Source organism: Enterobacter sp. P82, from assembly GCF_037053385.1.
Taxonomy (GTDB): domain Bacteria; phylum Pseudomonadota; class Gammaproteobacteria; order Enterobacterales; family Enterobacteriaceae; genus Enterobacter.
The window spans coordinates 173,014-230,684 of the sequence record NZ_JBALHX010000001.1 but is presented as its reverse complement, the minus strand read 5'-3'; the positions used below and the strand labels follow the sequence as shown (position 1 = coordinate 230,684).

53 protein-coding genes and 7 tRNA genes (2 of these 60 only partly in view) are annotated in these 57,671 nt (G+C 53.0%); 27 read left to right on the top strand and 33 right to left on the bottom strand.

Annotated elements, in window-relative coordinates; genetic code table 11:
* Positions 1–789 carry the 3' portion of a flagella biosynthesis regulator Flk gene (gene flk, locus WB237_RS01055; RefSeq protein ID WP_028016209.1) on the top strand. It extends 216 nt beyond the left edge of the window, so only the last 789 of its 1,005 coding nucleotides appear in the window; its start codon lies off the left edge, out of view; the stop codon is at positions 787–789.
* 42 nt (positions 790–831) lie between these two features.
* Here flk and WB237_RS01050 read toward each other — a convergent pair whose 3' ends face one another.
* The gene (locus tag WB237_RS01050) at positions 832–2,010 is read right to left on the bottom strand and encodes an MFS transporter (protein WP_336209514.1); all 1,179 of its coding nucleotides are present in this window, start codon (positions 2,008–2,010) and stop codon (positions 832–834) included.
* 208 nt (positions 2,011–2,218) lie between these two features.
* Positions 2,219–3,436 carry a beta-ketoacyl-ACP synthase I gene (gene fabB, locus WB237_RS01045; protein ID WP_028016207.1) on the bottom strand — a complete coding sequence of 406 codons (1,218 nt, stop codon included), beginning with the start codon at positions 3,434–3,436 and terminating at the stop codon, positions 2,219–2,221.
* Between the two features lie 158 nt (positions 3,437–3,594).
* Here fabB and mnmC point away from each other — a divergent pair, with 158 nt between their 5' ends.
* Positions 3,595–5,592, top strand: coding sequence for a bifunctional tRNA (5-methylaminomethyl-2-thiouridine)(34)-methyltransferase MnmD/FAD-dependent 5-carboxymethylaminomethyl-2-thiouridine(34) oxidoreductase MnmC (mnmC, locus tag WB237_RS01040; RefSeq protein WP_336209512.1), 1,998 nt, complete (start codon positions 3,595–3,597; stop codon positions 5,590–5,592).
* Positions 5,593–5,638: 46 nt separating this feature from the next.
* On the opposite strand, the gene WB237_RS01035 is transcribed toward mnmC, so the two are convergent.
* Genes WB237_RS01035 through prmB form a run of 6 tightly spaced genes read right to left on the bottom strand, consistent with a single transcriptional unit; the run spans position 5,639 to position 10,190 of the window.
* Positions 5,639–5,917 (bottom strand): YfcL family protein, encoded by a 279-nt coding sequence (locus WB237_RS01035; protein ID WP_336209510.1) that lies wholly within the window; start codon positions 5,915–5,917, stop codon positions 5,639–5,641.
* Positions 5,918–5,930: 13 nt separating this feature from the next.
* Complete coding sequence (locus tag WB237_RS01030; RefSeq protein WP_336209508.1) at positions 5,931–6,476, bottom strand: elongation factor P hydroxylase; 546 nt, start codon at positions 6,474–6,476, stop codon at positions 5,931–5,933.
* Complete coding sequence (locus WB237_RS01025; RefSeq protein ID WP_336209506.1) at positions 6,476–7,285, bottom strand: sulfite exporter TauE/SafE family protein; 810 nt, start codon at positions 7,283–7,285, stop codon at positions 6,476–6,478. The genes WB237_RS01030 and WB237_RS01025 overlap by 1 nt, the downstream gene beginning before the upstream one ends.
* Positions 7,285–8,109, bottom strand: coding sequence for a penicillin-insensitive murein endopeptidase (gene mepA, locus WB237_RS01020; protein WP_028016202.1), 825 nt, complete (start codon positions 8,107–8,109; stop codon positions 7,285–7,287). Before mepA ends, WB237_RS01025 begins: the two co-directional genes overlap by 1 nt.
* A 2-nt stretch (positions 8,110–8,111) precedes the next feature.
* Entirely contained in the window at positions 8,112–9,197 is a 1,086-nt protein-coding gene (gene aroC, locus WB237_RS01015; RefSeq protein ID WP_336209505.1) for a chorismate synthase, read from the bottom strand.
* A gap of 60 nt (positions 9,198–9,257) precedes the next feature.
* The gene (gene prmB / locus WB237_RS01010; protein ID WP_336209504.1) at positions 9,258–10,190 is read right to left on the bottom strand and encodes a 50S ribosomal protein L3 N(5)-glutamine methyltransferase; all 933 of its coding nucleotides are present in this window, start codon (positions 10,188–10,190) and stop codon (positions 9,258–9,260) included.
* Positions 10,191–10,335: 145 nt separating this feature from the next.
* Between prmB and smrB the strand changes: the two genes are divergently transcribed.
* Positions 10,336–10,887 carry an endonuclease SmrB gene (gene smrB / locus WB237_RS01005; RefSeq protein WP_008502613.1) on the top strand — a complete coding sequence of 184 codons (552 nt, stop codon included), beginning with the start codon at positions 10,336–10,338 and terminating at the stop codon, positions 10,885–10,887.
* Between the two features lie 48 nt (positions 10,888–10,935).
* Here the strand turns inward: smrB and sixA are convergent, their stop codons facing one another.
* The 4 genes from sixA to WB237_RS00985 form a co-directional block, all read right to left on the bottom strand.
* Positions 10,936–11,421, bottom strand: coding sequence for a phosphohistidine phosphatase SixA (gene sixA / locus WB237_RS01000; protein ID WP_028016199.1), 486 nt, complete (start codon positions 11,419–11,421; stop codon positions 10,936–10,938).
* A gap of 209 nt (positions 11,422–11,630) precedes the next feature.
* Entirely contained in the window at positions 11,631–13,778 is a 2,148-nt protein-coding gene (gene fadJ / locus WB237_RS00995; protein WP_336209503.1) for a fatty acid oxidation complex subunit alpha FadJ, read from the bottom strand.
* Positions 13,778–15,088 carry an acetyl-CoA C-acyltransferase FadI gene (fadI, locus tag WB237_RS00990; protein WP_336209502.1) on the bottom strand — a complete coding sequence of 437 codons (1,311 nt, stop codon included), beginning with the start codon at positions 15,086–15,088 and terminating at the stop codon, positions 13,778–13,780. Before fadI ends, fadJ begins: the two co-directional genes overlap by 1 nt.
* A gap of 184 nt (positions 15,089–15,272) precedes the next feature.
* Positions 15,273–15,557, bottom strand: a complete 285-nt coding sequence (locus tag WB237_RS00985) for a YfcZ/YiiS family protein (RefSeq protein WP_028016196.1) — start codon at positions 15,555–15,557, stop codon at positions 15,273–15,275.
* 372 nt (positions 15,558–15,929) lie between these two features.
* On the opposite strand from WB237_RS00985, the gene fadL reads away from it, so the two are divergent.
* The gene (gene fadL / locus WB237_RS00980; RefSeq protein ID WP_165383573.1) at positions 15,930–17,270 is read left to right on the top strand and encodes a long-chain fatty acid transporter FadL; all 1,341 of its coding nucleotides are present in this window, start codon (positions 15,930–15,932) and stop codon (positions 17,268–17,270) included.
* 43 nt (positions 17,271–17,313) lie between these two features.
* On the opposite strand, the gene mlaA is transcribed toward fadL, so the two are convergent.
* Positions 17,314–18,066: a phospholipid-binding lipoprotein MlaA gene (mlaA, locus tag WB237_RS00975; RefSeq protein WP_114977611.1), complete on the bottom strand. Its 753-nt coding sequence runs from the start codon at positions 18,064–18,066 to the stop codon at positions 17,314–17,316.
* 315 nt (positions 18,067–18,381) lie between these two features.
* Between mlaA and WB237_RS00970 the strand changes: the two genes are divergently transcribed.
* On the top strand, positions 18,382–19,311 hold the full coding sequence (locus WB237_RS00970; protein WP_336209500.1) for a formate/nitrite transporter family protein: 930 nt from the start codon (positions 18,382–18,384) through the stop codon (positions 19,309–19,311).
* Between the two features lie 75 nt (positions 19,312–19,386).
* Positions 19,387–19,461: transfer RNA gene (locus WB237_RS00965), tRNA-Arg, on the top strand.
* A gap of 147 nt (positions 19,462–19,608) precedes the next feature.
* Here WB237_RS00965 and WB237_RS00960 read toward each other — a convergent pair.
* Entirely contained in the window at positions 19,609–20,238 is a 630-nt protein-coding gene (locus WB237_RS00960) for a helix-turn-helix domain-containing protein (protein ID WP_336209498.1), read from the bottom strand.
* A gap of 281 nt (positions 20,239–20,519) precedes the next feature.
* Between WB237_RS00960 and lpxP the strand changes: the two genes are divergently transcribed.
* On the top strand, positions 20,520–21,488 hold the full coding sequence (gene lpxP / locus WB237_RS00955) for a kdo(2)-lipid IV(A) palmitoleoyltransferase (protein ID WP_442892454.1): 969 nt from the start codon (positions 20,520–20,522) through the stop codon (positions 21,486–21,488).
* A 356-nt stretch (positions 21,489–21,844) separates the two neighbouring features.
* Positions 21,845–21,916 carry a membrane protein YpdK gene (ypdK, locus tag WB237_RS00950; protein WP_099458937.1) on the top strand — a complete coding sequence of 24 codons (72 nt, stop codon included), beginning with the start codon at positions 21,845–21,847 and terminating at the stop codon, positions 21,914–21,916.
* A gap of 52 nt (positions 21,917–21,968) precedes the next feature.
* Here the strand turns inward: ypdK and alaC are convergent, their stop codons facing one another.
* Positions 21,969–23,207 carry an alanine transaminase gene (alaC, locus tag WB237_RS00945; protein ID WP_049007114.1) on the bottom strand — a complete coding sequence of 413 codons (1,239 nt, stop codon included), beginning with the start codon at positions 23,205–23,207 and terminating at the stop codon, positions 21,969–21,971.
* Positions 23,208–23,593: 386 nt separating this feature from the next.
* Between alaC and WB237_RS00940 the strand changes: the two genes are divergently transcribed.
* Together WB237_RS00940 and WB237_RS00935 are read left to right on the top strand one after the other, a co-directional pair.
* Positions 23,594–25,300: a sensor histidine kinase gene (locus WB237_RS00940; protein ID WP_028016189.1), complete on the top strand. Its 1,707-nt coding sequence runs from the start codon at positions 23,594–23,596 to the stop codon at positions 25,298–25,300.
* A 3-nt stretch (positions 25,301–25,303) separates the two neighbouring features.
* Positions 25,304–26,035, top strand: coding sequence for a LytR/AlgR family response regulator transcription factor (locus WB237_RS00935; protein WP_114977604.1), 732 nt, complete (start codon positions 25,304–25,306; stop codon positions 26,033–26,035).
* A 35-nt stretch (positions 26,036–26,070) separates the two neighbouring features.
* Here the strand turns inward: WB237_RS00935 and glk are convergent, their stop codons facing one another.
* Entirely contained in the window at positions 26,071–27,036 is a 966-nt protein-coding gene (glk, locus tag WB237_RS00930) for a glucokinase (protein ID WP_028016187.1), read from the bottom strand.
* A gap of 205 nt (positions 27,037–27,241) precedes the next feature.
* Here glk and WB237_RS00925 point away from each other — a divergent pair, with 205 nt between their 5' ends.
* A complete protein-coding gene (locus WB237_RS00925; RefSeq protein ID WP_336209496.1) occupies positions 27,242–28,477 on the top strand; it encodes an ion channel protein in 1,236 nt (411 codons plus the stop codon).
* Here WB237_RS00925 and ipdC read toward each other — a convergent pair whose 3' ends face one another.
* Entirely contained in the window at positions 28,478–30,136 is a 1,659-nt protein-coding gene (gene ipdC / locus WB237_RS00920; RefSeq protein ID WP_336209493.1) for an indolepyruvate decarboxylase, read from the bottom strand.
* Positions 30,137–30,320: 184 nt separating this feature from the next.
* Between ipdC and mgrA the strand changes: the two genes are divergently transcribed.
* Entirely contained in the window at positions 30,321–31,319 is a 999-nt protein-coding gene (gene mgrA / locus WB237_RS00915; protein WP_336209491.1) for an L-glyceraldehyde 3-phosphate reductase, read from the top strand.
* 127 nt (positions 31,320–31,446) lie between these two features.
* Positions 31,447–31,800 (top strand): DUF2502 domain-containing protein, encoded by a 354-nt coding sequence (locus WB237_RS00910; RefSeq protein ID WP_336209489.1) that lies wholly within the window; start codon positions 31,447–31,449, stop codon positions 31,798–31,800.
* A 40-nt stretch (positions 31,801–31,840) separates the two neighbouring features.
* On the opposite strand, the gene WB237_RS00905 is transcribed toward WB237_RS00910, so the two are convergent.
* Positions 31,841–33,079, bottom strand: coding sequence for an Nramp family divalent metal transporter (locus WB237_RS00905; protein ID WP_336209487.1), 1,239 nt, complete (start codon positions 33,077–33,079; stop codon positions 31,841–31,843).
* Between the two features lie 351 nt (positions 33,080–33,430).
* On the opposite strand from WB237_RS00905, the gene WB237_RS00900 reads away from it, so the two are divergent.
* The gene (locus tag WB237_RS00900) at positions 33,431–34,618 is read left to right on the top strand and encodes a NupC/NupG family nucleoside CNT transporter (protein ID WP_024907625.1); all 1,188 of its coding nucleotides are present in this window, start codon (positions 33,431–33,433) and stop codon (positions 34,616–34,618) included.
* A 45-nt stretch (positions 34,619–34,663) separates the two neighbouring features.
* Here the strand turns inward: WB237_RS00900 and WB237_RS00895 are convergent, their stop codons facing one another.
* From WB237_RS00895 to WB237_RS00885, 3 genes are all read right to left on the bottom strand, one after another.
* The gene (locus WB237_RS00895) at positions 34,664–36,853 is read right to left on the bottom strand and encodes a sensor domain-containing phosphodiesterase (protein ID WP_336209484.1); all 2,190 of its coding nucleotides are present in this window, start codon (positions 36,851–36,853) and stop codon (positions 34,664–34,666) included.
* Positions 36,854–37,068: 215 nt separating this feature from the next.
* Positions 37,069–37,144: transfer RNA gene (locus tag WB237_RS00890), tRNA-Ala, on the bottom strand.
* Positions 37,145–37,185: 41 nt separating this feature from the next.
* Positions 37,186–37,261: transfer RNA gene (locus WB237_RS00885), tRNA-Ala, on the bottom strand.
* Between the two features lie 217 nt (positions 37,262–37,478).
* Between WB237_RS00885 and WB237_RS00880 the strand changes: the two genes are divergently transcribed.
* Both WB237_RS00880 and WB237_RS00875 read left to right on the top strand, forming a co-directional pair.
* Positions 37,479–37,841 carry a YfeC-like transcriptional regulator gene (locus WB237_RS00880; RefSeq protein WP_028016179.1) on the top strand — a complete coding sequence of 121 codons (363 nt, stop codon included), beginning with the start codon at positions 37,479–37,481 and terminating at the stop codon, positions 37,839–37,841.
* Between the two features lies 1 nt (position 37,842).
* On the top strand, positions 37,843–38,235 hold the full coding sequence (locus WB237_RS00875) for a YfeC-like transcriptional regulator (protein WP_336209481.1): 393 nt from the start codon (positions 37,843–37,845) through the stop codon (positions 38,233–38,235).
* A gap of 44 nt (positions 38,236–38,279) precedes the next feature.
* Here the strand turns inward: WB237_RS00875 and gltX are convergent, their stop codons facing one another.
* Positions 38,280–39,695 (bottom strand): glutamate--tRNA ligase, encoded by a 1,416-nt coding sequence (gene gltX / locus WB237_RS00870; protein WP_336209479.1) that lies wholly within the window; start codon positions 39,693–39,695, stop codon positions 38,280–38,282.
* 258 nt (positions 39,696–39,953) lie between these two features.
* On the opposite strand from gltX, the gene WB237_RS00865 reads away from it, so the two are divergent.
* From WB237_RS00865 to WB237_RS00850, 4 genes are all read left to right on the top strand, one after another.
* Positions 39,954–40,029, top strand: a tRNA-Val gene (locus WB237_RS00865).
* 42 nt (positions 40,030–40,071) lie between these two features.
* A tRNA-Val gene (locus tag WB237_RS00860) sits at positions 40,072–40,147 on the top strand.
* Between the two features lie 29 nt (positions 40,148–40,176).
* Positions 40,177–40,252 (top strand) — tRNA-Val (locus WB237_RS00855).
* 4 nt (positions 40,253–40,256) lie between these two features.
* Positions 40,257–40,332 (top strand) — tRNA-Lys (locus WB237_RS00850).
* A 43-nt stretch (positions 40,333–40,375) separates the two neighbouring features.
* Here the strand turns inward: WB237_RS00850 and WB237_RS00845 are convergent.
* The 3 genes from WB237_RS00845 to xapA form a co-directional block, all read right to left on the bottom strand.
* Positions 40,376–41,263, bottom strand: a complete 888-nt coding sequence (locus WB237_RS00845; RefSeq protein ID WP_336209477.1) for a LysR family transcriptional regulator — start codon at positions 41,261–41,263, stop codon at positions 40,376–40,378.
* A 67-nt stretch (positions 41,264–41,330) separates the two neighbouring features.
* The gene (locus WB237_RS00840) at positions 41,331–42,587 is read right to left on the bottom strand and encodes a nucleoside permease (RefSeq protein ID WP_336209475.1); all 1,257 of its coding nucleotides are present in this window, start codon (positions 42,585–42,587) and stop codon (positions 41,331–41,333) included.
* Positions 42,588–42,638: 51 nt separating this feature from the next.
* Entirely contained in the window at positions 42,639–43,463 is an 825-nt protein-coding gene (gene xapA / locus WB237_RS00835) for a xanthosine phosphorylase (protein ID WP_336209473.1), read from the bottom strand.
* Positions 43,464–43,670: 207 nt separating this feature from the next.
* Here xapA and WB237_RS00830 point away from each other — a divergent pair, with 207 nt between their 5' ends.
* Positions 43,671–44,012 (top strand): FlxA-like family protein, encoded by a 342-nt coding sequence (locus WB237_RS00830; RefSeq protein WP_128348006.1) that lies wholly within the window; start codon positions 43,671–43,673, stop codon positions 44,010–44,012.
* Here WB237_RS00830 and WB237_RS00825 read toward each other — a convergent pair.
* Entirely contained in the window at positions 44,009–44,944 is a 936-nt protein-coding gene (locus tag WB237_RS00825) for a LysR family transcriptional regulator (RefSeq protein WP_336209470.1), read from the bottom strand. The genes WB237_RS00830 and WB237_RS00825 overlap by 4 nt on opposite strands.
* Before the next feature lie 89 nt (positions 44,945–45,033).
* On the opposite strand from WB237_RS00825, the gene WB237_RS00820 reads away from it, so the two are divergent.
* Positions 45,034–46,029 (top strand): bile acid:sodium symporter family protein, encoded by a 996-nt coding sequence (locus WB237_RS00820; protein ID WP_028016171.1) that lies wholly within the window; start codon positions 45,034–45,036, stop codon positions 46,027–46,029.
* On the opposite strand, the gene WB237_RS00815 is transcribed toward WB237_RS00820, so the two are convergent.
* The 3 genes from WB237_RS00815 to zipA all read right to left on the bottom strand — a co-directional run bounded on the left by WB237_RS00815 (position 46,026) and on the right by zipA (position 49,296).
* Positions 46,026–46,241: a DUF3820 family protein gene (locus tag WB237_RS00815; protein ID WP_003861328.1), complete on the bottom strand. Its 216-nt coding sequence runs from the start codon at positions 46,239–46,241 to the stop codon at positions 46,026–46,028. The genes WB237_RS00820 and WB237_RS00815 overlap by 4 nt on opposite strands.
* A 1-nt stretch (position 46,242) precedes the next feature.
* On the bottom strand, positions 46,243–48,258 hold the full coding sequence (gene ligA / locus WB237_RS00810; protein WP_336209467.1) for an NAD-dependent DNA ligase LigA: 2,016 nt from the start codon (positions 48,256–48,258) through the stop codon (positions 46,243–46,245).
* Between the two features lie 69 nt (positions 48,259–48,327).
* Complete coding sequence (zipA, locus tag WB237_RS00805; protein ID WP_028016169.1) at positions 48,328–49,296, bottom strand: cell division protein ZipA; 969 nt, start codon at positions 49,294–49,296, stop codon at positions 48,328–48,330.
* A 230-nt stretch (positions 49,297–49,526) separates the two neighbouring features.
* Between zipA and cysZ the strand changes: the two genes are divergently transcribed.
* From cysZ to crr, 5 genes are all read left to right on the top strand, one after another.
* Positions 49,527–50,288: a sulfate transporter CysZ gene (gene cysZ / locus WB237_RS00800; RefSeq protein ID WP_028016168.1), complete on the top strand. Its 762-nt coding sequence runs from the start codon at positions 49,527–49,529 to the stop codon at positions 50,286–50,288.
* Positions 50,289–50,451: 163 nt separating this feature from the next.
* Positions 50,452–51,423, top strand: coding sequence for a cysteine synthase A (gene cysK / locus WB237_RS00795; protein ID WP_014884739.1), 972 nt, complete (start codon positions 50,452–50,454; stop codon positions 51,421–51,423).
* Positions 51,424–51,740: 317 nt separating this feature from the next.
* Entirely contained in the window at positions 51,741–51,998 is a 258-nt protein-coding gene (gene ptsH / locus WB237_RS00790; RefSeq protein ID WP_000487600.1) for a phosphocarrier protein Hpr, read from the top strand.
* A gap of 44 nt (positions 51,999–52,042) precedes the next feature.
* Positions 52,043–53,770 (top strand): phosphoenolpyruvate-protein phosphotransferase PtsI, encoded by a 1,728-nt coding sequence (ptsI, locus tag WB237_RS00785; protein ID WP_028016167.1) that lies wholly within the window; start codon positions 52,043–52,045, stop codon positions 53,768–53,770.
* A gap of 40 nt (positions 53,771–53,810) precedes the next feature.
* Entirely contained in the window at positions 53,811–54,320 is a 510-nt protein-coding gene (gene crr, locus WB237_RS00780; RefSeq protein WP_003861316.1) for a PTS glucose transporter subunit IIA, read from the top strand.
* A gap of 44 nt (positions 54,321–54,364) precedes the next feature.
* Here the strand turns inward: crr and pdxK are convergent, their stop codons facing one another.
* The 4 genes from pdxK to cysW all read right to left on the bottom strand — a co-directional run.
* Positions 54,365–55,201 (bottom strand): pyridoxine/pyridoxal/pyridoxamine kinase, encoded by an 837-nt coding sequence (pdxK, locus tag WB237_RS00775; RefSeq protein WP_336209462.1) that lies wholly within the window; start codon positions 55,199–55,201, stop codon positions 54,365–54,367.
* Positions 55,202–55,206: 5 nt separating this feature from the next.
* Positions 55,207–56,118 carry a cysteine synthase CysM gene (gene cysM / locus WB237_RS00770; RefSeq protein ID WP_336209460.1) on the bottom strand — a complete coding sequence of 304 codons (912 nt, stop codon included), beginning with the start codon at positions 56,116–56,118 and terminating at the stop codon, positions 55,207–55,209.
* Positions 56,119–56,236: 118 nt separating this feature from the next.
* Positions 56,237–57,331, bottom strand: coding sequence for a sulfate/thiosulfate ABC transporter ATP-binding protein CysA (gene cysA / locus WB237_RS00765; protein WP_008501607.1), 1,095 nt, complete (start codon positions 57,329–57,331; stop codon positions 56,237–56,239).
* On the bottom strand, positions 57,321–57,671 hold the 3' end of the coding sequence (gene cysW / locus WB237_RS00760; protein WP_028016163.1) for a sulfate/thiosulfate ABC transporter permease CysW. 525 nt of this gene lie beyond the right edge of the window; the window shows 351 of its 876 coding nt (coding positions 526–876); its start codon lies off the right edge, out of view; its stop codon occupies positions 57,321–57,323. Before cysW ends, cysA begins: the two co-directional genes overlap by 11 nt.

The window sequence follows — 57,671 nt, the reverse complement described above, 5'->3', positions numbered from 1 at the left end:
CACTTCCCAGCGGCCGAGCAAAATCTGAATCAGCGTATTACCGCCGCACAGCAAAATCACACTACCCGGCAGATTGTCTCACAGCTCACCGAGCTGTTAGGACAGGGTAATAACCGACAGGCGGTCAGTGATTTCATTCGCCAGCAGTTTGGCCAGACCGCCCTGAGTCAGCTGACGCCAGAGCAGTTGAAAACCGTGCTGACGCTGCTGCAAACCAATCAGCTGACCATCCCGCAACCGCAACAGCGTCCGTCAACCGAGCGTCCGCTGCTGCCTGCTGAACACAATACACTGAACCAGATGGTGACCAAACTGGCCGCCGCCACCGGCGAGTCAACGAAGCTTATCTGGCAATCGATGCTGGAGCTTTCCGGCGTGAAAGCGGGCGAGCTGATCCCGGCGAAACAGTTTACCCATCTGGTGACCTGGCTACAGGCCCGTCAGACGCTGAGTGCCCAGAGTACCCCTACCCTGCATACGCTCCAGGCGGCACTGAAACAGCCGCTTGAGCCGCATGAGTTTGAGGTTATTCGGGATTACGCCCAGCAGACCTGGCAGGCCACGCCGCAAACGGTACTGACCACCGCGCAGGTGCAGGATTTGCTGAATCAGATCTTTATCCGCCGCGCCGAGCGTGAAGGCGGCGTGCCGGAAGTCAGGGATATTCAGCCGATCTACAACCCGCTGTTTGCACCGGTCGTGGAGACCTTCAGAACGCTGTCTGCCCGTCCAGGGCTGTTGTTTATTGCGCTGATGATTGCGCTGGCGATTTTCTGGCTGGTTGCCTGAGGTTTTGCCCGGTGGCGCTACGCTTACCGGGCCTACAACGGCTCAAGTCCTGCGAAACGCCACCAGCGTCACCACAATACCAACCACCGCAGAAACCGCTCCCGCCAGGAACACTGACGGATAGCCAAACGAAGTGGCTAACAGCCCCGCCAGCGGCCCGGTGACCCCGTATGAGATATCCTGAAACGCCGCATAGCCGCCCAATGCTGTACCGCGTACCTGTGGGGCAACACGCTTCACAACTTCAACGCCGAGCGCCGGGAAGATCAGTGAACAACCGCAACCGGTGAGTGCTGCGCCGATCAGTGCAACAGAAGCGACCGGTGCGTTCCACAGTAGCAACAGGCCAACGGTTTCTATCATCAGCGACGCTACGGCCACTTTCACACCGCCAAAACGATCCGGCATCCAGCCAAACAGCACTCGCATCAACACAAATGCGCCGCCAAAGGCAGTGAGGGTAAAGCCCGCCATCGCCCAGCCACGACTCATGAAATACAGCGAGACGAACGTACCAATCACCGCAAATCCCACGCCCTGCAGTGCCAGACCAAGACCCGGCTGCCATATTTGACCAACCACGCTCCACAGGGAAGGACGCACCCCTTTATGGGCTGGTACTTTACGGACCGAACCGTTAAACGCCCACGCCAGCAGCGGTAACAGCATGGTGGTGGCAGCCAGCGCCGCAAATCCAAACTGGCTATTAATAAGCAGTCCAAGCGGTGCGCCTGCGGCCAGTGCACCATAGATAGCCATACCGTTCCAGGACATCACCTTACCGGAGCGTGCAGGCCCCACCAGCCCCATTCCCCAGGTCAGGGTGCCGGTCAGCAGCTGGCTTTCACCAAAGCCAAGGATTAAACGGCCCAGCACCAGCAGCGCAAATTTATACGCGGCATCGACCGGCAGGAGAGCAGCCAGCAGCCACGCACCACCTGCCAGCCCGCAGGCAAACATCCCCTGCAGTGCGGAACGTTTAGCACCGTGCTGATCCGCCAGACGACCGGCGTATCCACGCGTTAATACCGTGGCTAAAAACTGAATGCCCACGGCAATGCCGACCATGGTGTTGCCATAGCCCAGTTCCTGATGAACGAACAGCGGGATCACCGGCAACGGCAGGCCAACGGTCATATAGGTCAGAAATACGGCAAAGGCGATGCGGAACAGCGAGACGTTCGCTGAAGGGGTTGTTTCTGTTTGAGTTATTGCAGTCATGCTTTACTCCGAAATGAAGAGTAAGGCGGGGAAATGCCACGCCCCCTCTACCTGTTTACCAGGATTAAGGTGCGTTGGTTGACGTTAAACGCTTACGCATTATCGTGAGGATAATGTTGAGGTGTGAAGTTTGCCTGTCAGATCAGCCAGTTGTCAATGCATAAAAAAAGGGAGCCTTATGGCTCCCTTTCTGAATCAAACATAAAACTTATGCTTTCAGCTTACGCATCACCAGCGTGGCGTTGGTGCCGCCGAAACCGAAGCTGTTGGACATGACGGTGGTCAGCGTCGCGTCCATTGGTTTGGTCACGATGTTCAGGCCAGCAGCCTGCTCGTCCATCTCTTCGATGTTGATGCTTGGGGCGATAAAGCCGTTTTCCAGCATCAGCAGAGAGTAGATCGCTTCCTGCACGCCAGCCGCACCCAGAGAGTGTCCGGTCATCGCTTTGGTTGCAGAGATAGCCGGGCTATTGTCGCCGAAGACTTCACGGATTGCACCCAGCTCTTTCACGTCGCCTACCGGAGTAGAGGTACCGTGGGAGTTCAGGTAGTCGATTGGGGTATCAACACCATGCATCGCCATCTTCATGCAGCGCACTGCACCTTCTCCAGATGGCGCAACCATGTCAGCGCCATCAGACGTTGCACCGTAGCCCACGATCTCAGCATAGATGTGCGCGCCGCGTGCCAGCGCATGTTCCAGCTCTTCAACCACAACCATACCGCCGCCGCCAGCGATAACGAAACCGTCACGGTGCGCATCATAGGTACGGGATGCTTTATCTGGGGTTTCATTGTATTTGGTGGACAGTGCGCCCATCGCGTCGAATTCACAGGCCATTTCCCAGCCCAGCTCTTCGCCGCCGCCAGCAAATACGATGTCCTGTTTACCCAGTTGGATCTGCTCAACAGCATTACCGATGCAGTGTGCAGATGTCGCACACGCGGAGCTGATGGAGTAGTTCACACCGTGGATTTTGAATGGGGTCGCCAGGCACGCGGAAACCGCAGAACCCATGGCTTTGGTTACCACGTACGGACCTACCGCTTTCAGACCACGCGGGCTGCGCATTGCGTCAGCACCGAATACCTGCGCTTTTGATGAGCCGCCGGAACCGGCAATCAGACCCACGCGCGGGTTGTTCTGATAAACCTCTTCGCTCAGGCCGGAATCTTTGATCGCTTCCTGCATGGAGAGATAAGCATAAATAGAGGCATCGTTCATGAAACGAACCACTTTGCGGTCAATCAAACCGGTGGTGTCCAGTTTGACATTACCCCATACGTGGCTGCGCATACCTGAATCTTTAAACTCTTCAGAGAAAGTGATCCCGGAGCGTCCTTCACGCAGAGATGCCAGGACTTCCTGCTGGTTATTACCGATGCTGGAGACAATGCCCAGGCCAGTAATCACTGCACGTTTCATTCAATACCTCTGTAAGTCGCACTATAGTAAGTTTCGAGTCGCACAATAGCGTACACTTGTACGCCGAACAAGTCCGATCAGCCATTTTCTGCGGAAATTTGCACCGATGGGCTCACATCGTTAAGATCGTGCCACTGCCTGTCAGACGAGTAACTTACGTGAAACAAAATGCTATACAACCCGCCAACCTCGAATTCAACGCTGAGGGTACACCTGTTTCCCGAGATTTTGATGACGTCTATTTTTCTAATGATAACGGACTGGAAGAAACCCGCTATGTTTTCCTCGACGGAAACCAGCTCAGCATTCGCTTCCCTGTACATCCACGGAATCTGTTCGTGGTCGCGGAGAGCGGCTTCGGTACCGGGCTGAATTTTCTGACCCTCTGGCAGGCGTTCGATCAGTTTCACGCTGCACACCCTGAGGCTACGCTACAAAGATTACATTTCATCAGTTTCGAAAAATTCCCGCTCACGGCGCACGATCTGCGGCTCGCCCATCAGCACTGGCCGGAACTTGCACCGTGGGCAGAGCAGCTTCAGGCAAAGTGGCCGCCTCATATTGGTGGCTGTCACCGTTTACTGCTGGACGGCGGACGCATCACACTGGATCTGTGGCTTGGCGACATCAATGAACTGACCGATAAGCTCGATGATTCGATGAATCAGAAGGTAGATGCATGGTTTCTGGACGGCTTTGCGCCTGCCAAAAATCCGGATATGTGGAGCCAGCATCTGTTCACCGCGATGGCGCGGTTGGCACGCCCTGGCGCAACGCTCGCTACCTTTACCTCAGCAGGATTTGTCCGCCGGGGGTTGCAGGACGCGGGCTTTACCATGCAGAAGACCAAAGGTTTTGGCCGCAAGCGCGACATGCTGGTCGGCAGGATGGATCAGACGCTGGACATTCCCGCTCAGGCCCCCTGGTTTGCACGCCGCGCCAGCGCATCGCGAGAGGTGGCGATAGTCGGCGGAGGGATCGCCAGCGCCCTGCTTTCTCTCGCCCTTCTCCACCGGGGCTGGCAGGTAACACTCTACTGTGCTGACGAGACGCCAGCAAAGGGTGCTTCCGGCAACCGTCAGGGGGCGCTCTATCCCCTTTTAAGCGCTCACGATCCTGCACTGAGCCAGTTTTTCCCGGCAGCCTTTATCTTTGCCCGTCATCTGTATGACGCCCTGCCAGTGGCATTCGACCATGACTGGTGCGGCGTGACCCAGCTCGGCTGGGATCAAAAGAGCCAGCAAAAAATCACGCAGATGCTGTCGCTGGGTCTGCCTGACGAGATTGCCCGCGCGGTAAGTGCGCAAGAGGTGGCAGACACCGCTGGCGTTGACACCGGCTGTGGAGGTATTCAGTATCCACTCGGCGGCTGGCTGTGCCCGGCTGAACTGACCACCGCGGTCATTGCCCTGGCGCAATCACACGGGCTTACGGCACATTATGCTCACAAGGTTGAATCGCTGAGCCGTACAGATCACTGGAATCTCCGTTTTGCTGATGGCAAAGAGGCAAGCCATGCCAGCGTTGTGCTGGCAAACGGGCATCACATCAGTCAGTTTATCCAGACAGAGACGTTGCCGGTTTATCCGGTCGGCGGCCAGGTAAGCCATATCCCGACCACACCCAAACTGAGCAAGCTGCGTCAGGTGCTGTGCTATGACGGCTATCTGACGCCGCAAAACCTGTCTAACGGGCATCATTGCATCGGTGCCAGCTACCATCGTGGCGAAACGGATATGCACTACAGCGATGCGGACCAACAGCAAAACCGCCAGCGACTGATTGACTGTTTCCCGGATGCTGCGTGGGCGAAAGAGGTTGATGTTAGTGAGGGTGAAGCGCGCTGCGGCGTGCGCTGTGCCACCCGCGACCATCTGCCTATGGCGGGGAATGTGCCGGACTACAACGCGACGCTTGAGGCCTATCAGGATCTGGCTGAACGCAAGGAAACGGCGGCGGCCTCACCGGTGTATCCGGAGCTGTTTATGCTGGGTGGGCTAGGTTCTCGCGGGCTGTGTTCTGCACCACTGCTGGCAGAAGTTTTAGCCGCGCAAATGAGCGACGAGCCGATTCCGCTGGACAGGGTTACGCTTGCAGGGCTCAATCCAAACCGACTGTGGGTGCGGAAACTGCTGAAGGGGAAGAAGGTTAAATAGGGTGTGGTCTGGAGCCCTCTCCCACCGGGAGAGGGCTTAGAAACAGTTACTTCGCTTTCGCCTGCTGGAACAAATTATCCCACATCCCCAGAACCAGTGACTGATCGCGCGGAGAGAGTTCTCCTGCCAGAATAGCTTTCTCCAGGCTGCGGGTCACTTCATCGTGAATGGCCTCGGCAGTGTGATCGTCCCCGGCCTCCAGCTCCGCAACAGCCAACGTCAGGTGACCACGCAGATAACCGCTGGCGAACAGCTCATCATCACTGGCGTGTTCCACCATGTCATCAATTAACGCCAGAATGCGTGATTCAAATTCTGCGATCATCTTCTTTCCTCAGTTAAAGATCTTCCGGCCAGGGGAAGCATTCCGCCGTGATCACCGGCGTGTGGTAATAATTCTGTAAAGCCTCGATCAGGCGCGCCGGACGTTCCGGAATGCCTTTCTCAAGATATTCCATCACCTGCGCATGAACGCGGCGCTGGAACATGATACGGTCTGGCTCGAAGTCGCCTTCGAGGTTGTCACAGCTCACGTTGAACGGGAAACCCGCCGCGACGCAGAATAACCATTCCAGCGCCTGCGGTTTGACTTCCACATCTTCAAACTGCCCCTGCGTCGCCGCGTCACGTCCGTCCGGGCAGTACCAGTAGCCGAAGTCCACCAGCTCGCGACGCGCTTTTCCGGCGATGCACCAGTGCGAAATCTCGTGCAACCCGCTGGCGTAAAAACCGTGAGCAAAGACGATGCGGTTATACGGCACGTCAGCATCAGCGGGAAGATAGATCGGTTCGTCGTCGCCTTTAATCAGACGGGTATTAAAATCGTCAGCAAAACAGCCGTCAAAAATCTCAATCAGCTGTTCGTATTTATGCGTACTGTTCATTAGTGCATCCCCAACCAGGTGAGGATCTCCTGTCCATGGCTGTCATAAAGAAGTTTGGCGCTCATTACCGCCGAGACGATAACAATCATTGGGCGGATAAGTTTTTGTCCTTTGCTTAAAACCAGACGCGAGCCTGCACGCGCGCCCAGGAACTGCCCCGCCATCATCACAAACCCGGTTGCCCAGATAACCTTGCCGCCGATGATAAACAGCAACAGGCCACCGAGGTTTGAGGTCGCGTTGAGCACTTTGGCATGGGCAGTAGATTTGGCAAGATTAAAGCCGGCCAGCGTCACGAACGCCAGCGCATAAAATGAACCGGCACCCGGGCCGAAGAAACCGTCGTAAAAACCCACACAGCCACCGGCAATAAGAGCAAACGGCAAGCCGTGCAGTCGACGCTGACGATCTTCTTCACCGAGTTTTGGCATCAGCAAGAAGTAAAGCCCGATGCAGATGACCAGAATCGGCAGGATCTGGCGCAAAATGTCGGACTGCACGTGCTGGACCAGCAGCGCGCCCGACGTCGAGCCGATAAAGGTCATCAGGATATTGAGCTTCTGATCGGCAAGGCTCACCACCTTACGGCGGATAAAATAGAGCGATGCCGAGAGTGAACCGCCGCAAGCCTGCAGCTTATTCGTGGCCAGAGCCTGCGCCGGGCTCATGCCCGCCGCCAGTAGCGCGGGCACGGTTAACAGCCCGCCGCCGCCCGCAAGAGCATCGATAAAACCGGCCAGCATGGCCACAAAGAACAGCACCACCAGTAGCAGCGGCGACACCATAAACAGATCGACGAAATTATCCATTAAAGTACATGCTCATCCAGTAGCGCCTGGCAGGAAGGCGGCAACGGAGGCGGTGTCTTCTTCTCAGGCTTAGAGGTTCCAGGTTTGGCTGGCTCAAACCAGCTTTGCAGTTCATATCCGCAGCCATCGCCCGACGGCGGTAGCGGCTGATCTTCACATTCCAGGCTGTTCGCCGGGCAACGCAGACGCACGTGCATGTGCGCACGGTGCTGGAACCACGGGCGGACTTTGCGCAGCCAGTCGCGATCGGTTCCGGCATCCAGGCAGAGCTGCTGTTTGATAGCCGGGTTAACGAAAATCCGCGTGACGTCGTTATCTTTTGCCGCCAGCTTGATCAAACTGAAGACATCCTGCGACCACAGCGAAGGCACAACGTTTTTACCGTCGCTTGCCACCAGATCCAGCGCCTGCGGTTTCAGCAGTTGGGCAGAACTCCAGCGCGCTTTCGGCAGTTGCAGGAAGATATCGACATCCAGCCCTGTCTGATGACTGGCGTGCCCACTGTTAAAACGACCGCCGGCAGGCATCCCCATATCGCCAATCAACATCGTGCCCAATCCCAGGTTATGCACCTGGTTTCCCAGACGCTGGATGAACAACACCAGATCCGGGTGGCCGAAATAACGACGCTGATCGGTACGCATCACCTGGTAGGTATCGGACTGCAGCGGAAGCTCCTGGGCACCGACGATACAGCCGTTCGAAAAGGCGCCAATGGACTGTGCGCTCCCCGCCACCGGGTGGGTGATTTTTTGCCATGGCGTCGCAGCCAGACTGGCTCCACTGGCGAGCAGCGCCAACAGAGCAATTGCGGTCTTTTTCATGTTTACCAGCGTGGAATGGTGGTCGTCACATCCGCATTCTGCGCGCGCTGGCGCAGGAAGTGATCCATCAGTACGATCGCCAGCATCGCCTCGGCGATCGGCACCGCACGGATCCCCACGCACGGATCGTGACGTCCTTTGGTGATCATCTCAACTTCTTCACCATCGCGGTTAATCGTATGGCCCGGCACGGTGATGCTGGAGGTCGGCTTCAGCGCGATGTTGGCAACAATCTGCTGCCCGCTGCTGATCCCGCCGAGAATGCCGCCCGCATGGTTGCTCTGGAAACCGGCTTTCGTGATTTCGTCGCGGTTCTGACTGCCACGAAGCTGAACCACGTCAAAACCGTCGCCAATCTCTACGCCTTTTACCGCGTTAATACTCATCAGCGCGTGGGCGATGTCGGCGTCGAGACGGTCAAATACCGGCTCGCCCCAGCCCGGCGGCACGCCGTCCGCCACCACGGTGACTTTTGCACCAATGGAGTCGCCCTCTTTTTTCAGGCCGCGCATCAGTTCGTCCAGCGCCTCCAGCTTGTCGGCATCAGCACAGAAGAACGGGTTCTGTTCAACCTGCTCCCAGTCTTTGATTGCCAGCGGAATGTCGCCCATCTGGGTCAGACAGCCACGGATCACAATGCCAAACTTCTGCTGCAGGTATTTCTTGGCAATCGCCCCTGCGGCCACGCGCATCGCGGTTTCACGCGCGGAAGAACGTCCACCGCCGCGATAGTCACGGAAGCCGTATTTTTGCTCGTAGGTATAGTCGGCATGGCCTGGACGGAACACGTCCTTGATAGCACCATAGTCCTGAGAACGCTGATCGGTGTTTTCGATCAGCAGACCAATGCTGGTCCCGGTGGTACGGCCTTCAAAAACGCCGGAGAGAATTTTAACCTGGTCCGGCTCGCGACGCTGCGTGGTGTAGCGAGAAGTGCCCGGACGACGACGGTCGAGGTCGTGCTGTAAATCGGCTTCGGTCAGTTCGATGCCTGGCGGGACGCCGTCAACGATACAACCCAATGCCAGCCCATGTGATTCACCAAAAGTGGTCACACGGAATAACTGTCCAATACTGTTTCCTGCCATCACGGCTCCGATGTTGTTGTTTGTGTTTGAGCGTTGTGAAACGGGCCGAAGCCCGCTGGATTAATCTTTATAGATACTGAAGTGTTCACGCGCGTCGAGCAGTTGCGCTTTGGTCAGCATAAAGACGCCGTCACCGCCGTTGTCGAACTCAAGCCAGGTGAACGGCACATCCGGGTACTGCTCTATCAGATGTACCATGCTGTTGCCTACTTCACAAATCAGAACACCGTCGTCGGTCAGATAATCCGGCGCGCAGGCCAGGATGCGACGCGTCAGCTTCAGGCCGTCAGAGCCTGACGCCAGACCCAGCTCCGGCTCGTGACGATATTCGTTCGGCAGATCGGACATGTCTTCCGCATCAACATACGGCGGGTTGGTGACGATCAGATCGTACTGCAGCGTCGGCAGGTCGCGGAACAGATCGGAGCGAATTGGCGTAACGTGGTGAATCAAACCATGTTCTTCAATGTTGTGCTCGGTGACAGCCAGCGCGTCGGTGGAGATATCCACTGCGTCCACTTCCGCTTCCGGGAAAGCATACGCGCAGGCGATGGCGATGCAGCCACTGCCAGTACACATATCCAGAATGTGTTGCGGCTGATGGCCCATCAGACCTTCAAAGTGGTTGTTAATCAGCTCGCCAATTGGCGAGCGAGGCACCAGCACGCGCTCATCGACATAGAATTCGTGGCCGCAGAACCAGGCTTTGTTGGTCAGGTAGGCGACCGGAATACGCTCGTTCACGCGGCGGATCACACGTTCAACAATGCGGTGTTTTTCGCTGGAGGTCAGGCGCGCGGTGCGCATGTCTTCAGGAATATCCAGCGGCAGATAGAGAGACGGCAGCACCAACTGAACAGCCTCATCCCACGGGTTATCGGTACCGTGACCGTACCAGATATTGGCGGCGCTGAAGCGGCTAACCGACCAGCGCAACATGTCCTGTATGGTATGCAGCTCGTTTACTGCTTCATCGACAAAAATTTTATCCACTCTTTCCTCCAGGGCATGCTCGCATAATTTTCGGCGGCTAGTTTGCCATGAAGACGGCGATAAATCAGCAATGACGCGTGCCGCTTGAGGTTAAAAAATGCGTTTAGTCGGGTACACTATCGGAAATACGAGATGAGAATGACAAATGAAAAAGAAAACATCGCTCAGCGAGGAGGATCAGGCACTCTTCCGACAGCTGATGACCGGGACGCGTAAAATCGCGCAGGACACTATTGTCCATCGCCCACAACGTAAAAAAATCAGCGAAGTACCGGTCAAACGGCTGCTGCAGGAGCAGGCGGATAACAGCCACTATTTTTCAGATGAATTTCAGCCGCTACTCAATACGCAAGGGGCGGTGAAGTATGTTCGTGAAGACGTCAGCCATTTTGAGCTAAAAAAATTACGGCGTGGGGATTATTCACCCGAGCTGTTTCTCGATCTGCATGGGTTGACGCAGATGCAGGCGAAGCAGGAGCTGGGAGCTTTAATTGCGGCCTGTCGTCGTGAACATGTTTTTTGCGCCTGCGTGATGCACGGCCACGGCAAACATATTCTCAAGCAACAAACCCCCCTGTGGCTGGCTCAACATCCACACGTGATGGCTTTTCATCAGGCACCCAAAGAGTACGGCGGAGATGCCGCATTGCTGGTGTTGATTGAAGTAGAAGAGTGGCAGCCGCCAGAATTGCCCTGACAGAACAGCGGGAAGCATGCTCTGCTCCCCGCTATAGCACACGTCACATCAGATAGCTTTTGCCATCTTCAGGTTGCACGGACTCATCTGCCAGTTGAAGGTACCTCTGCCCGTTTCGTCGAGCGTGACATTGGCAATGGCGGATGTCGTGAACATCGGCGGGGTCTCGCCCGGGCAAAGCTCAGATACCAGATAGCCAACCAGTGGCAGGTGGGAAATGACCAGCGCGGAAGCGACACCTTCATTGTACAGCGCCTGAAGATAAGCGCTGACAAGGCCTACATCGCCACACGGGGTGAGTTCAGGGAGAACATCCACACTCGCAGGCAGGTTCATACACTCCCCTACCACGTCCAGCGTCTGTTCTGCACGCAGGAACGGACTCACCAGAACGCGTTCGATGTCCACTTTTTGACCTTTAAGCCAGGTCGCCATCAGACGAGATTCGTCGCAGCCACAGACGGTCAAAGGACGTACTGAGTCACTGGCGGCATCGAGTGCCGCGTCGCCGTGACGCATGATAAAAACTTGCATATTGCACCGCTTTTGTTAACCAGAATCACCGGCGTTAACTACCCGCGATAACTGCTGAGAGGTAGAAAACCCGATGGCCGGGCATTGTGCCTGATCCATTCGGTGAATGAAACGCTGTTTTTTACCTCAATGGCGTAAGTATAGTCAATCTCTGTTTACAAAATCGCCGGAACAGGTTCATTCACTTCAGGATTTACCCTTCTTTGACCTCAACTTACGAGGACAGTTTCCCTTGCAGGCCAAAATGTCTGGCCGCGTTCCGCCATCTGCAATAATTCGTCACACGGTGTAAACCGTGGACCATATTGCGAAGCCAGACGTTGCAGAATAGCAACCACTTCACCCGCGCCAAGCGTATCCATATAACGGAACGGGCCGCCAAGGAACGGCGGGAAACCAATGCCAAATACCGCACCGATGTCACCATCACGCGCGCTTTTGATAACCTGCTCACCAAAGCAACGTGCCGCTTCATTGAGCATCATCATCACACACCGTTCAGCACACTGAACGGCAGACAGTTTTCCCTGACCGGTGGTCGAAATAAGCCCATAAACAGAAGGGTCGACCTGTTTCTTGCTTTTACGCCCTTTCGCGCCGTAAAGATAGAAACCACGTTCATTTTTTCTACCTTTGCGATCGTCCTTCAAAATTGCGGAAACAATGTTTGCAGGCGGGGTAAAACGATCGCCATAAGCGGCTTCCAGCACAGGTATAATTTTAGTTCCGGTGTCTATTCCCACCTCATCCAAAAGTTGGATTGGCCCAACCGGGAAACCAAACTTGACGAGTGCTTCGTCGACGTGCTCGATTTTTTCGCCTTCTGTCAGCAACCGCATGGCCTCATTAATATAGGGAGCCAGAATGCGGTTAACGTAAAAACCGGCTTTGTCCACCACAACGATCGGTGTCTTACCCTGCATTTTGGCCAGTTTCACCACGGTGGCGATGGTTTGCGGGCTGGTTGTGGCATGCGGGATCACTTCCACCAGCGGCATTTTTTCTACGGGGCTAAAGAAGTGCAGGCCAATCACCTGCTCCGGACGCGCAGCCTTAGCCGCGATATCGCCAATCGGTAATGACGATGTGTTTGAGGCAAATATGGTGTGCGGGGCGCAATGTAGCTCAACGTCTGCCACCATCTGCTGCTTAAGCGCCAGATCCTCAAACACGGCTTCAATCACCAGATCGCGATGCGCAAAACCACTGTAATCCGTCGTACCGGAGATCATCGCCAGGGTTTTATCACGCTCACTCGCCCTGATATGGCGGCGTTTGACCTTCTGATCAAGGTTCTGCCAGCTATACTGCAGCGCGTGATTGATCCCTTTCGCAGCGATGTCTTTGATACGTACAGGCAATTTACCTTTGCTTGCGGTAACAAATGATATTCCGCCGCCCATTAGCCCACCACCCAGTACGCCAACGGCGCGTAGCGGAGCAGGTTTAGCCTCACTGCCCGGATCTTTTTTCACCTCAGTGCTGGCAAAGAAAATGCTGCGTAGTGCCTGCGACTGCGGCGTCATTGCCAGTTCACCAAAGGCTTTTGCCTCAGCGGCATAACCGCTACTGCTGCCCTGCGATAACCCGGTTTCAATAACCTCAAGAATTCGCTTCGCCGCCGGGTAGTTGCCTTTGGTTTTCTGTTCAGTCTTTTTACCGACCATACTGAACAGCAAAGCACGTCCCAACGGCCCGGCCAGAACGCGCTCGCGCACAGGTAGAGTACGTTTGGTCTGGCGTCCTTTCAGAGCCAGTTCGACGGCTGCCTCCAGCAAAATGGAATGAGGAACCACCTCATCAACCAAACCGGCTTTCAGGGCCTGGCGGGCACGCAGTTGCTTACCCGTCAGGATCATTTCGAGTGCAGTGCTGACACCCACCAGGCGTGGCAGACGCTGTGTTCCGCCTGAGCCGGGCAGAAGCCCTAACTGCACTTCCGGCAGGCCAAGAATTGTTTTTGTATCATCGGTACAGATACGACTATGACAGGCCAGCGCCAGCTCCATTCCCCCGCCCAGACATGCGCCGTGGATCGCGGCAATCACCGGGATCGGTAGCGCGTTGATCTCCGCCATCACCTGCTGGCCCTGACGCGCCAGCTCTTCGGCTTCCAGAGCACTTTGCGCACGGGCGATCATGTTAATGTCGGCTCCGGCAATAAAGTTGTCCGGCTTAGCAGAGATAAACACCAGGCCACGAATGGCCTTGTTTTCACGGATCTGCTTTAGCATCGCGCGAACCTGAACACCAAATTCAGCCTTCAGGGTATTCATCTTTTCATCAGGCACATCAATAGTTATCACGGCGACGTTATCGAGGCGAACCGTCAGATTAAATGCAGATGGCATATCCATTATTCAGCCTCCAGAACCATTGCTGCACCAAGGCCACCCGCCGCACAGGCGGTAACAAGGCCAAACCCGCCGCCACGGCGACGTAGCTCGTGTAATGTTTGCGTGATCATCCTCGCCCCTGTGGCGGCAAACGGATGACCATAGGCGATAGAGCCGCCCAGCACGTTGAATTTGCTTTGATCCACTTCACCAGTGGCATGGGCACGGCCCAGCACATCGCGCGCAAAACGCTCGCTTGCCAGTAACTGCACGTTTGCCAGGGTTTGTGCGGCAAAGGCTTCGTGCATATCAATCAGGGTTAAATCAGCCAGCGTCAGCCCTGCGCGATCCAGTGCCAGCGGCGTGGACCAGGCAGGCCCTAACAGCATGTCCTGCCAGACATCAATGGCGGTAAAAGCGTAGCTGCGCAAATAACCCAGGGGAGTAACACCCAGCTCTTTCGCGCGGGATTCGGTCATCAGGATCACCGCAGCAGCACCGTCCGTAAGTGGCGTACTGTTCGCTGCGGTTACCGTGCCATGTTTGCGGTCAAACGCAGGGCGCAGTTTTGCATAATCCGCCAGCGTCGAGGTGCCGCGGATATTGTTATCTTCCGTAAGCGGTTCTCGGTATGGCGGGATATAAGCGGTCATCACCTCATCAGCCAGTTTACCTTCAGACCAGGCTTTCGCTGCCAGCTGATGTGAACGGTGGGCCAGCGCATCCTGCTGCTCGCGGGTAATGCCATAGGTCTTTGCCATCTGTTCGGCGGTATCGCCCATGCGCAGACCAGTGGAATATTCCGCAACGGCAGGGGGTACAGGCATGAGATCACGCAGGCGTAAACGAGAGAAGAGTTTGAGCTTCTGTCCGGTTGTGCGGGCTTTGTTGGCGTCAACCAGGATGCGCGCCAGCTTTTTGCTGACCCCGATCGGCAGTACCGAAGAGGAGTCCGCTCCGCCAGCAATACCGGCACGAATAGTGCCCGCCATCAGGCTTTCAGCCACGTTAGCTACAGCCTGGAAGCTGGTCGCGCACGCGCGGCTGACGCTGTAGGCATCAGTATGGACATTCATTCCGGTACCGAGGACGATTTCCCGCGCAATATTGGGTGCTTCAGGCATCTGCACGACCTGACCGAAAACCAGCTGTTCGATGACCTCTGGCGGAATTTCGCTGCGAGCCAGCATCTCCCCCACCACCATTTTCCCCAGGTCAACAGCCGGTATGCCATGAAATGCCGTTGCCTGACGTGCAAATGGCGTACGCAATCCACTGACAATGGCAATGCGATCGCCCTGACGGGTAATAAGCGGTAATGCCTGACTCATAACACTCCCCTGTAAAATTTTTTGCGCAAACATAAAGTGGTCTGACCTGATACTAGTCTTAACCATTTTTTTACATTCAGCCAATCAGGGAAACGAAAAAGTGCGAGCTAAAACACAGAGAAGAAAAAGAAAATGCCCCTGCATGGCAGAGGCATTTGTGAGGAATGACACCGGGCAAAAAAGATTAACGCAGACCCAACTGGAAAATCAGCGTTTCTGCTTCGCAGGCGAACACAAAGTCGATATCCAGCTTCACGCCGCCTTCCACTTCGGTGAGGGTAGACTTGATGTCGCACGGTTCGGATTCCACATCACGCGCACGTTTGCTCAGCGCGGTCAGTGTCTCTTCCGCTTCGGCACGGTTGGTGAATACACGGCTGTAAGAGGCGGTGCAATCGGAGTTGTCCATGATGGTACCAACATCCATACAGCAGCAAACCGGGGTTTCATCAGCACTGCATTTACTCATAGCTCAATTTCCTCTGTATTCGCGCAAGACGCGAGATAAACACGATGCTGATATTTTACGCCCCGACGCGGGCTCTCTCCAGCCGTTAATGGCGTAAAATCGGATAAGTGACCAATATCACACTAAAAAATGATCTAAAACAAAAACCACCCTTTTGGGTGAGTCGCGATGGTCACATTTTTGCCAACCAGATCTCGTTTCAAGAAACATGTTTGAAAATATTAATAAACAAACTTGCAACATTCTAGCTGGTCAGACCTATACTCTGGCCACTGGTCTGATTTGTCTGTCATACCTCAGACCCTACACTTCGCGCTCCTGTTACGGTATGTAACAATTATTGAATAAAAATAACTCAATGAGGTTATGGTCATGAGCCAGAAAACCCTGTTCAACAAGACTGCGCTGGCAGTCGCAGTGGCACTTGTATCCACTTCCGCATGGTCAGCGGGCTTTCAGTTAAACGAATTTTCTTCCTCTGGCCTTGGCCGCGCATATTCCGGGGAAGGCGCCATCGCTGATGATGCGGGTAACGCGAGTCGTAACCCGGCACTGATTATGATGTTTGACCGCCCGACGTTCTCTGCCGGTGCAGTCTATATTGACCCGGATGTTAATATCTCTGGTAAATCGCCGTCCGGTAAGAGCCTGGATGCGGATAATATCGCCCCAAGCGCCTGGGTCCCTAACGTACATTTCGTTGCACCTATTAACGACCAGTTTGGTTGGGGGGCATCTGTTACCTCTAACTTTGGTCTGGCGACCGAATATGGCGATAACTATGCAGCGGGCACGATGGGCGGTAAAACTGACCTGACCACCGTTAACCTGAACCTGAGCGGCGCTTATCGACTGAACGACAACTGGAGCTTTGGTCTTGGTTTTGATGCGGTTTACGCAGACGCAAAAATCGAGCGTTATGCGGGTGATGCCGGTATGCTGGCCGCCGGTCAGATTCTTTCTCAGGTACCAAACCTGCCTGCAGCAGCACGCCCGGCCGCCATCGCCAAAGCCCAACAGCTGGCCGCCATCCCGGCCGATACCCAGATTGCACGCCTGAAAGGCAGCGAGTGGGGCTACGGCTGGAACGCGGGTATTCTGTATGAGCTGGATAAAAACAACCGTTGGGGTTTGACCTACCGTTCTGAAGTTAAAATCGACTTCGACGGAGATTACAACAGCAACATGAGCACCGCTGTCCCAGGTTTCCCGTATCCAACCGGTGGCAGAACTATTCCTGGTTCCCTGACGCTTAACCTGCCAGAAATGTGGGAAGTTTCAGGTTACAACAAAGTTGCGCCACAATGGGCAATTCACTACAGCATGGCTTACACCAGCTGGAGTCAGTTCCAGGAGCTGAAAGCAACCGGCTCTAATGGCCAGACGCTTTTCTATAAGGATGAGAGCTTCAAAGACTCTTACCGTATCGCGCTGGGTACCACCTACTACTACGATACTAACTGGACCTTCCGTACCGGTATCGCCTTTGATGATAGCCCGGTTCCGGCTCAGACCCGTTCCATTTCTATCCCGGATCAGGACCGCTTCTGGCTGAGCGCAGGTGCGACTTATGCGTTCAATAAAGATGCTTCTGTTGACGTAGGTGCCTCTTACATGCACGGTCAGACCGTGACCATCAAAGAAGGTCCGTACGAGTTCCGTTCTGAAGGTAAAGCCTGGCTGTTCGGTACTAACTTCAACTACGCGTTCTAATCACGCGGGATCAAAAAAGGTGAGCATCGCTCACCTTTTTTATTTACTGCGAATCAATATCTTTTAGTTCGTTTTCGATAGCCTTCGCGTTTGGATTCTCTTCCGGCTTCAGCTTACCGCCGTTGGCAATAAAGTCATGATTCTGGAAGTACGCTTCACGCACCATAATATACGGGTCAGAAGACTGGCGCAGCAGACCATCAGAGTCGAGCAGTTGCGCGCGTGTTTCAATCCCTTCCACCGTCCATTTACCAATAGACAGCGGCCAGGTTAGCCACGACAGGACCGGATACAGCGTATCCACCATATCACCGCCATCATCACGAATGGTGAAACTGCCATAGAACGGCAGATGGACATACGGACCGTAACCTACGCCATAATGCCCCAGAGTACTACCGAAACGGTGCGGCTGTTCACGCTGCAGTTTCGGGTTGGCCATACCTGCAACATCAATGAAGCCACCCATCCCCAACAGGGAGTTCAGGAAGAAGCGAGTAAAGTGTACCATCCCCTGATACGGGTCACCCTGCAGGAAGAAGTTAACCATAACCGCAGGTTCTTCGAGGTTGCTGGTAAAATTACTTAACCCATTACGCGCAGGTTGCGGAACATAATCACGCCATGCTACTGCCACCGGGCGAACCACATACGGATCCAACACGTTGTAGTTGAAGCTATACATTGAGCGGTTAAATCCTTCGAGAGGATCGGAGCGTCCCGTTTGCTCTCCAGAGCTGGCGCAGCCCACAAGCATCGTCGCGCCCAACGCAAGCGCCGACAGCCGAAGTTTCATAAATATCTCCCTGTTCAGTTTGGCTATCGTTGATTGCCATCCGTAACGGAACCTTTAAATGCTCCGTCTGTAAACGTGCAAGCGATTGTAACAGCACGTTTACCGATGTCTATGAGCACAATTACGGGCAGTAACCAGCGTGACTCTGATCTCAGCATAGCCTGGCTTTTGGAATTCGTTTCGCTGGCAATTTTATAATGTGTTTGAAAGAGATGTCTCGCCTTTGTTGCTATTGCCACCAATTTAAGAGCTTCCCCACAGGCAACCCAATAAAAACCGCTACGCTTAGAAGAAAATCAACCTGCGGGAGTGATTATGAAAGAAGTAGGCGAAGAAAAAGTGGATGAAAGTAACGAGAAGATTGAAATTGAGAGCGAAGAGAAAGCCCGCGGCGAGAAGATAGAAATTGACGAAGATCGCCTCCCCTCCCGCGCGATGGCGATCCACGAGCATATTCGCCAGGATGGCGAAAAAGAGATGGAACGTGATGCCATGGCCCTTTTCTGGTCAGCTATCGCTGCCGGGCTTTCAATGGGCGCTTCTCTGCTCGCAAAAGGGATCTTTCATGTTCAACTGGAAAGTGTGCCCGGCGGTTTTTTACTTGAGAATCTCGGCTACACCTTCGGCTTCATTATCGTCATCATGGCGCGGCAGCAGCTGTTTACGGAAAACACTGTTACCGCCGTTCTGCCAGTAATGCAAAACCCTACCCTCGGTAATTTCGGTTTACTGATGCGTCTGTGGAGCGTGGTCCTGCTGGGCAATATCATCGGTACAGGCGTCGCGGCCTGGGCATTTGAATATATGCCGATATTTGATGAACCCACCCGCGATGCGTTTGTGAAAATTGGCATGGATGTGATGAAAAACACACCAGTCGAAATGTTCTCCAATGCCATCATCTCCGGCTGGATTATCGCCACGATGGTCTGGATGTTTCCTTCAGCCGGCAGCGCCAAAATTGTGGTAATCATCCTGATGACCTGGCTGATTGCGCTGGCTGACACGACGCATATCGTGGTGGGTAGCGTTGAAATTCTCTATCTGGTCTTTAATGGCACACTTCACTGGAGTGATTTTTTCTGGCCATTCGCCCTGCCGACGCTCGCGGGCAACATCTGCGGCGGGACGTTTATCTTCGCGCTGTTAAGCCATGCGCAAATCCGTAACGACATGTCGAACAAACGCAAAGCAGAGCTTAAGGCACGGGAAAATGATGATAAATCGACAAAAAAATCGACCTGAATGGTGACTCTTTGAGCAGTCAGGCGGCGATGCGCTTAACGCAAAGTGTAAATAACGTTATACTCGTGCCGCCTCGTCCCCTTAGTTAAATGGATATAACGAGCCCCTCCTAAGGGCTAGTTGCAGGTTCGATTCCTGCAGGGGACACCATGACTCGCTCTCAGCGCACCTCTTAACAAGCTGATTTATATTATAAAATATTGCAATACTCATCCTATCAAGAACTATTTTTTCTAAAATGAGTGCCAGCTAAATTCAACGAGTGATTTTAAGTTCACTGCTCAACTAAAGATAAATTTATAAGACGTAACGATAAACCGGTACTCGACGGGTCGTGCCCGTCAGATTTTCAAATACCCATGTTTCATCCGTTGCGATCCTCATTCCCGCTTTTCTCAGACGCGACACCTCGGCTGCAATTCGTTGGATGCCAAACCAAAAAAGCGCATCAAGCGCAGTAACGTCCAGCCCATTCAGCAGCGCCCGCTTCAGACGTTCAGCTGGAACCTTAATTTCTTTGGCAATTTGCAAAAAGGGTTCCGCGGTGTGGGTGGTCGGGCTAAGGCGCCGTATGCGGGTAGAGAGACGGTATTGATAATTATCAGGAACTTCACTGAGATCCGTTTTCACACTCCAGACACAACCGAAGCGTTTACCGTTAAAAATGACATTTTTCTGGCTGAGTTCCAGTTCGTTACGTATCCCGGCTATAAGCTGGGGTGTGCGCACAAGCAGCAGACGAAAAGGTAACTCGAAACTAGTCACATAATCGACATTAAGCAAGGCAATACGTAAACGCTCTTCGGCTCCGGCTTTGCTCTCCCTGCATTCACTCAAAACATCATCCCACTGTTTTGTGAGGCGGGAAGGTTCATTCGCTTCTGTAAACCTGTACTTTTCAATCTGGTAATCGATTCGTTCAGTCACCTGGTTCTTCCTGTCAGTCACGTTTTAGCCGATAAAACAGACTTTATCAGCACCCATAGTTATGCTCCAGAGATGACGTGATACAACTTTAATCTGTCGATAAAAACCACAAAATCAATCACCTTCCTCACTGCCGCTTTTTTAAGCAAAAACGAGTAATAGCACATATCGTATAACGGTGCTACATTACGCCGCCCACCTAACGTCAGCAGTGGTCAGGCAACGCCGTAAAGATCGGTAAAGCCTGCAACCATAACCTTGTCCAACGGTCTAATCGGCACATGGTATCGCTTTATGCTTTACTTTCACCGGCTTTACATAGGTTCACTATTTTGTCTCAATCCCCATTCAAACGTGCGTTTTTACACCCGCGTTACTGGTTTACATGGTTTGGCCTTGGTGTACTCTGGCTGCTGGTTCAGCTTCCCTACCCTGTACTGCGTTTGCTGGGGTCAAAACTGGGAAGTGCATCCCGCTATTTCCTGAAACGTCGTGAATCCATCGCGCGTAAAAATATCGAACTTTGCTTTCCTCAGTACAATGCTGAAGAGCGCGAGAAACTCATCTCTGAAAACTTCAAGTCTATCGGCATGGCACTGCTTGAGACCGGCATGGCCTGGTTCTGGCCTGATGAACGCGTCCGCAAATGGTTTGATGTTGAAGGCCTGGATAACCTTCAACGTGCGCAGAAGCAAAACCGCGGGGTGATGGTTGTCGGGGTTCACTTTATGTCGCTGGAATTGGGTGGTCGCGTGATGGGGCTTTGCCAGCCAATGATGGCAACCTATCGTCCTCACAACAGTCCGCTGATGGAGTGGGTACAGACACGGGGTCGTATGCGTTCCAACAAGGCGATGATCAGCCGTAATAACCTGCGCGGTATGGTCGGCGCCCTGAAGAAAGGTGAAGCCGTCTGGTTTGCACCCGATCAGGATTACGGCCGTAAGGGCAGCAGTTTTGCTCCCTTCTTTGCAGTTAAAGACGTTGCAACGACCAATGGTACCTTTGTCATTTCGCGTCTTTCAGGTTCAGCCATGCTGACCGTGACGATGGTAAGGAAAGCAGATAAATCAGGCTATCGTCTGCACATTTCCCCTGAAATGGCTAACTATCCGGAAAACGAATGCGAAGCGGCAGCGTTTATCAATAAAATTATCGAAACCGAAATCATGCGTGCGCCAGAGCAGTATCTCTGGATGCATCGCCGTTTCAAAACGCGTCCCCTTGGCGAAGCTTCGCTCTATATTTAAGCCCTTCATAAAGGTTAGTTTCGCCAGGAAACTAACCTTTTCAATCACCTGTAATCACACCGGGTAATTTTTTTTCTGTGCGTCGCTAGAAGTGAATTTATTGCACTCTGAAATCAAACTGTCGCCGTTCCACGACACCCGTAAGTAACGGAAATTATTTGAAAAAATCCCTCTTGCCACCCCTCATTTTTAAGCGTACATTAGCGCCGTCTGGCAACAGGAAAGCACAGAATTCTGAGCTGGAGTTGATGGCGTAACGGAAAAATTCTCTGTTCCGTTTGACCGGATTTCAGCTCTCTATAATCAGGTGGACTCTGTTTTTAATGCGTACCAGAAGATACGCGGAGCGATGAAACGTGAAATATTTCTTTATGGGCATTTCGGTGATTGTTTTAGTCTGGGCCGGAACCTTTGCCCTGATGATCTAGTGAAGAACATGCAGTCAAAAAAACAGGAGCCGATGGCTCCTGTTTTTTTATGTCATGATGACGCGGGATTTTCAGCAATACTTTTTGATGAAAGCAGCCCGTCAGCACGGAACATACTCTTAATGCCCCTCACTGCCTGACGAATACGGTCGCTGTTTTCAATCAGGGCGAATCGCACATGGGTGTCGCCATAGTCACCAAAACCAATGCCAGGTGATACACACACTTTTGCATCCTGCAGCAGCTTTTTGGCAAACTCCAGGGAACCCATCGCCGCATACGGCTCCGGAATTTTAGCCCAGACGTACATGGATGCTTTCGGCATTTCTACCATCCAGCCAGCTTCATGTAACCCTTTCACCAGCACATCGCGACGACGTTTATACTGGGCAGCAATCTCATGAACGCATTGCTGATCGCCTTCCAGGGCAGCAATAGCCGCGACCTGTAGCGGCGTAAACGTGCCGTAGTCATGGTAACTCTTGATTCGCGCCAGTGCACTCACCAGCGTTTTGTTACCCACCATAAAGCCAATTCGCCAGCCCGCCATGTTGTAGCTTTTGGACAGCGTAAAGAACTCTACCGCTACATCGCGCGCGCCTGGAACCTGCATAATAGACGGAGCTTTCCAGCCGTCGTAGACGATGTCTGCATAGGCTAAATCATGAACCACCAGTACGTCATAGCGCTTAGCCAGGGCCACAACTTTCTCGAAGAAATCGAGCTCTACGCACTGCGCCGTTGGGTTCGACGGGAAACCGAGGATCATCATCTTAGGTTTCGGGTAACTTTCGCGAATTGCACGTTCCAGTTCGTTGAAGAAATCGACACCTTCCACCAGCGGCACAGAACGTACCTGCGCCCCGGCAATCACCGCGCCATAGATATGGATCGGGTAACTTGGATTCGGAACCAGCACCGTATCACCGTGATCCAGCGTCGCCAGCATCAGGTGCGCCAGGCCCTCTTTCGAGCCAATGGTCACAATGGCTTCACTTTCAGGATCGATATCAACCTGATAGCGATCCTGATACCAGCGCGAGATCGCGCGACGTAACCGAGGAATACCGCGAGACGTTGAGTAGCCATGCGTATCAGGACGCTGGGCAACCGTGCAAAGTTTCTCAACAATATGCGGTGGTGTTGGGCCGTCAGGGTTCCCCATACTGAAATCAATGATGTCTTCGCCACGACGACGTGCAGCCATCTTCAGTTCAGCGGTGATATTGAAAACATAAGGGGGGAGACGATCGATACGCGTAAAACGGCGTTCAGGACTGAATTCAGCCATAGATTCCTCAGATTAACGTTAGCGCCCGGACCGTCCGAGCGACGCTGCCACGCATGTGGCGTGTTTAGAAAATAACCTGAAAAAAATCATGCTGTCGAGAGGGAAATGAAAAAAAAGCGATCGCGCTAAAACCGGAACCCTGTTGCGTCGAAAAGCGGAAGCTCCTGAGTGGAATTCCTCTTTTTGATAGCTGTTATTTAACACAATGATATCAAAACAGTTACCTGCCGGGACGTCGAGAATAAAAAATCGGGACATGTCAGCGCACACCAGATAATCCCCTTTGTAAATTATGGTTTTTCCTCATTTGATAAACCTGACGGATAGCTGGTCAATACGCGTCAGGTTTTTTATCATGGCTCTTTCCCGTTACCCCAGGTCTACTCGTGCACGAAATATTCACTATGCTGTTGGCGGTTTTTGACCGGGCGGCATTAATGCTGATTTGCCTGTTCTTCCTTATTCGCATTCGCTTGTTTCGCGAGCTTTTGCATAAGTCTGCGCACTCCCCCAAAGAGTTACTGGCTGTTACTGCCATCTTTTCACTGTTTGCGCTGTTCAGCACCTGGTCCGGTGTGCCGGTTGAGGGGTCGCTGGTTAACGTGCGGATTATTGCCGTCATGTCCGGCGGAATTTTGTTTGGCCCGTGGGTAGGCGTCATAACCGGCCTGATCGCTGGTACCCATCGCTACCTGATTGATATCGGTGGCGTGACGGCTGTGCCGTGCTTTATCACCAGCATTATTGCCGGGGTACTTTCCGGGTGGATTAACCGCAAGATCCCGAAAAAGCAGCGCTGGCGTGCCGGGATCATCGCAGGCATGGTGTGCGAAACGCTGACCATGATCCTGGTCGTGGTTTGGGCTCCCACCACTGCACTGGGGCTGGATATCGTCTCGAAAATCGGTATTCCAATGATTCTGGGCAGCGTCTGTATCGGTTTTATCGTGCTGCTGGTGCAAAGTGTCGAAGGGGAAAAGGAGGCCAGTGCTGCCCGTCAGGCCAAACTGGCGCTCGATATTGCCAACAAAACCCTGCCGCTTTTCCGCCACGTTAACGCGGAATCATTGCGTCAGGTCTGCGAGATTATCCGCCACGATATTCACGCTGATGCCGTCGCCATCACCAACATTGACCACGTGCTAGCCTATGTCGGTGTTGGGGAGCACAACTATCACGACAACGATGACACCATCAGCCCTACCACCAGACAGGCGATTAACTACGGTAAAATCATTATCAAAAACAATGATGAAGCCCACCGGACGCCGGAAATCCACTCCATGCTGGTGATCCCGTTATGGGAAAAAGGTGTCGTGACGGGCACGCTGAAAATTTATTACTGCCACGCGCATCAGATCACCTCCTCACTTCAGGAGATGGCCATTGGCCTGTCGCAGATTATCTCCACCCAGTTAGAAGTGTCCCGGGCAGAACAGCTGCGCGAGATGGCAAATAAGGCAGAGTTACGCGCACTGCAGAGCAAAATCAATCCCCATTTCCTGTTTAACGCGCTGAACGCGATTTCCTCGTCCATTCGTCTTAATCCGGACACCGCGCGCCAGCTGATTTTCAATCTGTCTCGCTATTTGCGCTACAACATTGAACTGAAAGATGACGAGCAGATCGACATCAAGAAAGAGCTGTACCAGATTAAAGACTACATCGCGATTGAGCAGGCACGCTTTGGCGACAAACTCACGGTCATTTACGATATTGATGAAGAGGTCAACTGCGTGATCCCGAGCCTGCTTATCCAACCGCTGGTCGAAAACGCGATTGTTCACGGTATTCAGCCCTGTAAAGGTAAAGGCGTGGTCACTATCAGCGTCACCGAAAGCGGTAATCGTGTGCGCATTGCCGTACGCGATACCGGCCACGGTATTGATCCCAAAGTTATTGAGCGCGTGGAATCTAACGAGATGCCCGGGAATAAAATCGGGCTGCTGAACGTGCACCATCGGGTCAAACTGCTCTACGGCGACGGCCTGCATATTCATCGCCTTGAACCGGGTACCGAAATCGCTTTTTACGTTCCGAATGAACGTTCATCCGTTCATGCGGCAACATCCCTGTTACCCCTGGTGGAGTGACCTATGAAAGTCATCATCGTAGAAGATGAAATTCTGGCTCAACAGGAGCTAACCTGGCTTATCAAAACCCACAGCCAGATGGAGATTGTGGGTACCTTTGACGATGGTCTGGATGTGCTGAAGTTTCTGCAACACAACCGGGTCGACGCTATTTTTCTGGATATCAATATTCCGTCGCTGGATGGCGTATTACTGGCGCAAAACATCAATCAGTTTGCCCATAAGCCGTTCATTGTTTTCGTCACCGCCTGGAAAGAGCACGCCGTAGAAGCCTTCGAGCTGGAGGCATTTGACTATATTCTTAAGCCTTACCAGGAGTCGCGTATCATCAGCATGTTGCAAAAACTGGAAGCAGCATGGCAGCAACAGACGGCCCCCGCTAACGCCAGCCCAACGGTGCGGGAAAACGACACCATTAATCTGGTCAAAGATGAACGTATCATCGTGACGCCAGTCAACGATATTTACTACGCCGAAGCGCATGAGAAGATGACGTTTGTTTATACACGTCGAGAATCTTATGTGATGGCGATGAACATCACCGAGTTCTGCAGCAAGCTGCCTGCGGCACACTTTTTCCGCTGTCACCGTTCGTTCTGCGTGAATTTAAATAAGATCCGCGAGATCGAACCGTGGTTTAACAATACCTATATTTTACGTCTGAAGGATCTGGATTTTCAGGTGCCGGTAAGCCGCAGCAAAGTGAAAGAGTTTCGTCAGCTGATGCACCTGTAAAGAAAGAGCCCTCTCCCGCAGGAGAGGGCTATGCGTCAAAGGATTTGACCGAGAACCTGACGCAGATGGGCACCCGAGCCAAGAAGACCTGGGTTGTCATGCACGATGAGGTAGACAGGGATGTCCTGCACGTAGCTTCTGAAACGCCCTTTATCTTCAAACCCACCGCGGAAACCAGAGGCTTTAAAGAAATCGAGGAAACGCGGCACGATCCCGCCCGCAATATAGACACCACCGAATGTGCCCAGCGTCAGTGCCAGATTGCCGCCGAAACGTCCCATGATCACGCAGAACAGCGACAGTGCACGACGGCAGTCAATACAGCTGTCCGCCAGCGCACGTTCGGTCACGTCTTTCGGCTGCAGGTTTTCCGGCAGACGACCGTCCGATTTCACAATCGCACGATACAGGTTCACCAGCCCGGGGCCGGAAAGGACGCGCTCAGCGGAGACGTGTCCAATCTCTGCGCGTAACTCTTCAAGGATAATACCCTCTTCTTCGCTGTTTGGCGCAAAGTCAACATGCCCCCCCTCGCCCGGCAGGCTTACCCAGCGCTGAGCAACGTGCACCAGGTGCGATACCCCCAGACCGGTTCCTGCGCCATAGACGGCTATCGGTTTGCCTTCGACAGGCTCCGCACCGCCAAACTGAATCAGATGCTCAGGCTTCAGCATCGGGATCGCCATGGAAACCGCAGTGAAGTCATTGATGATTTCAAGATGCGCAAAACGGAGATTTTTTTTCATCTCCGCGATGGAAAATGCCCAGGTATGGTTGGTCATCGCAACCCAGTCACCCGTAATCGGGCAGGCAATGGCAATGCAGCCATCTTCGACGCTCACCTGATGCTCTTCCAGATAAACGCGGACAACGGCCTCAAGGCTTGGGTAATCCAGCCCTGAGTAGGTTTTCGCTTGAGAAATCTCACCCGTGTTTACATCGCAGAGAGCAAGACGTGCGTTAGTCCCACCCACATCACCTACTAAAGCATACTTTGTCATTCTTCTACTGCTCCGCTAAAGTCAGAATAAATCTTTGGGACACTGTAAATTCAAGGCTGGATAACAACAACGACCTGAAGGCAGCCACCCCAGGATTATCGATCTTCGTCACAGAATAACTTTACCGTTTCAGCACCTTTTGCACTATTGCCATAAAGCTGATTGTGCAAAGTAACGTAATACCGTTTTGTACAAGGAAATCATCATGCTCCACCCGCGAGCCAGAACCATGCTGCTGCTGGCAATTCCGGCGCTAATTATTGGCGTTGCCTCAAGTCTGGTGCTCATTGTCGTGATGAAAGTCGCGTCGGTGCTGCAAACGATGTTATGGACAGCGCTTCCTGCAAAGCTGGGGGTCAACGTTGATTCTCCTGCATGGGTTATTTTGATGCTGACGTTAACCGGTATTGCGGTTGGGCTGGTGATCCGTTTCAGTCCCGGTCATGCCGGCCCAGACCCGGCGCAGGAACCCTTGATTGGTGCTCCAGTTTCCCCCTCGGCATTACCTGGGTTGATCATCGCGTTGATTCTGGGTCTGGCGGGCGGTGTCAGTCTGGGGCCGGAGCATCCGATCATGGCGGTCAATATCGGTCTGGCGGTTTACCTCGGTGCGCGAATTTTACCCCGTGTCGCCGCACTGGACTGGACTATCCTTGCCTCCGCTGGCACCATCGGAGCGCTTTTCGGCACGCCCGTAGCCGCCGCTCTCATCTTTTCTCAGACACTCAGCAGCAATAACGATGTCCCGCTGTGGGATAAACTCTTTGCGCCGCTGATGGCCGCAGCTGCCGGCGCGCTGACCACCAGCCTGTTTTTCCATCCCCATTTTTCACTCTCTTTGCCCCACTATGGACAGATGCAAATTGCCGATATTTTCAGCGGCGCCATCGTCGCAGCGATCGCCATTGCGCTGGGCATGGTGGCAGTATGGTGTCTTCCGCGCCTTCATCGGCTGATGCATAAACTTAAACACCCGGTGTTAATTCTGGGGGTGGGCGGTTTTATCCTCGGTATTTTAGGGGCAATCGGCGGGGCAGTGACATTATTCAAAGGTCTGGATGAGATGCAGCAACTGGCCTTCAGCCAGGTGTTTAGTGTTTCAGATTATCTGCTGTTTGCGGTGATCAAACTGGCGGCGCTGGTGGTAGCTTCGGCCTGTGGTTTCCGCGGTGGCCGTATTTTCCCGGCGGTGTTTATCGGTGTCGCGCTGGGGCTGATGCTGCACGAACATGTGGATGCCGTCCCGGCGGCCATTACCGTTTCTTGCTCGATCCTGGGGCTGGTTCTGGTTGTCACGCGCGACGCGTGGTTAAGTCTGTTTATGGCGGCAGTCGTCGTGCCGGATTCGACGCTTTTCCCTCTGCTCTGCATCGTGATGTTGCCCGCCTGGCTCCTGCTGGCGGGCAAACCCATGATGATGGCATGGCGTAACGATAAGTAATCAGGCGCTATTACGCGCTTCCAGCGCTTTAGTAATGGCCCCCAGCAGCGGCGGGATGTCTGCTTTCGGCAGCATCACCTCAATCAACGAGAGCCGCTCGTGGTGCGCCACTTTTTCAAGCACGTCCACCAGCTGTTCCGCTTCACTGACCCGCCAGCACTGAGCCTGAGGATCAAGGCTCAGTGCCTGTGGAATTTGCGTCCAGTTCCACAACGCAATGTCGTTGTACCGCTGTTCCGGCCCGTGGATCGCGCGTTCAACCGTGTACCCTTCGTTGTTAAGCACAAGAATGATGGGGCGCTGTTTATCCCGCAGCATCGACCCAAGCTCCTGAATAGTGAGCTGAGCCGCACCATCCCCTGTCAGGACAATCACGCGCCGGTTCGGACATGCCGTTTGCGCACCGAATGCTGCCGCCAGCGTATAACCAATCGACCCCCACAGCGGCTGGACGATAAAATTCACGTCTGCCGGTAGACGAAGGTCAATCGCACCGAAAGCCGAAGTTCCCTGATCCGCAAGAATGATATCTCCCGGGCGAATGAACGTTTGCAACGTTCTCCAGAAATTGTCCTGGGTAAGTGAGCCATCTGGCTGCGGGTAGGCCATAGCGCCATGAGACGTCGGTACAGGCTTATCGTGCACGTGCTGTTTGCACAGCTCCACCAGCGTCTCAATCGCCTGAAGCATCGGAATACCGGTAAACCAGATATCGCCGACGCGAGCGGCATGAGGCTGGACTTCTATCGTTTGCGCCGGGGTTAACTGATGGGTGAACCCCGCCGTCAGGGTATCGGTAAAACGCGTGCCGATGCACAACACCGTGTCCGCCCCTTCAATCGCCTCTTTTACCGCGCCGGCGCTGGCTGAACCACTGTACGTGCCGTAAAAACCAGTGTGACGTTCATCGAATATGCCTTTGCCCATCAGCATGGTGGCATGCGCCATCGGTACGTCCTTCACCCATTTTTGTAATGCATGTTTAAGGCCATGACGCAGGACCAGAAAATCCGCCAGGAGTGCAGTACGCTTGCTTCTGGCCAGCTTGCTCTCTGCAGCATCGCGAAACGCCTTCAGGCACGCACTATCGGCATGAGCATGCTTTACGGTGAGAGCGTTTACAGGAGGGGTAGCGGCTTTTTTTGCCACATCGGCAGGCAACATCAGGTAGCCGGGCCGGCGTTCACGGAGCATCGTGGTCAGCACCCGGTCTATCTCATAACAGGCATTTTGTTCGGTCAGGATCGCCTGTGCGACAGTGATCGGTTCGCTCATATGGTAAAAATGACGAAACTCGCCATCACCCAATGTATGATGCAGCAACTCCCCTCTTTGCTGTGACGCCGTACCCGGCGCCCCCACAATATGTAATACCGGCACGTGCTCAGCATAGCTGCCAGCGATACCGTTCATGGCACTTAATTCTCCAACGCCGAATGTCGTCAGCAGCGCGGCAAAGCCCTTACATCGGGCGTATCCGTCAGCGGCATAAGACGCATTTAACTCGTTGGCACAGCCCACCCAACAGATATCCGGGCTGTCTATCACATGGTCGAGAAACTGCAGGTTATAGTCGCCTGGCACGCCAAACAGATGATCGGCTCCACAATCTGTAAGACGGTCCAGCAGGTAATCGGCGACGCAGTATGGGGTACGCATGACAGGTATCCTTCTTATGTTGATCTCACTTTGAGTATTAAAGAAGCGTGATGGCTGTCCAGAATTAGCAGTAAGAAGGACATGGAAAGAATGCTTTACAAAAATGGCTGCGTTATTCTCCTTTTCTTCACAGTAATGTAAACGCATACACTGATTTTTCTTTTCAGCGCCAGAGGTCATGAGAATGGGTTATCAGCCGGACAAAAATCGTTATCAGACAATGCAGTACCGTCGCTGTGGGCAGAGCGGTCTGAAATTGCCAGCCATCTCCCTTGGGCTTTGGCATAACTTCGGTGACGCCACGCTTATCGAAAACAGCCGTCAACTTTTACAGCGCGCCTTCGATCTGGGCATTACGCATTTCGACCTTGCCAATAACTATGGCCCGCCACCGGGATCAGCGGAACGTAATTTCGGACGTATTTTGCAGGAGGATTTCCTGCCATGGCGCGACGAATTGATCATCTCAACCAAAGCGGGCTATACCATGTGGGAAGGCCCTTACGGTGACTGGGGGTCACGCAAATATCTGCTGGCAAGCCTGGATCAAAGCCTGAAACGCATGGGACTGGAGTATGTTGATATCTTCTACCATCATCGCCCTGACCCACACACGCCGCTGCAGGAAACAATGAAAGCGCTTGACCATATCGTGCGTCAGGGAAAAGCGCTGTATGTCGGGTTATCCAACTACCCCGCTGAACTGGCTCGTAAAGCGATTGATATCCTTGAAGACCTTGGTACGCCCTGCCTGATCCACCAGCCGAAATACTCTATGTTTGAACGCGCGCCGGAAGAGGGTTTGCTGGATGTACTGCTGGAAAAAGGGGTCGGGTGTATTCCCTTCTCGCCACTGGCAGGAGGTCAATTAACCAACCGCTATCTGAACGGTATCCCCGCGGACTCACGTGCGGCGAGTGGCAGTCAGTTCCTTAATCCTGACCAGATCACTGAAGAGAAGCTGGTTAAGGTCAGAAAACTGAACGCTCTGGCGGAAAGCCGCAGCCAGAAGCTGTCTCAGATGGCACTGGCCTGGATCTTACGCCATGAATCGGTGACATCTGTACTTATTGGGGCAAGCAAGGCCGCCCAGATTGATGACGCCGTGGGCATGCTGGAAAACCGTTATTTTTCAGATGAAGAACTGAACATGATTGAGGAGATCCTGAGCAGCTCAAAATAAAAGCATTTTTAGCAAAAAGTGCTCTCATTCATGAATTAGGAGTTCAGGCGATGAAACGAGGCTTTACCAACTCGTAATATTGAGTTAACAGGCCTCGCAAAGGCCCCGATCGTGAAGGAGAAAGAGTATGTTCAGGTCACTGATTCTTGCAGCGGTATTACTGGCTTCGGCCCCGCTCATCGCCACTGCGGGCGAAATCACCCTGTTGCCATCAGTAAAATTACAAATTGGCGATCGTGACGACTACGGCAGATACTGGGACGGTGGCTACTGGCGCGACCGTGATTACTGGCATCGTCACTATGAGTGGCGTGGAGATCGCTGGTGGAAACATGATAATGGTTTGCATCGCGGCTGGTATAAAAACAACGCCTATGAGCGCGGTTACCGTGAAGGCTGGAACGACCGTGATGACCGCCGCGGTGGTGGTTGGGACCACGGCGGAAGAGGACGTGGTGGTCACGGCCATGGTCACCATTAATGCAAAAAGGAGCCTCACGGCTCCTTTTTCTTATTACAACTTACAGACCTAACACTGTTCCAATCAACAACCACAGGTTCAGCGCCACCACCACCACGACTATTGCCCAGCCAATTCTTTTGACCAGCGTTGTGTTGACCAGGTCGCCCATCAGGGTTTTATTGCTGGTAAAGATCAGCAGCGGCACCAGCGCCAACGCAATACCAAAACTCAACAAGACCTGACTCATGACCAGGATCCTCGTTGGATCGAGTCCCATCAGAATCACGATAAATGACGGTAACATCGTGACAGAGCGACGCACCCACAGTGGAATATGGAAACGAACAAACCCCTGCATGACCACCTGCCCTGCCAGTGTCCCCACAACCGTAGATGAGAGGCCAGCAGCCACCAGACTCAGACCAAATATTGTGGCTGCAGCATGGCTCAGTAACGGCTCCAGCGTGAGATAAGCCTGGTCGAGATCGGCAATACCGGTGTGCCCGTTAAAGTGGAAAGCGGCCGCGGCAGTCGCCATCATCGCCAGATTCACAAAACCAGCAATTGTCATGGCGATAGCCACATCCCATTTGGTCGCAGAGTAACGTTCTTTACGTGTCCCGCCGTGGAGATGCTGAGTCAGCGAAGAGTGCAGATAAATGACATGCGGCATAATGGTCGCCCCCAGCACACCAGCGGCCAGAAACACCGCTTCAGAGGTTGGCAGACTTGGGATCATCATCCCTTTACCGAGCTGCGCCAGATTGGGTTGTGAGAAAATCAGCTCGACAATATAGGCCGCAGCGACAAACAACAGCAGACCGCCAATTACCTTCTCCAGCGGTTTTTGCCCCCGACGCTGTAACATCAAAATCAGGAAGGTGGCGATCCCGGTCAGTACCGCCCCCTGCAACAGCGACACCCCCAAAATCAATTTAAAGCCAATCGCCGCACCGATAAATTCAGCGAGATCGGTCGCCATGGCGATGATTTCGGCCTGAATCCAGTAGAGCCAGACCGCCGGGCGCGGATAATGATCGCGAATTTGCTCCGCCAGGTTTTTACCCGTGGCAATCCCAAGCTTTGCGGAGAGCATCTGAATCAGCATCGCCATCAGGTTAGCCCAGACGACTACCCACAACAGTTTATAGCCGAAGCTGGCCCCGGCCTGAATATTGGTCGCAAAGTTACCCGGATCGATATAGCCAATGGCAGCAATGAACGCAGGTCCCATTAATGCGAACCGCAACTTGCGCGCTGCTCTGCCGCTGCTACCCTCTACGCGACTGTTTGTCATTTCTGCCTCTGAAAATATAGCCTTTGCTATGTTCAATGCTATCAAAATGAGAATGATTATCAAGATCATTTGTGAAGTTTACAGTGATTTCTCTGATAGCTTTGGACGATAGACGGGCGGGTAAGCTGAAAGCGATCGAACAGAAACTGAAATCGCGCGCTCTTTTGTGAAGACTAGCACACAAACTTAACTTTTCACTCATTTACCTAACATAACAAAAATGTATTGTGGATCACTAATTTTGAGACTCGTCACAGGATGTAACTATAGTGTGCCCTTGATCTCGTTTTCTTTTCCTTCGTTACATAGAATGTGCAAGAAAATTAAACCTGCCTCAAATTTGGAGCAAATATGGACCGCGTCCTTCATTTTGTCCTGGCACTTGTTGTCGTTACTGCACTTGCATTGCTGGTCAGCACAGACCGCAAAAAAATTCGTATTCGTTATGTTGTCCAACTGCTGGTCATTGAAGTTTTACTCGCCTGGTTCTTCCTGAACTCCAACGTGGGGCTTGGCTTCGTAAAAGGCTTCTCCGAAATGTTCGAAAAACTGCTCGGGTTTGCCAACGAAGGGACGAACTTCGTCTTCGGTAAAATGAACGACGAAGGTCTGGCGTTCTTCTTCCTGAAGGTGCTGTGCCCAATCGTCTTCATCTCTGCGCTGATCGGTATTCTGCAGCACATCCGTGTTCTGCCGTTTATTATTCGTGGAATTGGCTTCCTGTTATCCAAAGTAAACGGCATGGGTAAGCTGGAATCATTCAACGCCGTCAGTTCCCTAATCCTCGGTCAGTCTGAGAACTTCATCGCGTACAAAGATATTCTCGGTAAGATGTCCCGCAACCGCATGTACACCATGGCGGCAACCGCAATGTCTACCGTTTCCATGTCTATCGTGGGCGCGTATATGACCATGCTGGAGCCAAAGTACGTGGTTGCTGCACTGGTTCTGAACATGTTCAGCACCTTTATCGTTCTCTCACTGATCAACCCATACCGCGTTGATGCCAGCGAAGAGAACATCCAGATGTCAAACCTGCACGAAGGTCAGAGCTTCTTCGAAATGCTGGGTGAGTACATTCTGGCAGGTTTCAAAGTGGCGATTATCGTTGCCGCCATGCTGATCGGCTTCATTGCGCTGATTTCTGGCCTGAACGCCCTGTTCGCTGCAGTGCTGGGCATCTCCTTCCAGGGTATTCTGGGCTACATCTTCTACCCTGTAGCATGGGTGATGGGTGTTCCGGCTCACGAAGCACTGCAGGTGGGCAGTATTATGGCGACTAAACTGGTGTCTAACGAATTCGTTGCGATGATGGATCTGCAGAAGATTGCCAGCACCCTTTCTCCACGCGCGGAAGGCATTCTGTCCGTGTTCCTGGTTTCCTTCGCTAACTTCTCATCCATCGGTATTATCGCCGGTGCGATTAAAGGTCTGAACGAAGAACAGGGTAACGTGGTTTCTCGCTTTGGCCTGAAACTGGTTTACGGCTCTACACTGGTAAGCGTCCTGTCTGCTTCTATCGCAGCACTGGTACTGTAAGGTTTACTGTTAAAACACAAACCGGGAGCCTGGCTCCCGGTTTTTTTATGCCCGCAATTCTTCCAGTGGTGTAGGTTTGCCTATCAGGTAGCCCTGCAGGTAATCCACGCCGAAGCTTAGCAGCATCTCGCGCTGAGCTGGTGTTTCCACATATTCAGCCACCACACACAGAGATTTTGTCTTCGCCAGATTACACATCGACTGGACGATCATCGCATCCATGTCGTCAGTACAAATATCTTTTACAAAGCAGCCATCAATCTTAATGATGTCTGCCTGCAGACGTCTGAGGCGCTCATAGTTCGCGTAACCCGTACCAAAGTCATCAATGGCGATCCGGAAACCGTAATCCCGCAACTGTTGGATATTGTTGATACTGCTTCCTGAATTCGAAAAGGCCTGCTCCTCAGTGATTTCAATAATGACGGCCTGAGGGGCTACACCATACCGTTCGAAGAGGGCGCAAATCTCACTGGCCACCTCTTTTTGCATCAGCGTCAACGGCATCAGATTGACAGAAAAACGGGCACCGGCATGCGTCGCAGGGTGATCGCGCAGCCACACCAGTAACTTTTCCATTACACACATATCAAACCGATGACTGAGGTTGAATTGGGCAATCAACGGAATAAAGCGATCGGGAGTAATGATCTCCCCTTCGCTTTCCATCCGCGCCAGAATTTCGTAGTACCCACTCCCGTCAGCCTTTTGGATAGGCTGCGCGTATAAATGAAACTGGCCCGCGTCCAGGGCGTGTTTAATGCGCGCTAACATCAGAACACGTTCTGTCGTTTGTCCTGATGCCGCTTCAAGGCTATTCGTGAGCGCAAGAACATTATGCGCGCCGCAGGATTGCTCTGCCAGCCAGCTCAGTTGCCCCAGCGTGTGGTGTAACTTTTCGCCGTTTTCGACCATCCCCCAGGACGCGCCAAATTCAATATCCAGCCCGGTGTTGTTCCAGTAAATCTTACGACTGTTCAGCCGATCAACCATATGCTGAAGGCGCTCAGCGGTTCCCGGGCCCAGCAATACCAGTACCAGTTCGCTGCCAGGTAACTGGAAGAGGGACTCATCTTTCTGCAGAAGTGGCTGAAGCGACGTGGCGATCGTTCGTTTGCAATGGACCCGCATGAGCATCCCGTAGTGGCGGCTCAAAAATTCCAGGTTATCCATACGCAGAATGCTAACTTTTGCATCAGGATGATTCTCAAGATAATCCTCCAGCGCACGAATATTGGGCAAACCCGTCAGCGGATCGGTCAGCGCCCGGCCCTGCCAGCCCCGTTTTAACCACTCGCTGCGCTGATAAATGCGCGACATGTAAAGCAAACAGATGGCGAAAGAGATAAGCACGGAGAGGATAAAGGAGAGCGAATGGCCCGATTCAACCCCATTAAGGAAGTTATAGTTGTAGGTCAACAGCAGGAGTGCAGATACGGCCCAGAGCAAAGAGATAAGCGCATAGGTCAGGCGACTTATCGCTAACGTAAAAAGAATAAAAATCAGCGGCATCAAATAGCCCGCAATGACGGGAGATTCAAAAGGTCCACATAAAATGACGAGAATGGAACTTAAAAACATCAGCCAGACAAAAATATATAATGAATTTTTGTGAAGAAACACAGGCTTCACGCTTCGCCGCCAGAACGTGATGGCATAGCGAGGATTAATTATCATTCTTAATGGGTAATAGAACATCATGGTAAAAATCAACGCCGCGCAGATCAGACTTTGAATATCCACCACATTGTAAATTACCGTTCCTTCGCCGAAGAAGGTTGAAATTGTCACCGGGAAATCAAAAAAATAGCCGGCCATATACATCGATAACTTAATACCTATTGGCACGATAAAACCGAGCCAGAATATACGTAAACCGATGTGCTTGTTAGGGATGCTGTAACGCCAACGCTTGCCCAGCATGAGGCGTAGCAGACCGCACGCTGCGAACAACGCGAAGGTCTGACAAAACAGTAAAACTGAATATTGTAGTGGCGCTAAATTAACATAAAATAAATTAGTGACAGTAAAACCTAACAAAACAGGAAGAATTGCCCTGCGTCCAAATAACAAAATTACCGCCAGCATAACGCTTAGCGGTAACCATGCTAAATAAACGTCATGACCATTAACAATTGCGCGCGGAGAGAGGAAACGGGAGAAAGGTACCGCAATCAGGCAAAGCACCAGGGCAATCATAAATATCTTTACGTTATTGTAAGTTTTTCTATTCATTAAGCTGATGAGTATATTATCCGTTCGTATCATTGACCGGATGGATAATATGTTTATTAATTGCGCGAAGCAAGTTCAAGTCTAATTATGGACGGGTTTATTGCTTTCGATTGAGGTGAGGTACAGGAATATATCTATTTTTATAACAAAATGTAGTAGTGAGTGTTACAAGCGTATAAAAAAAGCCCTCGTCTTTTGACGAGGGCTTAAAATTTTGGTGGAGCTAAGCGGGATCGAACCGCTGACCTCTTGCATGCCATGCAAGCGCTCTCCCAGCTGAGCTATAGCCCCACATGTTACTTTACTGACCGCACTCTGTTGGGTTCAGAGTTTGGTGGAGCTAAGCGGGATCGAACCGCTGACCTCTTGCATGCCATGCAAGCGCTCTCCCAGCTGAGCTATAGCCCCATCGTAAAGCTGTCATGTTGACGGGCGGCATAATATGAATTCCGCTGCGGAGTGTCAACGGCAAAATCAATGACCGCCGCTCAATCGCCGAAAAATCATGCAAATGAATCACTTTGCGAGCTTGCTCGCAGTCATGAGTTAAGCCTGTCACGTTTTCACGTAAAACGGTGCTATAAAATGAACCGTTAATTATCCCTACAAATATTCAGGAAATTGCATGATCAAGGAACGAATGACGCCAGAAGAGTTAGCCTTGCTCACTGGCTATAGCCGCCAGACCATCAATAAATGGGTACGTAAAGAGGGTTGGATTACATCACCAAAACCGGGAGTCCAGGGTGGGAAAGCGCGTCTGGTACATGTGAACGAAAAAGTTCGTGACTTTATCCGCAGCGCACGCCGGGCAACTGAAACGTCTGATATACCAGAAGGTGCCAACCAGGATGGTTCGCTTCACAACCTACTCCTGACGCTGGCCAATGAAATGACACCGGAAGAGCAGAAGCAAATGACATCGCTGTTACTGCGGGAAGGGATAACCGGATTGTTGCAACGTTTAGGGATTCGCGACCAGAACTAATATGAAAAGATTACGTAGTAAAATGACCACGGAAGAACTGGCGGAGAGTTTGGGTGTTGCCAGACAGACCATTAATCGTTGGATACGTCAACAGGGTTGGAAAACCGAAGGGCTCAATGGCGTAAAAGGCGGTCGGGCGCGGCTAATCCATATTGATGCGCGCGTGAAGGAACATATTATGAGCCTCCCGGCAATCCGTACTCGTCAGGCGGTTTACCATCTGGCAGAAGTCCCCTCATCATACAGTTCCCCATCTTCAAACCTGCGTTCGGGCATTATCGAAACGCTGGAGAGTATGACCCAGCTAGAGCAGAAGCGTCTGGACACATTATTGAAACGTGAAGGTATTCGCGGCTTTCTTACACGCCTGGGTATTGCTGAATCAAATACATAAAAAAACGGCAGGTTACCCTGCCGTTTCTCGTCCTGAAGACTTAATTACTGCTGATTTTCGCGTTCAGAGATAAAGTCCAGTGCCTTGTTAATACGCGCTACACTGCGCGACTTGCCGATGGCATGGACAGTCACATCCAGCGCCGGGGACTGGCCCGCACCGGTCACCGCAACGCGCAATGGCATGCCTACTTTCCCCATGCCGACTTCCAGCTCATCAGCAGTTGCCTGAATGGCGTGATGCACATTTTCCGCAGTCCATTCGGTAAGAGCCGCCAGCTTGTCACGCACCACTTCCAGCGGCTGACGCGCAACCGGGCGCAGATGTTTCTTCGCAGCGTCCGCATCGAACTCATCAAACTCTTCATAGAAGTAACGGCAGCTTTCTGCAATCTCTTTCAGCGTTTTGCAACGCTCGCCGAGCAGTTTCACCAGGTCCGCCAGCTCTGGGCCAGTGCGGGTATCAATATTTGCCTGCTCAATGTGCCACTGCAGATATGTCGCGACATATTCAGGCGGCATGGTATTGATATAATGGTGGTTCAGCCACAGCAGCTTGTCGGTATTAAATGCACTCGCCGATTTGCTCACAGAGCTCAGAGAGAACAGATTGATCATCTCTTCGCGACTGAAGATCTCCTGGTCACCGTGAGCCCAGCCCAGACGCACCAGGTAGTTCAGCAGCGCTTCCGGCAGATACCCATCGTCACGGTACTGCATGACACTGACCGCGCCATGGCGTTTAGACAGCTTTTTACCGTCGTCGCCATTGATCATTGAGACGTGCGCATATACAGGCACTGGTGCGTTCAGCGCCTTCAGAATGTTGATCTGACGCGGGGTATTGTTGATATGGTCTTCACCACGAACAACGTGCGTAATTTCCATATCCCAGTCATCAACCACGACGCAGAAGTTATAGGTTGGAGCACCGTCGGTACGGCGGATGATCAGGTCGTCCAGCTCCTGATTGCTGAATTCGATCGGGCCACGGATCTGGTCGTCGAAGATCACTGAACCCTCTTGCGGGTTAGCAAAACGCACCACGCATGGCTCATCAGCAGCATGTTCGCTATGGTCATGGCGGCAACGACCGTCATAACGTGGCTTCTCACCGTTCGCCATCTGCTCTTCACGCAGCGCGTCCAGACGTTCTTTGGAGCAATAGCATTTATACGCCGTGCCCGCGACCAGCATCTCATCAATCACAGCGTTATAGCGGTCAAAACGTTTAGTCTGGAAATACGGGCCTTCATCCCATTCCAGATTCAACCAGTTCATACCATCCATGATGGCTTCAATTGCTTCCGGCGTAGAGCGCTCAAGATCGGTATCTTCAATACGCAGGACGAACTCACCTTTGTTGTGACGAGCAAAAAGCCAGGAATAGAGAGCAGTACGAGCACCACCGACGTGCAGATAGCCTGTCGGGCTCGGCGCGAAGCGAGTTTTGATTTTCATGAAATGGCCTTACGTTATAAAGATGCCGGTATTCGGCAAATCCTGGGGAAAAAACGATGGGCAATATTCTATCACTGTGGGGGGATTCCTCAATGTTGATCCCTTTATCGTGACCGAGTTTGCTATTTTTGTTTAGAAATCATGCTCCACCGCCCATTTCGCGATCGTTTTGTTTAATTTTACGACGAACGAATAAAAACTTTAGAAAATGCGTTGACTCATTTTCAACTCTCCCTATAATGCGACTCCACACAGCGGGGGTGATTAGCTCAGTTGGTAGAGCATCTCCTTTACACGGAGGGGGTCGGCGGTTCGAGCCCGTCATCACCCACCATCTACTTCACGTAGACTCGCAGTGTAGATAAGAATTGAGAATGGGCGATTAGCTCAGTTGGTAGAGCATCTCCTTTACACGGAGGGGGTCGGCGGTTCGAGCCCGTCATCGCCCACCATTCTCACCTTATCAAAGCAGTTCCGAAATGGGCGATTAGCTCAGTTGGTAGAGCATCTCCTTTACACGGAGGGGGTCGGCGGTTCGAGCCCGTCATCGCCCACCATTTCGGGTCGTTAGCTCAGTTGGTAGAGCAGTTGACTTTTAATCAATTGGTCGCAGGTTCGAATCCTGCACGACCCACCAATGCAAAAAAGCGCCCTAAAGGCGCTTTTTTGCTATCTGCGGTTTACATCATCGTCAAAGTTGCAATCAACCTTTCTACCGCGGGTGTCGCCTGCTTCTCGTCATATACCACATACAAATCAGCCGGTATGCGCTCGCGCAAAGGACGGAACACCACGCCTGGCCACTGCATTTGCGCGTAACTGTCAGCGGCAAGCGTAATACCCATCCCCATACTAATCATCGCCAGTACCGTCTGTGGCTCAACAGCTTCGCGTACAATCATCGGCGAGAACCCGGCCTGCTGACATACGCGATGTAAAAATGCCCAGTCAGAATGTGCTGAAGGCATGGTGACAAAATACTCATCCTGTAACTCTGAGAGCGTAATAGATGATTCGCTGACCAGTCGGTGATCTTCCGGCATTGCAACAAGAAAAGCGGCATCACGCAACCTCACGCTGGTAAACCCGGCGGTGGGTTCAGTTGCCATTCGCCAGATCCCGACATCCAGCTCACGACGTTCAAGCAAAGCCATCTGCATGACCGGCGATTTTTCGCGAAAAATAACATCAACATTCGGATGCTCTTTCAGGAAAGCACGCATGACCGTGCGCACCTCGCTCCACATGGCGGTACCGACAATCCCCAGCTCAATGCGCCCCGCCTCACCCCGGCCAATTTGCTCGACGCGAGCCAGCGCCTGGTTTGCACTGGCGAGCAGCCGACGGGACTCTTCCATCAGCACTTTACCGGCATGCGTCAACGCGACACTCCGCGAGTGGCGAATAAACAGTAACGTGCCCAGTTGGCTTTCCAGCTCTTTAATATGCAGGCTCAACGGCGGCTGGGACATATTAAGACGGGCCGCAGCCCGCCCAAAATGCAGTTCCTCCGCCACGGCCAGAAAATAACGCAGCAGCTTGAGATCGGTCCGATAGACGCGTTCCATCAAAACATATCCTGGCGATAACATTTAAGCGTCTACCTTAAAGCCTTTCATCGCCCACAGGAAAAATTTAGTGCGCAACTGTGCGCATCTCGCTGTTTTTACTGATGTGGTGATAGTGAAAGCTGAAATAAAACACCACCGCAAGCACCAGCGCATAGGCCGCAAACACCAGCCAGATGGTCTGCCAGTCCTTAACCCCATCCACCGAGAAGTAATCGACTGCCATACCGCTTAACACGGACCCGAAATAAGCACCAATACCGTTAACGGTGGTCATAAACAGCCCTTGCGCGCTGGCACGGATATCAGAGCTCACCTCCTGCTCAACAAACACCGAGCCGGAAATATTGAAGAAGTCGAACGCGCAGCCGTAGACAATCATTGACAGCATGAGCAACGCAAAGCCTGTTGCGGACGGATCGCCAAAGGCAAACAGTCCAAACCGCAACATCCAGGCCACCATGCTCATCAGCATGACGGTTTTAATACCAAATCGTCTGAGGAAGTATGGAATAGTCAGAATGAAGAATACTTCTGACATCTGCGAGACGGAGAGCAAAATGGACGGGTATTTGACGATAAAGCTCTCCGCATACGCCGGATTCCGTGCAAAATCATGCAGAAAAGGGCTGCCAAACGTGTTGGTTATCTGCAGCACGGCGCCCAGCAGCATCGCGAATAAAAAGAACACCGCCATGCGGGGTTGTTTAAACAGGATAAATGCATTGAGGCCCAGTTTACTAGCCAGAGACGGAGACGTTTTTGTCGTCGCAACCGGAATGGCCGGTAGCGTCAGAGAGTAGAGCGCCAGTAGCAGGGATGCAGCAGCCGCTATATAGAGCTGCACGTTGCTGAGCTCCGCCCCCATCAGGCTGATGGCCCACATCGCGGCAATAAATCCCACGGTGCCATACACCCTCACTTGCGGAAAATGGCTTACCGTATCCAGCCCTGACTGTTCAAGGCAGGAGTAAGAAATCGTGTTCGACAACGCAATCGTGGGCATAAAGGCCATCGCATTCACCAGCATAACCCAGAACATTAACCCGGGTTCATTGACCTGCGCGGCATAACAGAGGGCAACGGCACAGACGAGGTGGCAAATCACGTATGCACGGTCTGCGCGCAGCCATTTGTCAGCAATAATCCCCACCAGAGATGGCATAACAATTGCGGCCAGCCCCTTGGAGCTGTAAACCATCCCCACGTCGGAGCCGGTAAAATGTAGAGTGTTAATCATGTAAGCGCCGAGGGTAACCAGCCAACTCCCCCAGATAAAATATTGCATAAAGGACATCATCTTTAAGCGAGTCGTGATGTTCATATTCCATTCCTTATAGCAGTGTGGCCCTCACGGGCCACTTTATTGTTTTAATCAGGCAATATGGCGAAGAAAACCGCAGATAAGGTTGATGAAGTTCTGGCGGGAAAGCTCAGCAGCAGCCAGTGTTTGTTCGTGTGAGAGTTTTACCTCGCCCAGGCCTTCAGCAAGATTCGTAATTGCAGAAACGGCCACCACTTTCAGGTTGCAGTGACGCGCTGAGATCACTTCCGGCACCACAGACATGCCCACCACGTCGCCACCGATAATTTGCATCATGCGGATCTCCGCCGCAGTCTCGAAGTTGGGGCCAGGATAAGAGACAAACACGCCTTCATGCAGAGGGAAGCCCTCTTTCGCGGCCACGGTTTGCAAAACGGCACGGTAGTCTGCGTCGTAAGCATTAGCCAGCGAGAAGAAGCGATCACCAAAACGTTCATCGTTTAGCCCCACCATCGGCGTTCCCGGCATGGTGTTGATATGGTCACTCAACGCAACCAGGCTTCCTGGCTCAACGTCTTTACGCAATGAACCTGCAGCATTGGTGCTAAACAGCAGCTCGCAACCCAGCAGTTTGAACGTGCGGATCGCATCGGACATGACGGTCATCCCGCGACCTTCATAGAAGTGACCCCGCCCTTTCATACAGGCAACAGGTACACCGGCAAGATGTCCCAGGACCAGCTCACCGGCATGACCGTGAACAGTACTCACAGGGAAACCCGGCAGCTTTTCGTAGCTCAGAGAAACAGCGTCTTCAATCTGGTCGGCTAGTGCGCCAAGGCCAGAACCGAGAATGAACGCAACGCGCGGCGTGAAATTTGGTTTAGCGGTGCGGATGATGTCAGCGCAGTACCAGGGATTATTTGAGAGGGTCATAGAGGCTCCTTGAGAATTAAGATCGCGATATCACGGATCGCATGACCTTAGTCTTATATCTGGAGCCTGCGGCTTACCTCCAATACACTTTTTCAGCACCATCAATACTGATTGTGTATCAATGCAACTCCCTGCCAGATATGGCAGTTTTGCTCAAGCTAATCCCGTCGGTGCCGATACCTCTGTTGTATAACGCGAGGAAATACGATGACGACCATTCAGGCTTCAACCCAAATGATTCAAACCAGCAGCGGTGGGAAAGGTGCTTCTGGCGGTAGCGACATCTCTTCCCAGATCAGCAGTATTATTGACAAGATCAAAAAGCTGACTCAGCAGTTAAAAGAGCTGGCAAACAGCACTGGCAGCGCAGATGAGAAGAAGAAGCAGCAGGAACTAATTCAGACCCAGATCAAAGTGCTGCAGGCCCAGCTTGCCGCGCTGCAGCGCCAGCAGGCCGAAGAGGCTCAGAAGAAACAGGATCAAAAGCTGGGCAAAGTGGAAGGAGTGAATAGCCCGTCAGATAATCATCAGATTGATATCTACATCTAATCTTCTGATGCGTTAAACAGTGGGTCGCGTATGCGGGCCTCGGTTAATCGTTGCGCCTGGATACGCACCACTTCCCAGATGGCCTGTGCCGCCCCCGAGAGTGAACGATTTTTTCGCCGCACCAGCATCAGCTTTCGCTCGACAACAGGCACCAATCGCTTCACGGACAGCCGACTTCCCTGTGGCAGGGGAAGTGCCAGGGCGGGCAACACGCTGATACCAATGCCAGCTTCCACCATAGGAAACAGCGTCGCCGGGTGACCAATCTCCTGCACGATCGTTGCCTTTACTCCCTGAGTCGCCAGCGCTGAATCAATCAGCGGACGGCTGCCCGAGGCATAATCCTGCAATACCAGGTTCGCTCCCTGAAGAGACTGCCAGCTGACTACCGGTAATACTGCCAGCGGATCGTCGTCCCGGCAGAGCAGCAAAAAGGGTTCTGAAAGTACGCTTTCACACGCCAGATCGCTCACCTGACCGGGATCGATCACAATCCCAAAATCCACATCCCCCTGTCGGATGCTTTCCAGCACCCACTGTTGCGGTCTGTCATGTAAAACAAAATCAATATCCGGGTAGCGGTGGTTTCCCTCGGCAATACACTGCGGGATAAGGTGGGCAGAGATTGTCTGGCTGGCAGCAACCCGCACCGTACCCGAAAGTTGCTGCCCCAACCGCCCAACATCCCTGAGCGTACTGTTCAATTCATCAAGTAACCGCTCGAGGCGCAAGGCCAACTGCTGCCCGGCTTCAGTCAACACAACTTCGCGCGTGGTACGGTCAAGTAACCGCACGCCCGTTTGACTCTCCAGCTCTTTCACACTGTGACTCACCGCCGACTGGCTCAGGCCAATCATCTCCCCTGCGCGGCTGAAGCTGCGGGCGTTTGCCACGGTGACGAAAATGCGAAGCTGACGTAAGGAATAATTCATCTGTTTAATTCATAAATGGATGCAATAAATCAATTTTATTTCTCAAATGAAAAAAAGCACAATAGCGACATCTGTTTTCAGGAGTCATTATGAAACTATTTCGTATTGTTGATCCGTTTACGCTTACTCTGGTTGCTACCGTTTTACTGGCCTCGTTCTTCCCTGCCCGCGGGGGATTTGTTCCGTTTTTTGAGGGGCTAACGACGGCCGCCATCGCACTGCTGTTCTTTATGCACGGCGCAAAACTCTCCCGCGAGGCCATTATCGCTGGCGGTAGCCACTGGCGATTGCACCTCTGGGTGATGTGCAGCACGTTCATTCTGTTCCCAATACTCGGCGTGCTGTTTGCGTGGTGGGCTCCGGTTAACGTCGACCCGGCTCTCTACACCGGTTTCCTGTATCTGTGCATTCTGCCAGCCACCGTGCAGTCTGCCATTGCCTTTACCTCGCTGGCAGGTGGCAACGTTGCGGCTGCGGTCTGTTCGGCGTCGGCATCCAGCCTGTTAGGGATTTTCGTCTCCCCCTTGCTGGTGGGTTTACTCATGAACATGCACGGCGCGGAAGGTAACCTCGAGCAGGTGGGTAAAATCTGTCTGCAGCTGCTGCTGCCATTTGTCCTGGGGCATCTCTCGCGTCCGTGGACGGGCGCATTTGTGGCAAAGCACAAAAAATGGATCTCAAAAACCGATCAGTCGTCGATACTGCTGGTGGTCTATTCCGCTTTCAGTGAAGCGGTGGTAAATGGGATCTGGCATAAAGTGGGCGCAGGCTCGCTGCTGTTTATCGTAGTGGTCAGCCTCGTCCTGCTGGCGATTGTAATTGCGGTTAACGTCTTTGTGGCACGCAAGTGCGGCTTCAATAAAGCAGATGAAATTACGATTGTGTTCTGCGGGTCGAAAAAGAGCCTGGCGAACGGTATCCCGATGGCCAACATTCTCTTCCCGACCTCAGTAATTGGGATGATGGTGCTGCCGCTGATGATTTTCCATCAGATCCAGCTGATGGTCTGCGCGGTGCTGGCGCGTCGTTACAAACGCCAGACTGAAAAACTGGCGCAGGAAGAGACCCGCGCCGCGAAAGCTTAAGGGCGTTTCAGGGGCTGAACCAGCTGGGTCAGCCCCTCAGTTTTGATCAGTAACGTGATAGCCATCAACTCACCCAGTCGCCCTGCCGGGAATTCATCCTTACGGGCAAACCACAGCAGATACTCTTCCGGTAAATCGATCAGCCTGCGGCCTTTATATTTACCGAACGGCATCTCGGTGTTGGCGATCTCAACGAGCTGCTCTTTCTCCACGTTATTCTCCCAGCAGACGCATCATTTCCGCTTCGTCGATCACCGCAATGCCGAGCTCCTGGGCTTTCGCCAGCTTCGAACCCGCCGCCTCTCCGGCAATCACCCAATCGGTTTTCTTCGACACGCTGCCCGCCACTTTGGCCCCCAGCGCCACCAGACGCGCTTTCGCATCGTCACGTGAAAGCTGGCTCAGGCTGCCGGTCAGCACCACCGTTTTACCGGCGAACGGACTGTCTATCTCTTCGGCATTAACCACCACCGGTGCGGGCCATTTGATACCCTCTTCCAGCAGCTTGCTGATGACTTCACGATTGCTCTCTTCAGCAAAGAAGTTAAAGACGTGCGTGGCGACAACAATCCCGACGTCCGGGACTTTCTGCAACTCGTCGATGCTCGCTTTTTCCAGCGCATCCAGCGTACCAAAGTACGCCGCCAGCCCTGCTGCCGTCGCTTCGCCGACTTCGCGAATACCTAGCGCGTAGAGGAAGCGTGCGAAGGTCGTCTCTTTAGCGGCTTCCAGAGCATTAACGACATTCTGCGCTGACTTAGGCCCCATGCGATCAAGCCCCGTCAGTTTACCCGCAGTCAGTTTGAAAAGATCTGCTGGCGTATGGACGTACTCTTTCTCAACCAGCTGATCGATAATCTTGTCGCCCATACCATCAACGTCCATCGCCCGACGGGAGACGAAGTGTTTCAGAGATTCTTTACGCTGCGCACCACAGATTAAGCCACCCGTACAGCGCGCCACCGCTTCACCTTCAACACGTTCAACGTCCGAGCCGCATACCGGGCAATGAGTCGGGAAAATAATCTCGCGCGTATCATCAGGACGTTCTGACTCAACAACGTTAACCACCTGCGGGATAACATCACCCGCGCGGCGAATGACCACTTTGTCGCCAATACGCAGACCCAGACGCTCAATTTCATCGGCGTTATGCAACGTGGCATTACTCACCAGCACACCCGCCACCTGCACCGGCTCCAGACGAGCAACCGGAGTAATGGCACCGGTGCGACCGACCTGGAACTCCACATCGCGGACAAAGGTCATCTGCTCCTGAGCAGGGAATTTAAACGCCACCGCCCAGCGCGGAGCTCGCGCAACAAAGCCTAACTGCTCCTGAAGCGCTAACGAGTTAACCTTAATAACGACGCCATCAATATCAAAGCCGAGCGTTGGACGGTCCTCTTCCACCTTGTGGTAAAAGGCCAGTACCGCTTCCGGGGAGTCGCAAAGCTGAACACGGTTGCTCACCGGCAGGCCCCACGCTTTAAACTGCAGCAGACGTCCGAGGTGCGTATCCGGTAGCTCGCCCCCCTCCAGAATCCCTACGCCGTAGCAGAAGAAAGTAAGCGGTCGCTTCGCGGTGATGCGTGGATCAAGCTGGCGCAGAGAGCCTGCCGCCGCATTACGCGGGTTAGCAAACACTTTCCCACCAGTGCGGCGCGCTTCGTCGTTGATTTTCTCGAAGCCCGCCTGGGGCAGGAACACTTCACCGCGCACTTCCAGTCGCGCAGGAATGTTCTCACCCTGCAGTTTCAGCGGGATCGCGCGGATAGTGCGCACGTTGGTGGTGATGTCTTCACCCGTCGTACCGTCGCCACGTGTCGCAGCACGCACCAGCACGCCGTTTTCGTAAAGAAGGCTGACCGCAAGGCCATCCAGCTTCAGCTCACAGCACCAGGTAAGGGTATCGCTGCTTTTCAGGCGATCCTGCACACGCTTATTAAATGCGAGGAAACTCTCTTCATCGAAGACGTTGTCCAGCGACAGCATAGGTACTTCATGACGCACCTGGCTGAAAGCCCCCAGCGGCTCAGCGCCGACGCGTTGGGTGGGTGAATCAGGTGTGATGAGTTCCGGATGCTGCGCCTCTAATTCGCGGAGTTCGCGCATCAGGCGGTCGTACTCCGCATCCGGTAATTCCGGCGCGTCCATAACATGATAGAGATATTCATGATGGCGAAGCGTGGTTCGCAGTTCAGTGAGTTGTTGTTCGATTGAGTCCATATCGCACCATCAATGAGAAAAAACCCCCGACATGCGGGGGTTGAGGAGGAGTCGAAGTAAACGCGACGATTACGCGTTGGCTTCCTTAACTTCGCGGATGCGGTCCTGATACTCGCGCAGCTTCTGCGGGGTCATCATTCGACGTTGATCGTCGAGCACCACACCACCCACTTCATCAGCGATGTGCTGAGCGGATTGCAGCATCAGCTTAAAGTTCTGCAGTTCGTCACCATAGGACGGCACCTGCATAAAGATTGTGACACCCGGCGTCACGAAATCACCGGTCATTTCCGGGTCAAAGGTGCCAGGGTTGACCATATTGGCCAGGCTGAACAGCGCCGGACCGCTACCGTCAGGGCTCAGGTGGCGATGGAAAATATTCATGTCGCCAAACTTGAAACCTGCCTGTTGAATACTGTTAAGCAGCACGTCACCGTTGAGATGGCTGCCGTGATGTGCGGCAACGTTCATGATGATCACCGCTTCTTTGCGCTGCGGTTTTTCAACAACCGGTTCTGGCTCAACGACGGGCTCTGGCTCCACATGCGGGGCCGGAGCGGGCTGCGGCGCAGGCTGCACATGCACAGGCTGCTGCGGTTGTTGTACCGGTTGCACTGGCTGTTGCACAGGTTGCTGTTGAACCGGCTGAGGTGCAGCAGGCTGCTGATGGACAGGCTGTTGCGGCGGCTGGCGCACCGGCTCTTCCACAGGCTGAGGCGCTGGCTGGCGCGGCTGTGCGGAAGCATACGGCGGTTGATACTGGTGCTGCGCAGTACGGGTCGCTTCATGCTCCCCATGAGCCGCGCCGGGGGCAGTATTGACCCGATGAACACGAACTTCACCCACGCCGTCGTCGTCGCTGCCGTCGATGTCATCTTCACTGTCATCGTCGTCACGACTGGACTTCATGCGCTTCAGTGGGCGATCGCGAAACATCGAGGAACGCTCTTTACGGCTGGTCCAGAAACCATGTACCAGTAAAGCGATTATGGCGATCGCGCCAACAATGATTAATATCAGACGCAAATCCTGCATCATTATATTCTCTGTTGTTCTAACACCTTGCCACCACGGCAAACATTTACTCACTAAGAGTATTTGCCGTTTACGTCAAGTGCAAGTGTGTGCAGAGCATTCACAGCATAAAGATGAAGGAAATCGTGCTTTTTGCTGGTTTTTCGAACATTTCCTAACTGGTCATTGGTCCGTAAGTGGATAATATAGGCGGGCAATTCCACTGGTTGTGAAAAAAGGAGTACAGCCTGGTTATGGTTTCAACATCTTCTTCCCCCCCTCGCAGCGGCGTCTGGTATTTTTCTCAGGGCTGGAAACTGGTCTCATTGCCGGGTATTCGACGCTTCGTCATCCTGCCTCTGTTGATCAACATTATTCTGATGGGCGGTGCGTTCTGGTGGCTGTTCACAAAGCTGGAAAGCTGGATCCCCTCGCTAATGAGCCATGTTCCTGAGTGGCTGCAGTGGCTGAATTACCTGCTCTGGCCGGTTGTGGTCATCTCCGTGCTGTTGGTATTCGGTTACTTCTTCTCTACGATCGCGAACTGGATAGCCGCGCCCTTTAACGGCCTGCTGGCGGAACAGCTGGAAGCACGGCTTACCGGCGCAACACCGCCGGACACGGGCGTGCTGGGGATCATGAAAGATATTCCACGCATCATGAAGCGCGAGTGGCAGAAATTTGCCTGGTACCTTCCCCGTGCGGTTGTGCTGCTTATCCTCTATTTCGTGCCCGGCATCGGTCAAACAGTGGCTCCGGTGTTGTGGTTCCTGTTTAGCGCCTGGATGCTGGCGATCCAGTACTGCGACTATCCGTTCGATAACCACAAAGTACCGTTTAAAGCGATGCGCACGGCCCTGCGCACCCAGAAGGTTGCCAATATGCAATTTGGCGCACTGACCAGCCTGTTCACGATGATTCCGTTCCTGAATCTTTTTATCATGCCCGTTGCGGTGTGTGGCGCGACGGCAATGTGGGTTGACTGCTACCGTGCTAAGCACGCGTTATGGAAGTAATGCAAAAATGTGTAAACAAGGGGTGGCTTATGCCGCCCCTTATTCCATACTGATCCCCATTATTTCCTTGCAGTATATAGATATGCGAATTCCTTACTTCCCCCTACCTGCTCAACAGGTATGCTGGGACGGTATCCCAATTTCATACAGTTAAGGACAGGCCATGAGTAAGATTTATGAAGACAACTCGCTGACTATCGGTCATACGCCCCTGGTTCGACTGAACCGTATCGGTAATGGACGCATTCTGGCGAAGGTCGAATCACGTAACCCGAGCTTCAGCGTAAAATGCCGTATTGGTGCAAACATGATTTGGGATGCTGAAAAACGTGGCGTACTGAAACCAGGCGTTGAGCTGGTGGAACCAACCAGCGGCAACACCGGTATTGCCCTGGCCTATGTTGCTGCCGCGCGCGGCTACAAACTGACGCTGACCATGCCAGAAACCATGAGTATCGAACGTCGCAAGCTGCTCAAAGCGCTGGGGGCAAACCTGGTACTGACTGAAGGCGCGAAAGGCATGAAAGGCGCCATTCAGAAAGCCGAAGAGATTGTTGCCAGCGATCCAGCGAAATATCTGCTGCTGCAGCAGTTTAGCAACCCGGCAAACCCGGAAATTCATGAAAAAACCACCGGCCCGGAAATCTGGGAAGATACCGACGGTCAGGTTGACGTGTTTATCTCCGGCGTAGGTACCGGCGGTACGCTGACTGGTGTGTCACGCTATATTAAAGGCACGAAAGGTAAAAAAGATCTGATTACTGTTGCCGTTGAACCAACCGACTCACCGGTTATCACACAGGCACTGGCGGGTGAAGAGCTCAAGCCAGGCCCACATAAAATTCAGGGCATTGGTGCCGGCTTCATTCCGGGTAACCTGGACCTGAAGCTGATCGATAAAGTGGTCACTATCACTAACGAAGAAGCCATCTCCACCGCGCGTCGTCTGATGGATGAAGAAGGCATTCTGGCGGGTATCTCTTCCGGTGCGGCTGTTGCGGCAGCGCTCAAACTTCAGGAAGACGAAGCCTTTACCAATAAGAATATTGTGGTTATCCTTCCATCCTCGGGTGAGCGTTACTTAAGCACTGCACTGTTTGCCGATCTCTTCACTGAGAAAGAACTGCAACAGTGATGCCAGCATGTTAAAAACGCGTAAAAAAGCACCTTTTCGGGTGCTTTTTTGTGGCCTGCTTCAAAGTTTTACCCCTCCTGGCATTGATTCACCCCGTTGGGTCTGGTATTTAAACCAGCAATTATTTTGATGCGTGAAATTAATCAGTGAATGAAATAGCCTTGCTGAATCGATTTTATGATTTGGTTCAAGTCTTGCTTTCGCTGCATAATGTTTAATGACGATCGAAACGTCAGCGCTAACAATACAGGCTAAAGTTCAGTCGCCAGGCTAGACTTTAGTTCCACAACACTAAACCTATAAGTTGGGGAAATACAATGTTCCAGCAAGAAGTTACCATTACCGCTCCGAACGGTCTGCACACCCGCCCTGCTGCTCAGTTTGTTAAAGAAGCGAAAGGCTTCACTTCTGAAATCACTGTGACTTCCAACGGCAAAAGCGCTAGCGCAAAAAGCCTGTTCAAACTGCAGACTCTGGGCCTGACTCAGGGCACTGTTGTCACCATCTCTGCAGAAGGTGAAGACGAGCAGAAAGCAGTTGAGCATCTGGTAAAACTGATGGCTGAGCTCGAGTAAGTTTCCGGGTTCTTTTAAATATCAGTCACAAGTAAGGTAGGGTTATGATTTCAGGCATTTTAGCATCCCCGGGTATCGCTTTCGGCAAAGCACTGCTGCTGAAAGAAGACGAGATCGTCATTGACCGGAAAAAAATTTCTGCCGACAAGGTTGATCAGGAAGTTGAACGTTTTCTGAGCGGTCGTGCCAAGGCATCTGCGCAACTGGAAGCAATCAAAACTAAAGCTGGCGAAACTTTCGGTGAAGAAAAAGAAGCCATCTTCGAAGGGCACATCATGCTGCTCGAAGATGAGGAGCTGGAGCAGGAAATCATAGCCCTGATTAAAGATAAAGGCATGACAGCCGACGCGGCTGCACATGAAGTTATCGAAGGTCAGGCGACTGCCCTGGAAGAACTGGATGACGAATACCTGAAAGAGCGTGCGGCTGACGTACGTGACATCGGTAAGCGCCTGCTGCGCAACATCCTGGGTCTGGCCATCATCGATCTGAGCGCGATTCAGGATGAAGTTATTCTGGTTGCTGCCGACCTGACCCCGTCAGAAACCGCTCAGTTGAACCTGAAAAAGGTCCTCGGTTTCATCACCGATGCAGGCGGCCGTACTTCCCACACCTCAATCATGGCGCGTTCTCTGGAACTGCCAGCCATCGTGGGCACCGGTAGCGTCACCTCTCAGGTGAAAAACGGCGACTATCTGATTCTGGATGCCGTAAACAATCTGGTTTACGTCAACCCAACGAATGAAGAGATCGAAAAACTGCGCGCGGTTCAGGAGCAAGTTGCGACTGAAAAAGCGGAACTCGCTAAGCTGAAAGACCTGCCAGCAATCACCCTGGACGGTCATCAGGTAGAAGTGTGCGCAAACATCGGTACCGTACGTGACGTTGATGGCGCTGAGCGCAACGGTGCGGAAGGTGTCGGTCTCTATCGTACAGAATTCCTGTTCATGGACCGTGACGCGCTGCCTACTGAAGAAGAGCAGTTTGCTGCATACAAAGCCGTGGCTGAAGCCTGTGGCTCTCAGGCGGTTATCGTCCGTACCATGGACATCGGTGGCGACAAAGAGCTGCCGTACATGAACTTCCCGAAAGAAGAGAACCCGTTCCTGGGCTGGCGTGCAGTACGTATCGCGATGGATCGTAAAGAGATCCTGCGCGATCAGGTTCGTGCCATCCTGCGTGCGTCTGCTTTCGGTAAACTGCGCATCATGTTCCCTATGATCATCTCTGTTGAAGAAGTGCGTGCACTGAAGAAAGAGATCGAAATCTACAAACAGGAACTGCGTGACGAAGGTAAAGCATTTGACGAGTCAATCGAGATCGGCGTGATGGTGGAAACACCGGCTGCGGCGACAATTGCGCGTCATTTAGCCAAAGAAGTTGATTTCTTTAGTATCGGTACCAATGATTTAACGCAGTACACCCTGGCAGTTGACCGTGGTAATGATATGATTTCACATCTCTACCAGCCAATGTCACCGTCCGTACTGACGCTTATTAAGCAAGTTATTGATGCTTCTCATGCAGAAGGTAAATGGACTGGCATGTGTGGTGAGCTTGCAGGCGACGAACGTGCTACACTTCTGTTGCTGGGTATGGGTCTGGACGAATTCTCTATGAGCGCCATTTCCATCCCGCGCATTAAGAAGATTATCCGTAACACGAACTTCGAAGATGCGAAGGTGTTAGCAGAGCAGGCTCTTGCTCAACCGACAACGGACGAGTTAATGACGCTGGTTAACAAGTTCATTGAAGAAAAAACAATCTGCTAATCCACGAGATGCGGCCCAATTTACTGCTTAGGAGAAGATCATGGGTTTGTTCGATAAACTGAAATCTCTGGTTTCTGATGATAAGAAAGACTCCGGAACTATTGAGATTGTTGCTCCGCTCTCCGGCGAGATCGTCAACATCGAAGACGTGCCGGATGTAGTGTTTGCTGAGAAAATCGTTGGTGATGGCATTGCTATCAAACCAACTGGCAACAAAATGGTTGCTCCAGTTGACGGCACCATCGGTAAAATTTTTGAAACCAACCATGCGTTCTCTATCGAATCTGATAGCGGTATCGAACTGTTCGTTCACTTCGGTATCGACACCGTTGAACTGAAAGGCGAAGGCTTCAAACGTATCGCGGAAGAAGGCCAGCGTGTTAAAGTTGGCGACCCAGTGATTGAATTCGATCTGCCACTGCTGGAAGAAAAAGCCAAGTCTACCCTGACTCCGGTTGTTATCTCCAACATGGACGAAATCAAAGAACTGATCAAACTGTCTGGCAGCGTCACCGTGGGTGAAACCCCGGTTATCCGCATCAAGAAGTAATTTTTGCCGCACAGAAAAATGGCGCCTTCGGGCGCCATTTTTGTTTATGCGGGCAGGATAAGCTCGTCGTAACCTTTCGACTGCGTGTAAATCATCACATCCGTCACCCGATCGCCGGCCATGCGAATGGCATCGGCAACGGTTTTACCCTCAACAATCCCGCTTACCAGCTCTGAACAAAACAGATCACCCGTCCCTTTCAGGTCCGTTTCAACACGCGGGTGTGCGCTGACGGTCACGCCTTCATTCGTCACCAACACCACGTGAATGTTTTGCGGGTCGTCAGCGACCGGCGCACTGGTGATCGCCACCCATTTCAGGCTGTTGGAGAGCAATCCCTGTGCCGCCGCGATGGCGCTTTCTGGCGTACGGCACGGCTTGCCGCTTAACACTTCCAGCTCATAGACGTTTGGTGTGATCCCCTGCGCCAGCGGCAGCAGGTGCTCCCGATACGCTTGCGGGATCTCGGGCTTCACGTACATCCCGCTGTCGATATCGCCTATGACCGGGTCGACCAGCACCAGCAGGTCCGGGTGCCGTACTTTGATGACCCTGAGCCATTGTCCGAGCAATTTAATCTGGCTGGCGCTACCCATATAGCCAGTAGTCACCGCCTTCAGCTCACGAAGGATGTCGCGCTCTTCCAGCGCTTTCAGATAACCGCTGAACCACTCATCCGGGATCACGCCGCCGTAGAAGGTGTCATAGTGCGGCGTGTTGCTAAACAACACCGTCGGTACGGCGGTGACGCTCAGCTGATGGGTACGAATGTTCGGTACCGCAATGCTGTTCCCCACGCTGCCGTACACCACCTGCGACTGCACCGCGACAATATCGGTTTGTTGCGCCCGGGTGTTATCCCGGAAAAGAATCATCTCCATGATGCTTAAATCCCTGCCCCCTGCGAATAACTCTCTTCACCAAAGACACCGGTAGACAGATAACGATCGCCGCGATCGCAGATTATTGCCACGACCACTGCACCCGGGTTTGCCTTTGCAACCCGAATTGCACCCGCTACCGCGCCGCCCGAACTGACGCCACAGAAGATACCTTCGCGCACGGCCAGTTCGCGCATGGTATTTTCCGCCTCGCGCTGATGAATATCCAGCACCTGGTCCACAAGCTGCGCATTAAAGATACCGGGCATGTATTCCGCAGGCCAGCGGCGAATGCCCGGAATGCTGCTCCCCTCTTCCGGCTGCAGACCAACGATAGTGACGGCTTTTTCCTGCTCTCGCAGAAAACGCGATACGCCGGTAATGGTGCCCGTGGTGCCCATGCTGGAGACAAAATGGGTGATACGCCCGTCGGTTTGCTGCCAGATTTCCGGGCCGGTGGTGGTGTAGTGCGCGTACGGGTTATCCGGATTATTGAACTGATCGAGCAATTTGCCCTCGCCACGCTCGGCCATCTCCAGCGCCAGATCGCGTGCCCCTTCCATTCCCTGCTCTTTGGTCACCAGAATCAGTTCGGCGCCATAGGCACGCATAGCCGCGCGGCGCTCCTGACTCATGTTGTCCGGCATCAGCAGCTTCATGCGGTAGCCTTTCAGCGCCGCAATCATTGCCAGCGCAATCCCCGTGTTACCGCTGGTCGCCTCAATCAGCACGTCACCTGGCTTAATTTCTCCGCGTTTTTCGGCCTGGACAATCATCGACAGCGCCGCACGATCTTTCACCGATCCCGCCGGGTTATTGCCTTCGAGTTTGACCCAGATTTCGCTGCCGTTAGCCGGCCCCATGCGCTGAAGCTTGACCAGAGGGGTATTGCCGATGGTGTGTTCGAGTGTATTCACGTTTTTTACTCAATAAAAAAGCCGGGTGGCGCTTCGCTTACCCGGCCTACAAGACACAGTGATAACTGTAGGCCCGGTCAGCACAGCGCCACCGGGCGATAAACATTCTACTAACCTATCAGGCTGACTCCGCCAGAGCAATATCCTCGCGCGTCTCAATGCGTTCCTTCCCGTGATAAATACGCGCATGTTGCAGACCGACAAACAGGCGTTCTCCCCGGTGCGGCGGCACGTCATCGCGCATGACCACGGTCAGCGGCTCGGTATACCAGCCCAGCGGTTGTACCACCAGTTGTGTGTAGTGCCCTTTAGGGCTCGCTTCCAGCACCTGCACCGGCAGCGGTGAATCCAGGCTGGTGCGACGGCTGACGTCCACTTCCCACGGGCGCAGGAACAGATCGACAGGTCCCTGATGCGCGGAGGTATAGCCCAGCGGCCAGCGGTGCGCGCCCACGTGGAACTGACCACCGCGAATGGTGCCCTGAAGACGGTTCACCTCGCCCATAAACTCCAGCACAAAACGGGTCGCCGGTTCACGCCAGAGCTGCTCCGGCTCGTCAACCTGCTCAATATTACCCTGGCTCATGACCACCACACGATCCGCGACTTCCATCGCCTCTTCCTGATCGTGGGTAACGAAGACGCTGGTAAATTTCAACTCTTCATGGAGCTGACGCAGCCAGCGACGCAGTTCTTTACGCACCTGCGCATCCAGCGCACCGAACGGCTCATCCAACAGCAGAATTTGCGGCTCAACGGCCAGCGCACGTGCCAGTGCCACACGCTGCTTCTGCCCGCCGGACAGTTGTGCAGGGAAACGGTCCGCCAGATGGGCAAGCTGAACCATTTCCAGCAGTTTGGTCACTTTCGCTTTAATGGTTGCCGCATCCGGGCGCTCGCGACGCGGCAGCACGGTCAGGCCAAATGCGATGTTGTCGAATACGGTCATGTGGCGGAACAACGCGTAGTGCTGGAACACAAAACCTACTTTACGATCGCGGGCATGCAGGCGGCTCACGTCGGTACCGTGGAAGCGGATATGCCCGCTGGTCTGATGCTCAAGCCCGGCAATAATACGCAGCAGTGTCGTTTTACCTGAGCCAGACGGCCCCAGCAGCGCCACCATTTGTCCGGAAGGGATATCCAGCGAGATATCATTCAGCACCTGGGTGCGACCAAAAGACTTCTTAATATTGGCAATCTCAATGCTCATGATTTCCCTCCTGATGCTGACGTTTTTCCTGATTTTCTAAACGCCACTGCACCACACTCTTCAAAAACAGGGTCAAAATAGCCATCAGCGTCAGCAACGCTGCGGCAGTAAACGAACCGATGGTGTTGTAGTCCTGCTGCAGCAGCTCAATCTGTAGCGGCAGCGACAGCGTTTCACCACGAATAGAACCGGAGACGACGGAAACAGCGCCGAACTCACCAATCGCGCGGGCGTTGGTCAGCACCACGCCGTAAAGCAGCGCCCAGCGGATATTCGGTAGCGTCACACGACGGAACATCTGCCAGCCTGACGCGCCCAGCAGCACCGCCGCTTCGTCTTC

Coding starts and splice junctions, on each gene's coding strand:
- pdxK (WP_336209462.1), bottom strand. CDS start 55,201: ATGGAGATGATTCTTTTCCGGGATAACACCCGGGCGCAACAAACCGAT.
- zipA (WP_028016169.1), bottom strand. CDS start 49,296: ATGATGCAGGATTTGCGTCTGATATTAATCATTGTTGGCGCGATCGCC.
- WB237_RS00845 (WP_336209477.1), bottom strand. CDS start 41,263: ATGGAACGCGTCTATCGGACCGATCTCAAGCTGCTGCGTTATTTTCTG.
- ptsH (WP_000487600.1), top strand. CDS start 51,741: ATGTTCCAGCAAGAAGTTACCATTACCGCTCCGAACGGTCTGCACACC.
- WB237_RS01035 (WP_336209510.1), bottom strand. CDS start 5,917: ATGATCGCAGAATTTGAATCACGCATTCTGGCGTTAATTGATGACATG.
- WB237_RS00880 (WP_028016179.1), top strand. CDS start 37,479: ATGATCAAGGAACGAATGACGCCAGAAGAGTTAGCCTTGCTCACTGGC.
- ptsI (WP_028016167.1), top strand. CDS start 52,043: ATGATTTCAGGCATTTTAGCATCCCCGGGTATCGCTTTCGGCAAAGCA.
- fadL (WP_165383573.1), top strand. CDS start 15,930: ATGAGCCAGAAAACCCTGTTCAACAAGACTGCGCTGGCAGTCGCAGTG.
- WB237_RS00895 (WP_336209484.1), bottom strand. CDS start 36,853: ATGAATAGAAAAACTTACAATAACGTAAAGATATTTATGATTGCCCTG.
- xapA (WP_336209473.1), bottom strand. CDS start 43,463: ATGACCCTCTCAAATAATCCCTGGTACTGCGCTGACATCATCCGCACC.
- WB237_RS01025 (WP_336209506.1), bottom strand. CDS start 7,285: ATGGATAATTTCGTCGATCTGTTTATGGTGTCGCCGCTGCTACTGGTG.
- WB237_RS01050 (WP_336209514.1), bottom strand. CDS start 2,010: ATGACTGCAATAACTCAAACAGAAACAACCCCTTCAGCGAACGTCTCG.
- fadJ (WP_336209503.1), bottom strand. CDS start 13,778: ATGGATATGCCATCTGCATTTAATCTGACGGTTCGCCTCGATAACGTC.
- WB237_RS00935 (WP_114977604.1), top strand. CDS start 25,304: ATGAAAGTCATCATCGTAGAAGATGAAATTCTGGCTCAACAGGAGCTA.
- fabB (WP_028016207.1), bottom strand. CDS start 3,436: ATGAAACGTGCAGTGATTACTGGCCTGGGCATTGTCTCCAGCATCGGT.
- WB237_RS00830 (WP_128348006.1), top strand. CDS start 43,671: ATGACGACCATTCAGGCTTCAACCCAAATGATTCAAACCAGCAGCGGT.
- WB237_RS00905 (WP_336209487.1), bottom strand. CDS start 33,079: ATGACAAACAGTCGCGTAGAGGGTAGCAGCGGCAGAGCAGCGCGCAAG.
- WB237_RS00840 (WP_336209475.1), bottom strand. CDS start 42,587: ATGAACATCACGACTCGCTTAAAGATGATGTCCTTTATGCAATATTTT.
- WB237_RS00910 (WP_336209489.1), top strand. CDS start 31,447: ATGTTCAGGTCACTGATTCTTGCAGCGGTATTACTGGCTTCGGCCCCG.
- aroC (WP_336209505.1), bottom strand. CDS start 9,197: ATGGCAGGAAACAGTATTGGACAGTTATTCCGTGTGACCACTTTTGGT.
- lpxP (WP_442892454.1), top strand. CDS start 20,520: ATGGTATCGCTTTATGCTTTACTTTCACCGGCTTTACATAGGTTCACT.
- WB237_RS00925 (WP_336209496.1), top strand. CDS start 27,242: ATGCTCCACCCGCGAGCCAGAACCATGCTGCTGCTGGCAATTCCGGCG.
- mepA (WP_028016202.1), bottom strand. CDS start 8,109: ATGAAAAAGACCGCAATTGCTCTGTTGGCGCTGCTCGCCAGTGGAGCC.
- cysK (WP_014884739.1), top strand. CDS start 50,452: ATGAGTAAGATTTATGAAGACAACTCGCTGACTATCGGTCATACGCCC.
- ipdC (WP_336209493.1), bottom strand. CDS start 30,136: ATGCGTACCCCATACTGCGTCGCCGATTACCTGCTGGACCGTCTTACA.
- WB237_RS00970 (WP_336209500.1), top strand. CDS start 18,382: ATGAAAGAAGTAGGCGAAGAAAAAGTGGATGAAAGTAACGAGAAGATT.
- WB237_RS00985 (WP_028016196.1), bottom strand. CDS start 15,557: ATGAGTAAATGCAGTGCTGATGAAACCCCGGTTTGCTGCTGTATGGAT.
- mlaA (WP_114977611.1), bottom strand. CDS start 18,066: ATGAAACTTCGGCTGTCGGCGCTTGCGTTGGGCGCGACGATGCTTGTG.
- sixA (WP_028016199.1), bottom strand. CDS start 11,421: ATGCAAGTTTTTATCATGCGTCACGGCGACGCGGCACTCGATGCCGCC.
- ligA (WP_336209467.1), bottom strand. CDS start 48,258: ATGGACTCAATCGAACAACAACTCACTGAACTGCGAACCACGCTTCGC.
- fadI (WP_336209502.1), bottom strand. CDS start 15,088: ATGAGTCAGGCATTACCGCTTATTACCCGTCAGGGCGATCGCATTGCC.
- WB237_RS00820 (WP_028016171.1), top strand. CDS start 45,034: ATGAAACTATTTCGTATTGTTGATCCGTTTACGCTTACTCTGGTTGCT.
- WB237_RS01030 (WP_336209508.1), bottom strand. CDS start 6,476: ATGAACAGTACGCATAAATACGAACAGCTGATTGAGATTTTTGACGGC.
- WB237_RS00825 (WP_336209470.1), bottom strand. CDS start 44,944: ATGAATTATTCCTTACGTCAGCTTCGCATTTTCGTCACCGTGGCAAAC.
- mgrA (WP_336209491.1), top strand. CDS start 30,321: ATGGGTTATCAGCCGGACAAAAATCGTTATCAGACAATGCAGTACCGT.
- smrB (WP_008502613.1), top strand. CDS start 10,336: ATGAAAAAGAAAACATCGCTCAGCGAGGAGGATCAGGCACTCTTCCGA.
- cysA (WP_008501607.1), bottom strand. CDS start 57,331: ATGAGCATTGAGATTGCCAATATTAAGAAGTCTTTTGGTCGCACCCAG.
- alaC (WP_049007114.1), bottom strand. CDS start 23,207: ATGGCTGAATTCAGTCCTGAACGCCGTTTTACGCGTATCGATCGTCTC.
- crr (WP_003861316.1), top strand. CDS start 53,811: ATGGGTTTGTTCGATAAACTGAAATCTCTGGTTTCTGATGATAAGAAA.
- WB237_RS00900 (WP_024907625.1), top strand. CDS start 33,431: ATGGACCGCGTCCTTCATTTTGTCCTGGCACTTGTTGTCGTTACTGCA.
- cysZ (WP_028016168.1), top strand. CDS start 49,527: ATGGTTTCAACATCTTCTTCCCCCCCTCGCAGCGGCGTCTGGTATTTT.
- glk (WP_028016187.1), bottom strand. CDS start 27,036: ATGACAAAGTATGCTTTAGTAGGTGATGTGGGTGGGACTAACGCACGT.
- WB237_RS00875 (WP_336209481.1), top strand. CDS start 37,843: ATGAAAAGATTACGTAGTAAAATGACCACGGAAGAACTGGCGGAGAGT.
- gltX (WP_336209479.1), bottom strand. CDS start 39,695: ATGAAAATCAAAACTCGCTTCGCGCCGAGCCCGACAGGCTATCTGCAC.